General features: G+C 72.9%; 43 protein-coding genes (1 of these 43 only partly in view). 25 read left to right on the forward strand and 18 right to left on the reverse strand.

Annotated elements, in window-relative coordinates:
- Nucleotides 1–148 carry the 5' end (the start) of an MFS transporter gene (locus tag ACZ7C5_RS12450; RefSeq protein WP_401081789.1) on the reverse strand. It extends 1205 nt beyond the left edge of the window, so only the first 148 of its 1353 coding nucleotides appear in the window; the start codon lies at nucleotides 146–148; the stop codon falls past the left edge of the window.
- A gap of 146 nt (nucleotides 149–294) precedes the next feature.
- On the opposite strand from ACZ7C5_RS12450, the gene ACZ7C5_RS12455 reads away from it, so the two are divergent.
- Entirely contained in the window at nucleotides 295–1902 is a 1608-nt protein-coding gene (locus ACZ7C5_RS12455; protein ID WP_470322534.1) for an alpha/beta hydrolase, read from the forward strand.
- Nucleotides 1903–1984: 82 nt separating this feature from the next.
- Here the strand turns inward: ACZ7C5_RS12455 and ACZ7C5_RS12460 are convergent, their stop codons facing one another.
- From ACZ7C5_RS12460 to ACZ7C5_RS12470, 3 genes are all read right to left on the reverse strand, one after another.
- Nucleotides 1985–2335, reverse strand: coding sequence for a 5-carboxymethyl-2-hydroxymuconate Delta-isomerase (locus ACZ7C5_RS12460; RefSeq protein ID WP_470322535.1), 351 nt, complete (start codon nucleotides 2333–2335; stop codon nucleotides 1985–1987).
- A gap of 130 nt (nucleotides 2336–2465) precedes the next feature.
- Nucleotides 2466–2855: a guanyl-specific ribonuclease gene (locus tag ACZ7C5_RS12465; RefSeq protein ID WP_470322536.1), complete on the reverse strand. Its 390-nt coding sequence runs from the start codon at nucleotides 2853–2855 to the stop codon at nucleotides 2466–2468.
- A gap of 114 nt (nucleotides 2856–2969) precedes the next feature.
- On the reverse strand, nucleotides 2970–4040 hold the full coding sequence (locus ACZ7C5_RS12470) for a phosphatidylinositol-specific phospholipase C domain-containing protein (RefSeq protein WP_470322537.1): 1071 nt from the start codon (nucleotides 4038–4040) through the stop codon (nucleotides 2970–2972).
- A gap of 307 nt (nucleotides 4041–4347) precedes the next feature.
- Between ACZ7C5_RS12470 and ACZ7C5_RS12475 the strand changes: the two genes are divergently transcribed.
- Entirely contained in the window at nucleotides 4348–4992 is a 645-nt protein-coding gene (locus ACZ7C5_RS12475; RefSeq protein ID WP_401081802.1) for a dihydrofolate reductase family protein, read from the forward strand.
- Between the two features lie 140 nt (nucleotides 4993–5132).
- Here ACZ7C5_RS12475 and ACZ7C5_RS12480 read toward each other — a convergent pair whose 3' ends face one another.
- Both ACZ7C5_RS12480 and ACZ7C5_RS12485 read right to left on the reverse strand, forming a co-directional pair.
- A complete protein-coding gene (locus ACZ7C5_RS12480) occupies nucleotides 5133–6011 on the reverse strand; it encodes a geranyl diphosphate 2-C-methyltransferase (protein ID WP_401081805.1) in 879 nt (292 codons plus the stop codon).
- A 140-nt stretch (nucleotides 6012–6151) separates the two neighbouring features.
- On the reverse strand, nucleotides 6152–7540 hold the full coding sequence (locus ACZ7C5_RS12485; protein WP_401081807.1) for a family 2 encapsulin nanocompartment cargo protein terpene cyclase: 1389 nt from the start codon (nucleotides 7538–7540) through the stop codon (nucleotides 6152–6154).
- Between the two features lie 475 nt (nucleotides 7541–8015).
- Here ACZ7C5_RS12485 and ACZ7C5_RS12490 point away from each other — a divergent pair, with 475 nt between their 5' ends.
- The 8 genes from ACZ7C5_RS12490 to ACZ7C5_RS12525 all read left to right on the forward strand — a co-directional run bounded on the left by ACZ7C5_RS12490 (nucleotide 8016) and on the right by ACZ7C5_RS12525 (nucleotide 18758).
- Nucleotides 8016–10214 carry a terpene synthase family protein gene (locus tag ACZ7C5_RS12490; protein WP_470322538.1) on the forward strand — a complete coding sequence of 733 codons (2199 nt, stop codon included), beginning with the start codon at nucleotides 8016–8018 and terminating at the stop codon, nucleotides 10212–10214.
- 400 nt (nucleotides 10215–10614) lie between these two features.
- Nucleotides 10615–11385, forward strand: a complete 771-nt coding sequence (locus tag ACZ7C5_RS12495; RefSeq protein WP_401081812.1) for a uracil-DNA glycosylase family protein — start codon at nucleotides 10615–10617, stop codon at nucleotides 11383–11385.
- Entirely contained in the window at nucleotides 11385–12356 is a 972-nt protein-coding gene (locus ACZ7C5_RS12500; RefSeq protein ID WP_470322539.1) for a hypothetical protein, read from the forward strand. The genes ACZ7C5_RS12495 and ACZ7C5_RS12500 overlap by 1 nt, the downstream gene beginning before the upstream one ends.
- Before the next feature lie 586 nt (nucleotides 12357–12942).
- On the forward strand, nucleotides 12943–14379 hold the full coding sequence (gene amrS, locus ACZ7C5_RS12505; protein ID WP_401081818.1) for an AmmeMemoRadiSam system radical SAM enzyme: 1437 nt from the start codon (nucleotides 12943–12945) through the stop codon (nucleotides 14377–14379).
- Nucleotides 14376–15908 carry a radical SAM protein gene (locus ACZ7C5_RS12510; RefSeq protein WP_401081820.1) on the forward strand — a complete coding sequence of 511 codons (1533 nt, stop codon included), beginning with the start codon at nucleotides 14376–14378 and terminating at the stop codon, nucleotides 15906–15908. The genes amrS and ACZ7C5_RS12510 overlap by 4 nt, the downstream gene beginning before the upstream one ends.
- A gap of 64 nt (nucleotides 15909–15972) precedes the next feature.
- Nucleotides 15973–17271, forward strand: a complete 1299-nt coding sequence (locus ACZ7C5_RS12515) for a coproporphyrinogen-III oxidase family protein (RefSeq protein WP_401081822.1) — start codon at nucleotides 15973–15975, stop codon at nucleotides 17269–17271.
- A 116-nt stretch (nucleotides 17272–17387) separates the two neighbouring features.
- Nucleotides 17388–18020 carry a LysE family translocator gene (locus ACZ7C5_RS12520; RefSeq protein WP_401081825.1) on the forward strand — a complete coding sequence of 211 codons (633 nt, stop codon included), beginning with the start codon at nucleotides 17388–17390 and terminating at the stop codon, nucleotides 18018–18020.
- A gap of 57 nt (nucleotides 18021–18077) precedes the next feature.
- The gene (locus tag ACZ7C5_RS12525; RefSeq protein WP_470322540.1) at nucleotides 18078–18758 is read left to right on the forward strand and encodes a YczE/YyaS/YitT family protein; all 681 of its coding nucleotides are present in this window, start codon (nucleotides 18078–18080) and stop codon (nucleotides 18756–18758) included.
- A gap of 4 nt (nucleotides 18759–18762) precedes the next feature.
- Here ACZ7C5_RS12525 and ACZ7C5_RS12530 read toward each other — a convergent pair whose 3' ends face one another.
- On the reverse strand, nucleotides 18763–19374 hold the full coding sequence (locus ACZ7C5_RS12530; RefSeq protein WP_470322541.1) for an RICIN domain-containing protein: 612 nt from the start codon (nucleotides 19372–19374) through the stop codon (nucleotides 18763–18765).
- Nucleotides 19375–20199: 825 nt separating this feature from the next.
- Here ACZ7C5_RS12530 and ACZ7C5_RS12535 point away from each other — a divergent pair.
- From ACZ7C5_RS12535 to ACZ7C5_RS12545, 3 genes are all read left to right on the forward strand, one after another.
- Nucleotides 20200–21213, forward strand: coding sequence for a hypothetical protein (locus ACZ7C5_RS12535; protein WP_401081834.1), 1014 nt, complete (start codon nucleotides 20200–20202; stop codon nucleotides 21211–21213).
- An 80-nt stretch (nucleotides 21214–21293) separates the two neighbouring features.
- Nucleotides 21294–21728: a hypothetical protein gene (locus tag ACZ7C5_RS12540; protein WP_401081837.1), complete on the forward strand. Its 435-nt coding sequence runs from the start codon at nucleotides 21294–21296 to the stop codon at nucleotides 21726–21728.
- Between the two features lie 248 nt (nucleotides 21729–21976).
- Nucleotides 21977–23302 (forward strand): radical SAM protein, encoded by a 1326-nt coding sequence (locus tag ACZ7C5_RS12545; RefSeq protein WP_470322542.1) that lies wholly within the window; start codon nucleotides 21977–21979, stop codon nucleotides 23300–23302.
- Nucleotides 23303–23348: 46 nt separating this feature from the next.
- Here the strand turns inward: ACZ7C5_RS12545 and ACZ7C5_RS12550 are convergent, their stop codons facing one another.
- The 3 genes from ACZ7C5_RS12550 to ACZ7C5_RS12560 all read right to left on the reverse strand — a co-directional run bounded on the left by ACZ7C5_RS12550 (nucleotide 23349) and on the right by ACZ7C5_RS12560 (nucleotide 26884).
- A complete protein-coding gene (locus ACZ7C5_RS12550) occupies nucleotides 23349–24167 on the reverse strand; it encodes a thioesterase family protein (protein ID WP_470322543.1) in 819 nt (272 codons plus the stop codon).
- A gap of 162 nt (nucleotides 24168–24329) precedes the next feature.
- Nucleotides 24330–25307: a sphingomyelin phosphodiesterase gene (gene sph, locus ACZ7C5_RS12555; RefSeq protein ID WP_401081846.1), complete on the reverse strand. Its 978-nt coding sequence runs from the start codon at nucleotides 25305–25307 to the stop codon at nucleotides 24330–24332.
- Nucleotides 25308–25585: 278 nt separating this feature from the next.
- On the reverse strand, nucleotides 25586–26884 hold the full coding sequence (locus ACZ7C5_RS12560) for a TolB family protein (protein ID WP_401081849.1): 1299 nt from the start codon (nucleotides 26882–26884) through the stop codon (nucleotides 25586–25588).
- Nucleotides 26885–27353: 469 nt separating this feature from the next.
- Here ACZ7C5_RS12560 and ACZ7C5_RS12565 point away from each other — a divergent pair, with 469 nt between their 5' ends.
- From ACZ7C5_RS12565 to ACZ7C5_RS12575, 3 genes are all read left to right on the forward strand, one after another.
- Complete coding sequence (locus ACZ7C5_RS12565) at nucleotides 27354–27656, forward strand: hypothetical protein (RefSeq protein WP_401081851.1); 303 nt, start codon at nucleotides 27354–27356, stop codon at nucleotides 27654–27656.
- A 104-nt stretch (nucleotides 27657–27760) separates the two neighbouring features.
- A complete protein-coding gene (locus tag ACZ7C5_RS12570) occupies nucleotides 27761–28999 on the forward strand; it encodes a GNAT family N-acetyltransferase (RefSeq protein WP_470322544.1) in 1239 nt (412 codons plus the stop codon).
- Nucleotides 29000–29065: 66 nt separating this feature from the next.
- Nucleotides 29066–29638: a hypothetical protein gene (locus tag ACZ7C5_RS12575; protein WP_401081856.1), complete on the forward strand. Its 573-nt coding sequence runs from the start codon at nucleotides 29066–29068 to the stop codon at nucleotides 29636–29638.
- Between the two features lie 83 nt (nucleotides 29639–29721).
- Here ACZ7C5_RS12575 and ACZ7C5_RS12580 read toward each other — a convergent pair whose 3' ends face one another.
- Nucleotides 29722–30111 (reverse strand): squamosa promoter-binding protein 15, encoded by a 390-nt coding sequence (locus ACZ7C5_RS12580; protein ID WP_401081859.1) that lies wholly within the window; start codon nucleotides 30109–30111, stop codon nucleotides 29722–29724.
- Nucleotides 30112–30364: 253 nt separating this feature from the next.
- On the opposite strand from ACZ7C5_RS12580, the gene ACZ7C5_RS12585 reads away from it, so the two are divergent.
- Complete coding sequence (locus ACZ7C5_RS12585) at nucleotides 30365–33481, forward strand: ATP-binding protein (RefSeq protein WP_470322545.1); 3117 nt, start codon at nucleotides 30365–30367, stop codon at nucleotides 33479–33481.
- A 351-nt stretch (nucleotides 33482–33832) separates the two neighbouring features.
- Nucleotides 33833–35131, forward strand: coding sequence for a hypothetical protein (locus ACZ7C5_RS12590; RefSeq protein ID WP_401081865.1), 1299 nt, complete (start codon nucleotides 33833–33835; stop codon nucleotides 35129–35131).
- An 84-nt stretch (nucleotides 35132–35215) separates the two neighbouring features.
- Here the strand turns inward: ACZ7C5_RS12590 and ACZ7C5_RS12595 are convergent, their stop codons facing one another.
- From ACZ7C5_RS12595 to ACZ7C5_RS12620, 6 genes are all read right to left on the reverse strand, one after another.
- The gene (locus tag ACZ7C5_RS12595) at nucleotides 35216–35935 is read right to left on the reverse strand and encodes a ribonuclease H family protein (protein ID WP_401081868.1); all 720 of its coding nucleotides are present in this window, start codon (nucleotides 35933–35935) and stop codon (nucleotides 35216–35218) included.
- 165 nt (nucleotides 35936–36100) lie between these two features.
- A complete protein-coding gene (locus tag ACZ7C5_RS12600; RefSeq protein ID WP_470322546.1) occupies nucleotides 36101–38290 on the reverse strand; it encodes an MGH1-like glycoside hydrolase domain-containing protein in 2190 nt (729 codons plus the stop codon).
- Nucleotides 38287–40311: a beta-galactosidase gene (locus ACZ7C5_RS12605; protein ID WP_470322547.1), complete on the reverse strand. Its 2025-nt coding sequence runs from the start codon at nucleotides 40309–40311 to the stop codon at nucleotides 38287–38289. Before ACZ7C5_RS12605 ends, ACZ7C5_RS12600 begins: the two co-directional genes overlap by 4 nt.
- 2 nt (nucleotides 40312–40313) lie before the next feature.
- Nucleotides 40314–41150 (reverse strand): carbohydrate ABC transporter permease, encoded by an 837-nt coding sequence (locus tag ACZ7C5_RS12610; protein WP_470322548.1) that lies wholly within the window; start codon nucleotides 41148–41150, stop codon nucleotides 40314–40316.
- Complete coding sequence (locus tag ACZ7C5_RS12615; RefSeq protein WP_401081879.1) at nucleotides 41147–42088, reverse strand: carbohydrate ABC transporter permease; 942 nt, start codon at nucleotides 42086–42088, stop codon at nucleotides 41147–41149. Before ACZ7C5_RS12615 ends, ACZ7C5_RS12610 begins: the two co-directional genes overlap by 4 nt.
- 11 nt (nucleotides 42089–42099) lie before the next feature.
- Nucleotides 42100–43371 (reverse strand): ABC transporter substrate-binding protein, encoded by a 1272-nt coding sequence (locus ACZ7C5_RS12620; protein ID WP_401081882.1) that lies wholly within the window; start codon nucleotides 43369–43371, stop codon nucleotides 42100–42102.
- Between the two features lie 216 nt (nucleotides 43372–43587).
- Between ACZ7C5_RS12620 and gcvPA the strand changes: the two genes are divergently transcribed.
- The 6 genes from gcvPA to ACZ7C5_RS12650 all read left to right on the forward strand — a co-directional run bounded on the left by gcvPA (nucleotide 43588) and on the right by ACZ7C5_RS12650 (nucleotide 49991).
- Entirely contained in the window at nucleotides 43588–44946 is a 1359-nt protein-coding gene (gene gcvPA / locus ACZ7C5_RS12625; RefSeq protein WP_401081885.1) for an aminomethyl-transferring glycine dehydrogenase subunit GcvPA, read from the forward strand.
- The gene (gene gcvPB, locus ACZ7C5_RS12630; RefSeq protein WP_470322549.1) at nucleotides 44943–46541 is read left to right on the forward strand and encodes an aminomethyl-transferring glycine dehydrogenase subunit GcvPB; all 1599 of its coding nucleotides are present in this window, start codon (nucleotides 44943–44945) and stop codon (nucleotides 46539–46541) included. The genes gcvPA and gcvPB overlap by 4 nt, the downstream gene beginning before the upstream one ends.
- Nucleotides 46538–47782: an ATP-NAD kinase family protein gene (locus tag ACZ7C5_RS12635; RefSeq protein ID WP_470322550.1), complete on the forward strand. Its 1245-nt coding sequence runs from the start codon at nucleotides 46538–46540 to the stop codon at nucleotides 47780–47782. Before gcvPB ends, ACZ7C5_RS12635 begins: the two co-directional genes overlap by 4 nt.
- A gap of 22 nt (nucleotides 47783–47804) precedes the next feature.
- The gene (locus ACZ7C5_RS12640) at nucleotides 47805–48551 is read left to right on the forward strand and encodes an SDR family NAD(P)-dependent oxidoreductase (RefSeq protein ID WP_470322551.1); all 747 of its coding nucleotides are present in this window, start codon (nucleotides 47805–47807) and stop codon (nucleotides 48549–48551) included.
- 90 nt (nucleotides 48552–48641) lie between these two features.
- Nucleotides 48642–49295, forward strand: a complete 654-nt coding sequence (locus tag ACZ7C5_RS12645) for a GntR family transcriptional regulator (protein WP_188301603.1) — start codon at nucleotides 48642–48644, stop codon at nucleotides 49293–49295.
- Nucleotides 49296–49445: 150 nt separating this feature from the next.
- Complete coding sequence (locus ACZ7C5_RS12650; RefSeq protein ID WP_470322552.1) at nucleotides 49446–49991, forward strand: (2Fe-2S) ferredoxin domain-containing protein; 546 nt, start codon at nucleotides 49446–49448, stop codon at nucleotides 49989–49991.
- Between the two features lie 90 nt (nucleotides 49992–50081).
- On the opposite strand, the gene ACZ7C5_RS12655 is transcribed toward ACZ7C5_RS12650, so the two are convergent.
- Complete coding sequence (locus ACZ7C5_RS12655; RefSeq protein ID WP_470322553.1) at nucleotides 50082–52463, reverse strand: helix-turn-helix domain-containing protein; 2382 nt, start codon at nucleotides 52461–52463, stop codon at nucleotides 50082–50084.
- A gap of 306 nt (nucleotides 52464–52769) precedes the next feature.
- Between ACZ7C5_RS12655 and ACZ7C5_RS12660 the strand changes: the two genes are divergently transcribed.
- Nucleotides 52770–57302 (forward strand): GDSL-type esterase/lipase family protein, encoded by a 4533-nt coding sequence (locus ACZ7C5_RS12660; protein ID WP_470322554.1) that lies wholly within the window; start codon nucleotides 52770–52772, stop codon nucleotides 57300–57302.
- Nucleotides 57303–57484: the final 182 nt, after the last annotated feature.

Genomic DNA, 57484 nt, shown 5'->3' on the forward strand with positions numbered 1-57484 from the left:
CGGCCGCGAAGTAGGGCGCCAGGACGGCGTAGATGTTCCAGTCGAAGGACTCGACCACCGATCCGACCGTCGCCGCGGCCAACTCCCGCCGCCGCCCGCCCGCTTGCGCTTCGTCGCGGACCGGAGCGGCCGCGCTGCGATCTGTCATGACCTCAGCATGGCACCGTCCGGACCCGGACGGAATCACGCCCGGCCGCCGGGTGATCGGCGTCGTCAGGGCCGCTCCACAGAGGCTTCTGAGAATCCCATGTGACTGATGTGACAGTCAGGTGATATTTGTGTGCCGTGCATTCCATGATCACACGTACCCCGCGGCGCGTCCTGCCCGCCGCCGTCGCAGCCCTCGCCACCGCCGCCCTGCTGGCCGGCTGCACCAGCGGGAGCGGCACCACAGCCGCGCCCGCGACCACCACGACCGCCGCTGCCCCGGCACCGAGCGCCACCCCGACCCCGACGCCGACGGTCAAGCCCACCGGCGCCAACGACCCCGCGCTCAAGGCCTTCTACGGCCAGCAGCTCACCTGGGGCCCCTGCAAGAAGGACCCGGAGAACGAGGAGGACACCTCGGCACTCCAGTGCGCCACGCTCAAGGTGCCGCTCGACTACACCGCCCCGGCCACCGCCACCCTGGACGTCGCCGTGGTCCGCAACGCGGCCACCAAGCCCGACCAGAAGATCGGCTCGCTGCTGCTCAACCCCGGCGGCCCGGGCGGCTCCGGAGTCGAGATGGTCGCCTACGACCCCAAGCGCTTCGACGGACCGCTGCACGACCGCTACGACATCGTCGGCTTCGACCCGCGCGGCACCGCCGGAACCAGCCCGCTCAACTGCCTGGACGACCAGGCCCGGGACGGCTGGCTGAACACCGACCAGGCCGGCGCCGACCACGGCAAGCAGCTGGCCGACGCCTGCCAGGCCAAGTACGCCCAGATCCTGCCGTTCGTCAGCACCCGCAACAGCGCCCGGGACATGGACGTGCTGCGCGCCGTCCTCGGCGACCAGAAGCTCAGCTACCTCGGCCTGTCCTACGGCACCTACCTCGGCTCGCTCTACGCCGAGGAGTTCCCGGACAAGGTCGGCCGGGTCGTCCTGGACGGCGCCACCTCGGCCTCCACCTCGCTGGTCCAGCACAACATCGAGCAGCAGGCCGGCTTCGAGCGGGCCCTGAAGGCCTTCGCCGCGGACTGCGTCACCAAGGCCGCCTGCTCGCTCGGCAAGGACCCCGAGCAGGCGACGCAGAAGCTCGCCACGTTCCTCGACGGGCTCAAGGACAAGCCGCTGAAGACGGAGAGCGGCCGCGCCCTGACCTCCAGCATCGCCTGGACGGGCGTCATCAGCCGGCTCTACGGCGGCGAGAAGGCCTGGGAGGGTCTGCGCAACTCCATCGGCTGGGCGATGGTGCGCGGCAAGGGCGACTACCTGCTCGACCTCGCCGACGCCTACAACGGCCGCGACAAGGACGGCCACTACCGGCCCTCGGCGGACGCCTACACCGCCATCCACTGCGCCGACGGCGCCACCGACGCACCGGCCGGCGAGCAGTTGCAGGCCGCGCTGACCGACCTCGCCGCCAAGGCCCCGCTGATCAGCAAGCACGACCCGCAGTCCGCGCTGTTCGACCCGGACTGCCGGATCTGGCCGTTCCGCGCCACCGAGAAGCCGCACGTGATCAAGTCCGCCGCCGCCAACCCGATCGTGGTCGTCGGCACCACCGGCGACCCGGCCACCCCGTACGCCTGGGCCGAGAAGCTGACCGCCGAGCTCGGCAACGCCGTGCTGCTCAGCCGCGACGGCGAGGGCCACACCGGGTACGGCGCGAGCAAGTGCGTCCGCGCCTCGGTGGACGCCTTCCTGCTGGACGGCACCGTCCCGGCCGCGGGCATCCACTGCCCGACGGACTGACCCCGGAGCGACCCCGGACCGAAACGGAAGGCGGCGCCGGACCCTCGGGTCCGGCGCCGCCGCCGATTCCCGGAGGTCCCGCTCAGTGCCCGGGGTGGTGGACGAAGCGGTAGCTGTCGCGGTCGAGTTCGGTGACCTGGACGCCGATCACGGCCGGCTCGGCCAGCCGGTCGCGCAGCGCCGCGAGCACCCGGTCGGTCAGTGCGGCGCGCTGCGCGGTGCTGCGGCCGGCCAGGATCTTCACCTCGACCAGCACCGCGGTCTCCCCGCTCGTCCCGTCCCCGACGTGGTGCAGATCGGCGGGGCGGAAGAGGGTCTTGCAGTCCGTGACCGGAGTGTCGATCACCTCGGTCATCGCCCAGTGGAGTTCGGCGGCCAGGCCCGCCCGGTCGAAGTCGAGTGCGGCCGAGTGGTCGACCAGGATCTGCGGCACGGGAACCTCCGGGCGTCGGTGACGGACGCCCCGACGCTACCGGAGCCGTCCGGGACCCCGGCGCGGGGTGCGGCGCCGGGGCCCCGGACGGGATGGGACCGGTGGAACGGGTGGAACGGAGGCCGGGTCGTCAGCAGCCGAAGTCGATCTTGCGGAAGGTCACGTAGTGGTCGGCGGTGTAGTAGTCCTCGTGGTACTGCGTGCCGGTGACGATGCGACGGGCGCCGCGGGTCGGCGAGCCCGGGGTGACCACGGTGTACTCGTGGTAGTAGCCGGTCGACCGCGAGGGCAGCACTCCCTCCCGGTTCTGGAAGACGATGCCGTCCTGGCTGTACGGGAACGGACCGCCGGAGGCGATCAGGTCGAGGGTGGTGTCGGCCTGGGAGGGCAGGACGGACAGGCACACCGAGCCGACCGCGGCGTGCGCCTCGGTGGCGACGGCGATCGGCGCGAGGGTGACCAGGGCGACGGTGGCGGTGGCGGCGACGCGAGTCTTCCATGCGCGTAGAGTTCGGGTCATGACAAACAGGATGGCGACCGCCCCGCGCCATCGGAAGCCCCGTTCCAAGTCTTCATCTCCGGTCAACACGACGTACCTTCCGGTGACGTGACCCGGTCAGCGGCCCGGCCGGACTCAGCCCCGCGACAGCACCAGCGACTGCACCGACGGGAGCTTGCGCCAGTCGCTGGACACGATGCTCGCGTGCGCCTTCGCCAACTGCTCGGTGCGGGCCCGCGCCTGGTCGGCGGTCGGGTCGGTGCCGCTGATCTCCGGGGCGACCAGGTGCGAGTCCGTCATCACCAGCAGGTAGTGGGCGTTGTCGTACCACGCGGTGTCGATGGTCCTGACGTAGGTGGAGGCGTCACCGTCGAAGACCGCGAACCAGGGCCGGATCGAGGTGTCCGCACCGGTGTACTGGCCGCGCGGGTCGCCGGTGGCGGCGCCGAGCACGGACGGGAACACCTGGGCCTGGCCGATCCGGCCGGCCGCCGCCAGGTCCCGCAGGTGCCGGCCCTGCTCGACGTCGGTGTGCAGGGTGTCGAAGGGGTTGCCCAGCTCGACGGTGCCCGGGATCGCGTACAGCAGCACCCGGCCGGCCAGCGCCGAGCGGCTCGGCCAGTTGCCGGCCCGCACCGCCTCGTCGAGGCTCGGGTACGAGCCGCCGCCGGGCTTGGCCAGCAGGTCGGCCGGGCGCAGCACGGCGGAGCCCAGGTGGGCGGCGATCAGCGTGTCCAGCTGGTCGGGGCCCATCCCGGTGTTGGCCGAGTAGCCGGGCTTGAGCTCCAGCTTGATCACCAGCGGGCCGGCGCCCGGGTGCGCGGCGAGCCAGACCCGGACGTCGTCCAGGCAGCTCTCCAGGTTCTGGTCGGTGCCGCCCGCGTACAGCTGCGCGGGGGTGCTCGCGGCGGTGCAGTTGTTGGAGTTGCCGAACGGGTTGGAGTGGCTGACCTGCCACTGCTTGGTCACGATGTTCGGCCAGAGGTCCAGCTCGATCATCCCGGTGCCGGTGTCCAGCCCCTGGGCGAGGTACGGGAAGGCGGCCGGGTCGTAGGTGTTGTGCAGGCCGACGGTGGTCGCGGAGCCGAACGGCAGGTCGCCCGGTCCGCCGGTGGTGGCGTCGGCCGGTGCGGTCGGGATCAGCGCGGCCGCGGCGGCGATCAGGCCGGCGGCCAGGAATCCGGTCAGGGTGCGGCGTACGGTCATCGGAACGGTCCCCCCAAGTCATGGGATGCCGGCCGCCCTGCTCCCGGGCAGCCTGACGAAGCATCGCCCGCCCGGGCGTGCTCAGGATGAAGAAGGCACGACAATAGCGTGACGGCTGCACCGCTTCTCCCCGACTCCCCTCCCCTTCCTCCACCTGACCCCCACTCGCCCCGGCCGCCACGCCCACGACGGTGACGGAACGTCGGGACACCACCGCCCCGGGTTAGCGTGACCCGGATGCGAGGGCGGCCGGTCCGCGACCGGGACGACACCCCGCCCCCGAGGCACCGAACGGCGGAGGAAGCCGATGTCCCTGGTCCGGGTCCACAACTTCTCGATCTCCCTGGACGGCTACGGCACCGGCGAGGGGCAGAGCCTCGACGCGCCGTTCGGCCACGCCGGCCACCGGCTGCACGACTGGTTCTTCGGCACCCGGACGTTCCGGCGGATGAGCGGCAAGGAGGGCGGCGGGACCGGCGTGGACGACGCGATGGCCCGCACCTGGGCCGACGGCATCGGCGCGGAGATCATGGGCCGCAACAAGTTCGGCCCGCAGCGCGGCCCCTGGCAGGACGAGGACTGGCGCGGCTGGTGGGGACCGAACCCGCCGTTCCACACCCCGGTCTTCGTGCTCACCCACCACCCGCGGCCCTCGCTGGAGATGGACGGCGGGACGGTCTTCCACTTCCTCGACGCCTCCCCCGAGGAGGCGCTGCGCCGGGCCAGGGAGGCGGCCGGCGGTCTGGACGTGCGGATCGGCGGCGGCCCGAGCACCGTCCGGGCCTTCCTGGCGGCCGATCTGATCGACCACCTGCACGTGGTCGTGGTGCCGTTGCTGCTCGGGCGGGGGGAGCGGCTCTGGGACGGGCTCGAAGGGCTGGAACAACGATTCCGCACCGAGGCGGTGGCCGGCCCGAGCGGCGTCACCCACCTGACCTTCACCCGGCCGTAGCCGGCGGCCCCCACCCGCACGAGCACGGCGGCGGGCTCCCCGCACCCTCGGGGAGGCCGCCGCCGCTGCGCCACGACCTGATCAGGACCGCCGGGTCGGAGCCGCCTGATCAGGGCTGCCCGATCAGCGCGTCGCCGGGATCAGACCCGGTCGGCCGCGATCAGCACGTACTGGAAGGAGCCGTCCTTGTAGGACTCGATGAACGCCTCCTCGATGCCGGTCACCAGCGAGGTCGTGTTCCGCAGCTCCCAGTAGGGCAGGGTGTCCGGGGTCAGGTCGATGACGGCCTGCGGCACCAGGCGGTTGTCGGCCATCGCCCGCAGGTACTCGCGGCGGGAGTGGATGTTGCACTCGAAGTGGGCGTTGATCTGCGAGACCCACTTCGACGGCTGGCCGTACCGCGGGTTCCAGCAGCCGGTGATGGTCACGTACCGGCCGCCGACGCTCAGCACCCGGGAGTGCTCGGCCATCAGGTCGTGCAGGTCGACGTACATGCTGGACTCGTTGTTCCAGGAGCCCGCGACCGTACCGGTCTCGACGGGCATGTTCAGCATGTTGGCGACCCGGGAGCGGACGAAGTCCCCGATGCCCAGCTCGGCGGCGCGCTTGTTGCCGAAGTCGGCCTGCTGGGTGGAGAGGGTCATGCCCTCGACCCGGCAGCCGAAGCGCTGGTGGGCCATCACCATCGAGCCGCCACGGCCGCAGCCGGCGTCGACCAGGGTGTGGTCGGCGCGGATGTCGCCGAGGTGGTCGAGCAGCACGTCGGCCTGGGCGGACTCCAGGCGGTGCAGCTCGGAGATCACCTTCTTCTCGCGCTCGCTGTCGGCCGGGTCGCCGATCGCGGCCTGGTCGATCGCACCGATGCCGTAGTGGTGGTGGTAGAGGCCGTCGACGTCACCCAGGCGAAGGTTGACCGGACGGGCCTCGTGGTCCCAGTAGCGTGCGATGTCGCCCTGGTACGGAGTCGCCGGGCCGGGGATGGTGTTGCCCGGGGTGGTGATGTCGTCGGTCACGGACATGGGTCAGCTCCTACGGGATGGTTGACGGATGCTCGCCGGGAATCGCTCACCGGTCGAGCGGTCACAGGAATCGGGTACCGGAGGACGGCTGCCGGACGGCGGTCACCGGAACGGGGACCGGTCGCCGGGAGCCGCTCCCGTCACCAGAAGTCGGGCAGGGTGTAGCGGTAGGTGTTGGTCTGGTGCCAGTAGTGGTTGCCGTCGACCCATGCGGCCACGCCGCGCAGGAACCGTAGGACCGTCGGCACCGGGCAGGCCACGGCCAGGGCCGCCGCCTCGGCCTCGAAGGCGCGCATCAGGTCGTTGTGGACCTCGACGGCCTTCAGGTAGCCCTCCTTGCGGGAGACGCCCTCGCGTTCGGAGATCACCACCGGCAGGTTCAGGTGCAGTCCGGGGCTGGCCAGCTCCTTCATGTACGAGTACAGGTCGTTGACGATGGTGGTCGCGTTGGAGGCCAGCGCGATCACCCGCTGCATGGCGGGCAGCGCGTGGAGTTCGGCGGGCAGCTCGTAGCCGCCGACGGTGTCCGTGATCGTCGGGCAGGGGCGGAAGTTGTTGAACTGGCGCATGGCCAGGTACTCCCACACCTCGGGGACGTGGTCCGCCTGGTCCCAGGCGGCCTCGGCCAGGTACCCGAGGTGCAGCCGCGCCATGTCGTGCCGGAAGCGGTCCGACTGGGAGGGCGTGGCGGCCCGGCCGAAGTACTCCATCGCCGAGTGGTACGAGCGCCTGGGCGCGTCCGAGGAGAGCGAGGCCTCCCAGTCCGGCTGGTACTCCGGCGTGGTGTGCAGCGGGTCGAGCGCCGTGTGCGCGAGCAGCAGGCGGCTGCCCAGGCCGATCGGCGAACCTCCGAGGTCCTCGCAGTAGCAGTCGTCCACCGCGTTCTCGGCCACCATCAGGCGGGCCGCGAGCATCAGGTGGTCGACGCTCGGCGCGTCCGGGTGGCAGGCCACCATGTAGCGCCCGGTGGAGAACCCGTCGAAGTCCTTCTCCCACTCCGGCGGGTAGAGCTCGATCTCCTCCATCGCCCAGATCTTGAGCTTGGCGCTGAGCGCCTCCACCCGTACCGGGTCCGGCTCGGCGACCGGATGGTAGTAGAGGCCGGGGATCGGGTCCCCGCTCTTGGGCTTGCCCCCGCTCGGCACCTCGGCGACCGTACCCTCGGCGGGCAGGGTGAGCCCGGCCGGGATCAGACCGGTCGGGGTCAGGCCCGCCAGGGCGGGGCCGGAGGGCGTCACGCCGGGCGGGATCAGGAGGGCCGACAGCCAGGCCTCGGGGGCCACGGCCTGCGGCGCCGTGGTCTCGGGCACGACGACGTCGGGCACCACGGCCTCGGCCACCGGAGCCTCGGGCACCGGGATCTCCGCAGCCGAGACCTCGGGTGCCGCAACCCCGGGTGTCACGACCTCCGGTGTCGCGACCTCCGGCGTCACAGCCTCGGACGCCGGGACCTGCGGCCGGAACTGCAGCCCCGAGGTGCCCAGTCCGCTGGGCCCGCGCAGGATCCGCTCGATCGCCGGGGAACTCATGAGCCCACCGCCGGGGCGGAGTCGGGCCCGGACGGTGTGTCCGGTCTGGCACGCAGGGGCATGGAGCCTCCTCTGAGAAGGGTCGCACTACATGACGGGTCGTCACCTCACCCGTCTCGAACAGGAACTCCGGCCGGAGGCCCCGTTCCGCTCGGTTCCCCACCGTAGGCGCGAAGGGGCGTTCCGCATCACAACGGACGATCTTCATCACCCGATAGGGTGAACGTTTGTGCTGACTGTGTTTGGGCGTGCCACAGTCGTGCATCGCCCCACCCCGCCTCTTCCGCGCCTCGGCCCCGAGCCGGCCGCCCGCCCGTCCCGCCTCGCGCGTCAACCCGGTGCACCACACCCGTGTCCTGATCCGGCCCGCCGCGTTGTGCCACTCGTGGCTGGGACTGTTCGAATGCGAAACGACTGACCGACGGTCGCCTGCCACGCATTGGTCACACATCCGAACTCCCGGAAGGAACCCGCAGTGGCAGCGATCTCGATGCCGGACTTCTACCTGCCGTGGCCGGCCCGCCTCAACCCCCATCTGGAGGCGGCCCGGGCGCAGAGCCTGCTCTGGGTCCGCGAGATGGACATGCTCGAACCCGTCTGGGACGAGGAACGGTTCACCGCGATGGACTTCGCGCTCTTCGCCGCGTGGACCCACCCCGACGCCTCACCCGACGAACTCTGCCTGATGAGCGACTGGTACGTCTGGGGCTGGTACGTCGACGACTACTTCCCCCAGGCGTACACCGAGGCCGAACAACTCGGTTCCGCCAGGGAATACCTGTTCCGCCTGCTGGACTTCATGCCCCTCGACGGCAGCGCGTCCGGCCTCACCCCGGAGAACCCGCTGGAACGCGGACTGGCCGACCTCTGGACCCGGACCGCGCCCGGCAAGTCGGAGCCCTGGCTGCGCCGTTACGTCGCGGTGATCCAGGACATGGCCGAGGAGGCGCTGCGCGAGCTGTTCAACCTCGCCCGGGACGGCAGCCGCGTCCTCGACCCGATCGAGTACCTGGAGATGCGGCGTTCCGTCGGCGGGATCCTCTGGTCGGCCCAACTGCTCGAACACGCCCTGGGCCTGGAGCTTCCGCCGCGCCTGCTCGACCAGCGCCCGCTGGAGCTGCTCAACGCGGCCTTCGCCGATTCCCAGGGGTTGCAGAACGACATCATCTCCTACGAGATCGACCTCGCCGAGGGGAAGGTGAACAACGGTGTGACGGTCGTGGAGCACTTCCTCGGGTGCGAGACCGGGCGGGCGGTGGAGGTCGTCAACGACCTGGTCACCGACCGGCTCCAGCAGTTCGACCACACCGCCGCCACCGAACTGCCCATCGTTTTCGAGCAACAGCTGCTCACCCCCGACGAGCGGGCCGACGTCCTGCGTTACGTCCAGGGGCTCAAGGACTGGATGGCCGGCAACCTGGAGTGGGCCCTGCGCCCCGGCGGCCGCTACCTGCCCGCGGACTCGGAGCCCGCCGCCGCACCCTCGCCGTCCTTCCTCACCCCCTCCGGCCTCGGTACCGCCGCCGCCCGGCTCGGCCTCGGCCCGGCCCCGCTCGGCCTGCGGGCCCGCAGCTACCTCAACGCCCCGCGCCAGGAGCGCGAGCAGCTCGAACTGCCCGAGTTCTACATGCCCTTCGAGGCCAGGACCAACGGCGAGCTGGAGACGGCGCGCGAGCACGGCGAGGCGTACGTCCGTCGCACGGGCATCCTGGACGTTCCCGGGCTGGGGATCTGGGACGAGGCCAGTGTCCGGGCCGCCGACTTCGCGCTGTTCGGCGCTCTGACCCACCCCGACGCGCCGCTGGAGCAGCTGGACCTGCTCAACGACTGGTACACCTGGGGCTTCCTCCAGGACGACTACCTGCTCGAAGTGTTCAAGCGCCGCCGCGACCTGGCCGGCGCCAAGGCCTACCTCGACCGGCTGGAGCTCTTCGTCCCGGCCGAGCCGGTCGCCGTGCTGCCGACGCCGACCAACCCGTCCGAGCAGGGGCTCGCCGATCTCTGGTGCCGCACCGCCCCGGCCGTCGGCGACGAGCTGCGGCGCAAGCTCTCGGCCAGCACGGTCGTCCACCTCCGCTCCGGGGTGTGGGAGGTGTTCAACGCCCTCCAGAACCGCACGCCCGAGCTGATCGACTACACCGAGATGCGCCGCCAGACCCTCGGCGCCGGGGTCTGCGCGGACCTGATCCACCACGCCGCAGGCGTGGCCGTCCCCGACGCCGTGATGACCAGCCGGCCGATGCGCCGGCTGGTCACGGCGGTCGGCGACTGGGCGGGCTGGTTCAACGACGTGGCCTCGTACCAGGTGGAGATCGAGTACGAGGACGACGTGCACAACGGCGTCTACGCACTGCGCCGCTTCACCGGTGGGACGCTCCCGGACACGGTCGCGGCGGTGAACGACCTCCTCACCGCCCGGATGAAGGAGTTCGAGCACCTCACCGACTCCGAACTGCCCGTGCTCTACGACGAACTGGAGCTGGGCGAACAGGAGCGGGCCGGAATGGCGGACTACGTCAGGCAGCTCCAGGAGTGGCTGGCCGGGTTCCACGCCTGGCACCTGCGGACGGGCCGGTACACGGACTTCCCGGTCCGCACCACCCTGCCCGCCCGGCTGCTGCCCTCCCCCACCGGGCTCGGCACCTCGGCCGCCAGGATCGGCCTGAGCGCCTGACCCGACCGGCACGGGAGGTCGGCCTGACCCGACCTCCCGTGCCGACCCGCCCGTCCGGCCGGCACGATGCGCAGCTCCGCCGGCCGGGGCCCGAGCCCCAGGTGCCACCGGAGTTCCGCCTCCTCCGCCGACAGATCGTCCACCAGGTCCAGCGTGATCGAGATCTCGTAGAGGTCGCCCATGGCGGCAAGCTAGCGCGGGACTCCGACAGCACCGGCGCCGGGGCGGCCCGCGCAGCCCGGCACCGGCACCGTTTTGCGGGGACGGGGGCGGTGTGGTGCGCTGGTAGGGACACCGGAACGGCCGACACGCCCCGGTACCGCCCCCGCCGAACACGGGACCCGCCACGGTCCGTGAGCGCCGGCGCCCGGGCGGCCACCGGTGAACGAGGTGATGACCGATGGCCGAGTTCGACCGGGGGCCGACGGACGCCTTCGCGGAGCTGTTCGCGCGGGTACCGGATCCGCCCGATGAACAGGCGTTCTGGTTCGACTGGGGGCCGGTGTTCTACCGGGGGCGGCTGGACGGCTCGGCCAGGGTACTGGTCGTCGCCTCCGACCCGGGGCCGACCGAGCGGATCGCCGGGCGCACCCTGGTCGGCAACGCCGGGCAGCGGGTGCAGGGGTTCCTCGCCAAGCTGGGGCTGACCCGGTCCTACGTCTGCCTCAACGCGTGGGCGTACGCCGTCCACCCGTCGCGCGCCGAGGCGATGAAGGAGCGGCTCGACGAACCCGCGCAGGCGCACTGGCGCAACGAGGTCCTCGGCACGGCGGTCGGTCCGGGGCTGCGGGCCGTCGTCGCGATGGGGTTCATGGCCCAGGAGGCGGTGCGGCTGTGGGACGCCCGGCCGCAGCAGGCCGTGCTGGTGAAGGCGCCCCACCCGTCGAGCCACGACCCGGTGGCGCTGCTGGACGGCTGGCGCGCCGCGATCACCGCGCTGCGCCCGGTCGTCGAGCCGGACGAGGACGGTGACGCCACCGGCCCGAACTACGGCGACACGTTCCTGGAGAGCGACTACCGACCGATCCCGCGCCGCGACCTGCCCTTCGGCGCACCGGCGTTCCTGGGGGACGACGCCTGGGTGCGGGCCGCGGGCGACCAGACGCAGAACTCCGTCGGCCGCCCGACCCCGGACGACGGCCACACCCTGGTCTGGAAGGCGCCGAGCTGATGGCCCTCGTGCTGCGCGGCACCGTCGTCACCTTCGACGGCGAGCACCGGATCCTCGACCCGGGCGCGGTGTACGTCGGCGACAACGGCCGGCTCGGCGCGGTGCTGCCGGCCGGGCAGGCTGCGCCGGCCGGGTTCGGCGCCGCCCCGGTCGTCGACCTCCTCGGCACGGGCGCGCTGGTCCTGCCCGGCCTGGTCGACCTCCACAGCCACCTCCAGTACAACACCCTGCCGCTCTGGGAGGCGGTCGGTGTCCCGTACCTGCACCACGACCGCTGGGTGGACGAGACGCGCGCACCGGACTACTCGACGTCGGTCACCTGGCCCGCCAAGGTGCTCGGCACCGCCGCGCCCACGGCGCTGCTCGCGTACGCCCCGGTCCGGTTCTCGCTGCCGACGACCCGGGCCGCGCTCGCCCTGGTCCGCGCCGATCCGGCCCTGCGCCGGTGGACGGACTCGATCCACGACGCCGTGGAGACCGGCGAACCGTACTCGCAGGCGTTCCCGCTCACCGACCCCGAGGCGGTCACCGCGGGGCTGCCGCACTACACGGGGCCGAAGGTCCTGATCGTCGACGCGCTGACGTACTCGGCCGCCGACGTCTTCGCCGCCGGATTCGCGGACAACGGAGCGGACAGCGGAGCGGCGGACGGAGGTGCGGACGGAGAGGCGGACGGCCGCCCCGGCCCGGTGCTCGGGACGGCCGCGAGCACCGGCGCCGGCGGCGCCAACGTCTGGACGTACGAGCTGCTGGGCGTCTGGCTGCCCGAGCTGCTGCCGGCCCTGCCGCGCGGGGCCGGCTTCCGCGTCGCCCTGCGCCGTGCCACCCGGGCCGGGGCGAGCATCGGCGTCCCGCTGGAGGACTTCGGTGTGGCGGCCGGCCGGCTGCACCGGCCGACCAGGCGCGACGTCCTCGGCCACAACGAGGACCTGCTGGCGGCCGCCGCCGCGCTGCTGCGCCGGGACTCCTGACGGGCGCGGCAGACCCCGTGGGGGCCCCGGCCGGTGCGGGCCCCGGCCGGTGCGGGCCCCGGCCGGTGCGGGGCCGGGGCCGGTGCGGGGCAAGCGGCACGTGCGACGGGTGACCGGTGATGCGGCAGGAGCTCAATTCGGCTGTGGGCGACGACTTTCGGCCACCTCTCGCGTGGGGCAGCCCCACTCGCGCCCCCCGACCGGAACGGCCGGTGCCGGCCCCGGGCCGGGGAACCCGCTGAGCAGACCCGAGATCGCCGAAAGTAAGGGTCGCCTTACCCGTGCCCGCGCGCGATCCGCACGCGTTGTCCGCTTAGCGACACCGACCGGATCGCACGACGTTCGGACTTCTTGACAGGAATAAGAACGTCCAGTGAACTCATCGAAGTTCGCTGAATCCGCGGCGATCCCCTGTTCCCGCCGGCCCCGCGAATCCCCCCGGGCAGCGGGCTTTCCCAGCGGGAAAGCATGACCCGATATCCGGACCACCGCCGAATCCGCGGTTCCGGCCACTGTCGAATTCCACCACCCCCCTCCCACACACTCCTGCCCGTCGCAGCCGTACCACCGCACGGAAGGAACCGCCATGTCGCAGAAGACCTGGGACAAGGAACCCCACCCCGCCAGACTGGAAGAGCGGCTGGAGGACGACATCGTCCGATGTCATCTCAGCCCCCGGAACTGCCGGATACGCCCCGGCCAGCACGGATTCTGCCGGGTCCGGGCCAACCGGGACGGCCGCCTGGTGACGCTGAACTACGGGCGCTCCGTCCACGCCACCGAGGAGACCATCGAGACGGAGGCCGTGTTCCACTACGCGCCCGGCGCCCGGATCCTGTCGATGGGCAACGTCGGCTGCATGCTCAACTGCGACTACTGCCACAACTGGAAGACCTCGCAGGCGCGTTACGTGGAGGACAAGGACGTCTACCACTACACGCCCGAGGAGGTCGTGGACATCGCCGTCCGGCACGGCATCAAGGTCATTTCCTGGACCTACAACGACCCGGTGGTGTGGCACGAGTTCGTCGTGGAGACCGCGGCCCTGGCCAAGGCGGCGGGAATCGTCAACCTCTACAAGTCCGCATTCTTCATCAGCGGCGAGGCCATCGAGGAACTGATCCCGGTCATCGACATCTTCTCGGTGTCGATCAAGTCCCTCGACCCGAAGTACTACCGGCGGATCACCAAGGGCTGGCTCGAACCGGTCCTGGAGGGCACGGAGCAGGTCTACCGGGCCGGCAAGCACGTCGAGGTGTCCACGCTGATGGTCACCGACCTCAGCGACGACGAGAAGACGGCCCGGGACATGGCGGCCTTCGTCGGTGAACGGCTCGACCCCGACGTGCCGACGCACTTCGTGCGCTTCCACCCGGACTACAAGATGACCGACACCATCCGCACCCCCGTCGACCGGCTGGAACGGGCCCGCAAGGTCGCCAAGGACCTGGGGCTGAACCACGTCTACCTGGGGAACGTGTACGACACCGAGTCGACCAACACCTGGTGCCGGAGCTGCGGCCTGCTCCAGATCACCCGGTACGGCCTCAACGCCGACCTGCTCGGCGTGGACGCGAAGGGCGCCTGCACCGGGTGCGGCACCCCCGCCGGGGTCGTGCTGCTGCCCGACGCCCGGCAACGGACCCGGGTGCCGGAACTCCCCACCGGACAGGGCCTGGACCTGGCGCGCTTCGACTGGCACGGGGACGTCCGCGCCCTGCACGTCCAGGTGCGCAACACCTCCGACGCACCGGTGCGGGCCTACCACCGCCGCTACGGCGACCCGGCCGCGGACCAGGGGTGGCAGATCGTCGACCTGGCCCCGCAGGAGAGCTTCCGGTTCATCGCGGCGAAGAGCACCGCGGGCGAGGCCGGCGTCCAGGTGGCCGTCCCGCCGCAGTGCACGTCCAGCCTCCACCAGGTCTTCGACCGCGCCCACTTCCCGACCGTCGAGGCCTCCGCCGGGACGCTGAACGAGGACGTCTCGCCGCTGCCGCTCTTCCAGCCCGGCCCCCGGTCGTGAACGGCCCCGCCGGCACGGGGACGCTGAGGCACGGCACGGACTACCGGGTCCTGCCGTTCAGCGCCGACACCTCCGCCGTCCTCATCACCGGGAGCCACCGGCTGCTGCTCGCCCCGTCGGACACCGCCGAACGGCTGGCGTCCGGGGTCGACCACCTGCACCCCGACGAGCGGCAGGCCTGGGAGCAGCTGCTGGCCGGCGCCGCGGCCGGCCAGGAGTCCAACCGGGTCCGGCTGCGGGAGGGCGCGCTGTCCGACGGCGCCGACTTCGCGGTCAACGTCAACCTGACGAACGTCTGCAACCTCGCCTGCACCTACTGCTTCGCCGAGGGCGGCGACTACGGCCGGATCACCGAGGCCATGGGCGAGCACTCGATCGCCTGGATCTTCGACTTCGTCGACCGCTACGCCGCGGCCGGGCAGCGGGTCCGCTTCGAGTTCTTCGGCGGCGAGCCGCTGGCCAACTTCGAGGTGATCCGCCGGATCTGCGAACGCGCCCGCGCGCTCGCCGAGAGCTCGGGCACCGAGTTCGTGCACCGGATCTCGACCAACCTGACCCTGATGCCCCAGGGCATCGAGGAGCTCTTCCGGGACCACCGCTTCATCGTCTCGGTCTCGCTCGACGGCGGCCGCGAGGTCCAGGACGCCAACCGGCCTTCCAAGAACGGGAAGGGGTCCTACGACCGGATCATCCGCAACCTGGTCCGGCTGCGCGAGGCGTGCGGTGACGAGGTCACCCTGGTCGCCCGGATGACGATCGCGACGGCGCAGCCCCGCCTCACCGACAACGTGCTCGACCTGTGGGAGCTGGACCTCTTCGACTACTTCCAGATCTACCCGGGCGTCTACCCGGTGGAGCAGGGCACGACGGTGCCCATCGCCCTCACCCTGGGCGACCGCAAGCTCTCCGAGCCCAAGGGCATCCGGTACATCAACCACTTCCTCCAGCCCGGCATCGTCGAGCAGTTCAAGGAGTTCCTGGTCCACTACCCGCGGCTGTTCGCGCCCGGCAACCGGTTCAAGGGCGTCCTGGAGTACGAGCGCGCCGTGCAGATGATCGCCGAGGGGGCCGCCGCGCTGGCGTTCTGCTCGGGCGGCCGGACGTACTACACCCACTCCCCGGACGGCAGTGTCAGCCCGTGCCACCGCCTGGTCGGGGACGAGTCCTTCGACGTGGGCACCGGCTCCGAGGGGCTCACCCGGGAGCACCCCGAGTGGCAGCGCACGGTCGACGAGCACCCGGTGTGCGGCGGCTGCTGGGCCCGCTACCTGTGCGGCGGCGGCTGCCGGCAGGAGAACCACGTGGCGACCGGTGACGTGAACGAGCTCAACTCCGAGTCGTGCCAGTACCAGTTGATGCTGGCCGAGGAGGTCGTCAAGATGCTCGCCAGGTCCGCCGTCGACTACCGGGAACGGTCCCGGGCGCGCTACGACGACCTGTTCGTCTCCTGCGGGCGCCCGGTGGTCCCCAACGACAGGCCGGCCCTCGACCCGGCCGCCGACGTCCACCCCTTCCAGGTCCTCTGCTGACGGCCTCCCCCTCCGATCCGTCCACCAGCACGCCGGGCCGGCCCCGATGAAGGAGCGACAGCAGATGGCCGAGAAGATCGTCCGCCGGAACATCCACACCTATCCGTTCAAGTACCGCCACCACGAGTACGACGAGTACTTCCGCCTCGAGAACGCGGTGCTCTACCTGCACGTGCCGTTCTGCCTCACCAAGTGCGGATTCTGCGACTACACCGTCTACATCAACCGCAACGAGCAGCACTTCGCGCAGTACGTCGACGCGCTCGAACGCGAGATCCGGGCCTTCGCCGCCAACCGCTCCTTCCCCGGGTTCCGGGTCGACGCGGTGTACTTCGGCGGCGGTACGCCGGGCATCCTCACCGGCGACCAGACAGCGCGGCTGCTGGACGTCTGCCGGGAGTCGTTCGAGTTCAACGAGGGCGCGGAGATCGGCCTGGAGTTCGACCCCTCCACGGTCGACGAGGCCAAGATCGCCCGGATGCGGGAGGCGGGCTTCACCCGGCTCAGCGTCGGCGTGCAGGCGTTCGACGACCGGCTGCTGGAGATCTGCAACCGCTCGCACGACCGCGCCACCGCCGAGCGGGCCTTCCGCACCGTCGTCGACGGCGGCTTCACCCACACCAACATCGACCTGATCTTCCCGCTCCCCGACCAGTCCGTGGACGACTGGAAGCGCAGCGTCGACCGCGCCATCGAACTCGAACCGGCCTGCGTCACGGCCTACGGCCTGGAGATCTGGCCGAAGACGGCTTTCCACTCGCTCATCACCTCGGGGAAGATGGCGCTCCCCACGGCCGCGGACGAGCGCCGGATGTACGAGTACGCCATCGACGCGCTGGAGGCCGCCGGCTTCGTCCGGCGCAGTTCCACGGGCTACTTCCACCCCGACCGCTGCGCCGACTACTCGCGCTTCCTGGAGTACTACTGGCGGACCTGGCCGATGATCGGATTCGGCGTCTCCTCGAAGAGCGTCATCCACGACCGGCTCTTCGTGAACGTCAAACCGCTGAAGAAGTACTACGAGATGGTGGAAAGCGGCCGAATCCCGCTGGATTTCGCCACCTATCTCACCAAGGACCAGGAGATGCGCCGCGTCATGATCCGCGGCCTCAAGATGTGCGAGGTCAGCCGGCCCGATTTCCAGGACCGGTTCGGCGTCACCATGGAGGCGGTATTCGGGCCGGAGATCGAACAGCTCGTCGAGAAGGGATGGCTGGAGCCGCGGGGATCGGACGTGTACGCCCTGACCAGGCTCGGGCAGCTCTTGTCGACCAATGTGTACGAGCTGTTCTACGCGCCCGAAGATCTCAGTCCGGCTCAGGGCGATGAGGTACGGTTCGGCATATCGGAGCTCGTCGAGTGATCTGATCGACGAGCGTTGTCGAACTGTCACGAGGGGCTGACCGGTTTGTCGCGCACGTGCTCGCACCAGGCCTTTTTCCTGAGCCGAAAGGCCGCGCCGGCCGTGCGGGGAGAACGGTGAACGTCCTCCCCGCGTGGTTCGCGGGACTCAGCCTCGGATTCCTGGTGGCCCTGCCCCTCGGCCCGATCGGCCTGCTCTGCGTGCGCAGCGTCCTGCGCGACGGTTTCCCGACCGGCTGGGCGATCGGCCTGGGCGCGGCGCTGGTGGACGTCGCCTACGCCGGACTCGGCCTGGCCGGTGTCGGCAAACTGCTGGACATCGCGGTGCTGCGGACGGTCCTCGGCCTGGCCGGGGCCGTGGTGCTGGTGTACATCGGCGCGCGCTCCCTGCGGGCCGCCTTCCGGGTGAAGGCCGCGGGCGAGGAGCAGCCGGAACACGAGCCCGTCCGCCCGGCGAAGGCCTTCCGTACGGCGCTGGCGGCCACCGCCTCCAATCCGGCGACGATCGGCTACTGGGCCGCCGCGTTCGCCGCGGCCACGGCGGCGAACGTCACCGGGACGCTGCCCGCCTCGGTCTCGATGCTGGTCGGCGTCGGCTGCGGCACGCTCCTGTGGTTCACCCTGCTGAGCACCGGCGTCCTGGTGTTCCGCCGACGGCTCAGCGCCCGCCTGTTGCAGGGTGTCGACCTGATCGCCGGTGTCGGGGTCATCCTGTTCGGCGGCTTCCTCGCCTACCAGTCGTTCGCCTGAGCCGTACCCCCTCTCCTCGGTGCGGCGTGCCGGACGCCGTCCCCGTGGAGGATCCCCATGAACGCGCACCGTCCCTCCGGCGGTGGTCCGAACCGACACCCCCGGCGGCCGGCCGAGCTGGCCCCCAGGGGGCTGGTCTACCTGATGGGCTGTCTGGTCTTCTCGCTGGGTGCCCACTGCTTCATCCGGTCCGACCTGGGCACCGACCCGCTCGACGTCTTCTCCCTCGGCGTGCTCAGGCACCTGCCGCTCACCATCGGCATCTGCCAGGCGGTCGTCGCGATCGTCTGCATCGCCGTCTGGTCCGCGTGGAACGGGAAGCGTCCGGTCGTCTCACCGTTCGTCACCTTCTTCCTGTGCGGCAGCCTGATCGACCTCTTCCAGTGGCTGCGCCCGGCCGACTGGCTGGGTCTGCGGAACTACCCGCTGATGCTGCTCGGCGCGCTGCTGTGTGCCTACGCCTCGGCGCTGATCATCATGAGCGGCTTCGGCATCCGCGCCATCGACCTGCTGGCGATCACCATGCGGCACCGCTGGACCTGGCCGTTCTGGTGCGCGAAGGGCCTGGTCGAAGGGGTGTTGCTGGTCTGCGGGTGGCTGCTGGGCGGTCCGGTGGGCATCGGCACGGTGGCCTTCCTGGTCTTCGTCGACCTGCTCATCGAGCCCTTCGTCCGGTTCAACCGGCGCTTCCTCGACATCCCCGACCACGGCTTCGCCGTCACCCTGGCCGTGTCCTGAACCGCTACCGGCGCGGCCCGTAGGTCCAGTAGTGGTCCGGGTAGTCGCCGCACGGGTACTGCATCAGGGGCGCCTGCGGGGCGATGCTGCCGTAGGAGACGGCGAGGCACTGCCCGCTGTTGCCGTTGACGAAGCGGTTGCCGTGCGGCCACTGCTCGATCCGCCAGGTCTGGCCGGAATCCCTGCCGCAGGCCGACTGGACGACCGGGGCGGCGGCGTCGGTGCTGTGGTCCCGGACGGAGAGGCACAGCGAGCTGTTGTAACTGACGATCCGGTAGTAGGTGTCGCCCCCCGCGTCCGTGGAGGTCTTCCGGGCTTCCCAGAAGTGGTCGGGGTAGTCGCCGCAGGGGTACTGCTGCACGGTCTGGCCCTCGTCCCGGCTGCCGCCGGGCGTGGCCACGCACTGCCGGCTGTTGCCGTTCCTGATCACCACCGGTCCCGTCGGCGGGACCAGCGGGGTGCCGCCGAGCCGGGTGGGTGTGGGGTTCGTGGGCGGCGAGGACGGCGGGGGTTCGCCGGGCCAGGTCGAAGCGGACGGAACGGTCGGAGCGGCTGGTGCCGAGGGGGTGTCGGCACCGGCGGACCGGGGTGCCGCCTCGGCCTGCCGGGGAGGCACGGTCACCGCTCCCGTGGCGGGAGAGGGCCTACCGCTCGGTGCGGACGCGGCCGACGGCCCGGCCGGTGTCCCGCTCGGGGCCGGTGCCGACGGGCCGCCGGCCGGCGGGCTGTCCACTGCCGGGCTGTCCGCACCCGGTGCGAAGGGCGCCGGGGCCGCACCTGCCTCCGCTCCGAGTCGGGCGCCGGCGGCCTGCGCGCCCGGGCCCACGAGGGAGGGCGCCGGCGTGCCCACCCGCAGGCCCACCAGGACCCCGGCCAGTGCCACGGCCGCGACCAGGACCGCTCCCGCCGCCCCCATGGCCATGCCGGTCCGGGAGGCCCGGCGCCGGCGGGCGCCCGCGGACCCGCCGCGGGGAAGGCCGGAGTCCGCCGGGCGGGAAGCGGGCGGAGCGGACCGGTGGTTCCGTGCGTCAACTCCCGTACGAACCGGGCCAGGGCGTTCGCCTGCTCGGTCTCCCCCTTGAGCCGCCCCTGCGGGCGTCCCGCACTCCCCATCCCGCGCCCCCTGTCCTGTCCGCGGCCGACCCGGATTGTCCGCCGCTCACCTGGGCCTTTCGACTCTCTTGTTGATGGACAATCAGAACAGCCCGCACGGTGGAGTCGCCACCGGGTCCCCGACCGGCCCGGCAGCAGCGCGACGGTACGAACGGGCATGACCAGCGTCCTTTCCGGAGGATCCGTCACGCCCGGTCACCGGCCTCGACCGATCCTGCACCCGGGCTCCGTCGCGGCTCCACCGACAGCCGGGGAAGCGGGCGGACGGTCTCCCGGGGCCGGCCCCCCGGCGCGCCCCACCCACCGAGCGAGCGAAGGAGGAAGCACCATGCCCGAGACGGAGGACGCCGACCGACCGGCGGGGCCCGAGAGCGGCGGTCGCCCCGCCCACGGGCGGCGCCGTCGGGTCCTCACCGCCGTCGCCCTGCTCACCGCGGCCGTGGGCGCCACCGCCGCGGCGGCCTACGGAGTCCTTCAGCCCGCCCGGGGCGCGAGCGATCCGGCCGGGGCGGCACCACTGGCCGCACCGACCACCCAGGGCAGCCTCGACCTGCGCGACCTGACGCCGGCCGAGGAGGACCTGCTGCACTCCGCCGAGCAGCTCCTGCTGCGCGACTGCATGCGGGCCAAGGGCTTCGTCTACCAGCCGGTCACCCGTCGACCGGTGCCGGAGGCCAGGGAGTTCCCGTACGTCATCGACGACGTCGGGTGGGCCGCCCGGCACGGCTACGGCAGGGACATCGAACGCCGGCTGGAGGAGGTCCGGACGGAGGACCCCAACCAGCACTACTTCGAGAGCCTCCCAGCCGACCGGAAGGCCCCCGCGATCGCCGCCGCCAACGGCCCGCGGGCCGAGGGGCTCACCGCCCGCACCCCGGACGGAATGCCGATCACCCGCAGTCCCGAAGGGTGCACGTCACAGGGCCAGCGCACGCTGTACCTGGACCTGGCGGCCTGGTTCCAGGCCCGGGTGACGATGGACTCCCTGGCCTCGCTCCGCGGCGAGAAGGTGACCGCCGACCAGGAGCTCGCCGGGCCCACCCGCGGCTGGGCGGCCTGCATGCGTGCGGCGGGCCACGACTACGCCGACCCGGCGGCGCTGCGCGCGGCCCAGCCGCCCCGGAGCCAGGCCTGGCCGCGTGAGCAGGAGACCGCCCTGGCCGTCGCCGAGGCCGAGTGCGCGGAGAGCTCCGGCCTGGCCGTGACCGCCGGGCGCCTGGACCGCAAGTACGACGCGGAACTGCGGCAGCAGTACCGGTCGGACGCCGAGACCTGGCAGCGGCTGCGGCTCGCGGCACTGCCCCGGGCCCGCTCGGTCGTCGCGGCCGACCCGGGCCACTGACCCACCCACCGGACCAGCCGGCCGCCGTCGACACGGAGGCCGGCCGGCACCCGCAACCAACCCACCGGAGAGGACATCCCATGAAGTCCCTGCGAACCCTGCTCGCCGGCGCGGCCGTCGCCGCGGCCCTGGCCGTGACCGTCGCCCCGCACGCCGCCCAGGCCACCGAGGCCGCGCCGAGCGGACCGGCCTCGGCCCCCGCTCTGGCGGCGGACGGCCGGCTGCACGCCTACTACAACACCGGGTACCAGAACGAGTGCGAGTCCTGGTCGGTCGACGCGAACTGGTCCTGGTGCAAGAACACCGCGGAGTCCCTGTGGAACATGCGCTACCCCGGGAACCTGGACGACGTCTGGGTGTACTACAACAGCAACTTCAGCGGAGCCGGCCGGGGCGTCTACAACGGGGCGGGCCTGCCCAACCTCAAGGACTGGCAGTTCGGGTCCGGCGGGAACGGCGCGGGTGAGTGGCTCTGGCACAACATCGCCTCCCACCGGTTCGTCAACCTGCCCTGATCCCGCGGCAGCGCTGACAGTCCGGGGCGTGTGTCCGGCCACGGCCGGGCGCACGCCCCTCCCCCGTGCGCGCCCTACGTCCGGAGTCCCGTCCCACGGGGGACCCCGGGCCGAGGCGCGAGGCCGCGCCGGGCCGCAGGATGGACAGGTTGCCCTCCCCCGGCCGGGCCCGGTGCCCGGCCACGCGCATAAGGGGGACGAGAATGGGCGGGGCGCCGTGGACCAGCGGGGCCAGGAAGGAACAGCGCATGGAGAGCCAGGCCCGCAGCCGCACCGCCCTCGTCGAGGCGCTCATGGAACGCTATCCGGACGTGCCCAGGGAGGCGGTGATCAAGGAGGACCTGCTGCGCGGCGGCATGGCCTTCGACGAGTCCGCGCTCAGCGGCAGCACGGGCGCCGACGGGGGCGGCGAGGTCAAGCCCAAGTCGTACTTCATCTTCTCCTTCGACCACCGGACCCTGCCCGAGCTGGGCGCCGCCGCGCTCAACCGGCCGCCGGAGGAGGTGGTGCTGACCGGCGGACCGTACGGGCTGCGCCGCACCGTGGTGTCGGTCCGGGTGAACCCGGACTCGCCGTACCGGGTCGGCGCGGGCGAGGACGGCACGCTCGGCCTCTACCTGGACGGCGCGCGGATCGCCGACGTCGGCCTGCCGCCGATGCCGGACTACTACCGGCACACCCTGGCCAACGGGAAGTCGGTGATGGAGGTCGCCCCGACCATCCAGTGGGGTTACCTGATCTACCTCACGGTGTTCCGGGTCTGCCAGTACTTCGGCGCCAAGGAGGAGTGCCAGTACTGCGACATCAACCACAACTGGCGCCAGCACAAGGCCGCGGGCCGCCCGTACACCGGCGTCAAGCCGGTCGAGGAGGTGCTGGAGGCGCTGGCCCTGATCGACGAGCACGACACCGCCCGTGCCTCCCGGGCGTACACCCTCACCGGCGGGGCGATCACCTCACAGGTCGGCGGGCGGGACGAGGCCGACTTCTACGGGCAGTACGCCAAGGCCATCGAGGAGCGCTTCCCCGGCCGCTGGATCGGCAAGGTGGTCGCCCAGGCGCTGCCCCGCGACGACGTGCAGCGCTTCCACGACTACGGCGTGAAGATCTACCACCCCAACTTCGAGGTGTGGGACAAGCGGCTGTTCGAACTCTACTGCCCGGGCAAGGAGCGCTACGTCGGCCGGGACGAGTGGCACCGCCGGATCCTCGACTCCACCGAGGTGTTCGGCGCCGAGAACGTGATCCCCAACTTCGTCGCGGGCGTGGAGATGGCCGAGCCCTTCGGCTTCACCACGGTGGACGAGGCGATCGCCTCCACCGAGGAGGGCCTGCGCTTCTTCATGTCCCACGGCGTGGTCCCGCGCTTCACCACCTGGTGCCCCGAGCCGACCACCCCGCTGGGCAAGGCCAACCCGCAGGGTGCGCCGCTGGAGTACCACATCCGGCTGTTGCGGACCTACCGGGCCACCCTGGAGGAGTTCGGCCTCTCCTCCCCGCCCGGCTACGGCCCGGCCGGTCCCGGCAACGCGGTCTTCTCGGTGAGTTCCTTCATGGACTCGCTCTCCGGCTGAGCGCACGAGCCTGCGGTGCGGCCGGCCGGCCGCACCGCAGGCGCCGTCAACTCCCGTTCATGGGGCGGACGGTGAGGATCTGCTCGGCCCGGCCGAGCGGGCCGTGGACGTCGTGCAGCACGGTGCTGGTGATGCCGTGCCCGGCCGGGCCGAAGCTGACGCTGACGTCCAGGCCGGTCCACGGGCCCTCGGGGCGGCGGTGGAAGTGGATCGTCAGATCGGTGTTGGGGAACATCCACTCGGTGGGACTCTGCCGCACGGCGATGCCGTTGGCGGTGTCCACCAGCCTGACGAAGGAGGCGTGCGGGCCGCTGGGCTCCCCCGCGACCAGCTCGACCGGGCCGGCGAGCCAGGCGGCGGCGCGGCCCGGGGCGGTCTCCCGGCGGCGGACCTCGATCGAGGAGATGTAGCCACCGCCCCACACCCCGGCCATCGTCCAGGGCTCGAACGCCTCGGGCGCGGGCAGCGGCTCGTCGTGGGTCCCGGCGACGGCGGTGGTGTCCAGCTCGGCGAGGAACCAGGCGCGGGCCCGGACCACGGCGCGCCCGCCGATCGTCACGGTCGCCTCGATCAGCTCGATGGTGCGCCCGGGCCGGACGGTCTCCACCGTGATCTCGGACTCCTCCAGGGCGATCAGGCCGAGTATGTCGAAGCTGATCCGGGCCAGCGCCAGGCCGCCGGAGGGGCGGCCGGCCCTCTGGCGATCGGCCCGGTACCTGTCGATGGCGTGCACGATCAGGCCGCCGAGCGGGCTGAAGTGCTGCTCGTCGGGGTGCCAGGCGCCCTGCGCGTGGACGGTGGGCTTGTAGGTGTTCTCGCCGGTGCGCTGGTAGTAGCTGTCGGGCGCGGCGTTGGGGGTGGTCACGTGCGCTTCTCCTCGGGCCGGATCGCTGGCTGCCGGGCGGGCGCCGCCGGGGTACGACGGCGCCCGACCTCGGCGTTCAGGATCGTAAGGGGCCGAACGGCCCGCCGGGCGGGACGGTGACGCATCCCACACCCGGCGCGCCGCCCGAGGGCCCGCCCCGCGTCAGCGCGCGACCAGCGGGTAGTGGTCGGAGAGGTCGGTGTAGGTGTAGCTGTTGCCCCAACTGCTGACCGTCCAGGGCGCGCTGTGCACCCGGACCACCTGGTTGGTGTACTGCTGCGGGCGGGCGTGGTCGGCCCGGTAGAGGACGTAGTCGAGGTCCTCCCTGGGCTCGCCCGGGTAGCGGTAGGCGGCGATCGAGTTGTCGACGGTGTCGAAGGAGTACGGCCAGCCGGTGCGCGCGGAGGCCGGGGCGAGGTTGCCGTTGGTCAGCAGCGCCTGGTACTCGGAGCCGTGCGAGTCGACGTTGAGGTCCCCCGCGACCAGCACCGGCTCGTCGGCCGGGATCCGCTTGGCGTCCAGGAAGCCCCGCATCGCGGTGAGCTGCCTGGCCCGGATGTCGGCCGCCTGGCCGCTCGCGCAGCCCGAGTCGGTGGACTGGAGGTGGGTGCCGACCACGTGGGTGCGGCGGCCGTCGACGTCCAGCACCGCGTAGACGAAGCCCTTGTTGGAGAACCAGTCCGAGCCGCAGGCGTCCTTGAAGACGTACTGCTCCTTGCGCAGGATCGGCCACTTGCTGAGCAGGGTGACGCCGCCGTCCTCGGGGGTGGTGGAGCTGTAGCTGCCGGAGGTGGCGTCCCAGCCGCCGGTGGAGCGGCCGACCACCGGCGTGTGGTACGGGTAGGCGGCCGAGGCCTTGGCGGTCAGCGCGTCGGAGGCCGCGTTGTCGAAGGCCTCCTCCAGCACGACCACGTCGTGGCCCTGGAAGAAGTCCGCCGAGGCGATCGCCTGCGCCCGGTACTGCTGGCCCCAGTTGGGGTAGAGCGAGGTGCTCATCAGGAACGTGTTGTAGGTCAGCACGTCGAGCGGCGGCGCGGTCGCCGGGGCGCTCTCGGCCGAGGCCGGGACGGCGCCGAGGACGGCGAGGACGGTGGCGGCGGCTCCGGCGGCGAGGGCGCGGCGGACGGACGACAGGGGCATCGGGGCTCCGTGGGGGCGATGTCGTGGACCCGTCGGGTCGAGGGATGTTGTGTATCCAACTCAGCCCTCGGCACGGTCCGCAAGACATCGGGCGAGCATTCGGTGAACTCGTCGGTAACACCGGCGTCGCCGCCCTGACGGACGGTCACCGGCCGGCCCTGCCGGCCGTCGGAGGTTGCTGTCAGCGCGGCGCTCGCCGTGCTGTGGGGCCTGCTCACCCTGGCCTCGGCACACCGCACCCTGCGGGAGGCGGGCCGCCCGCAGGGTGCGCCGGCCGGTCAGAAGAGCGGCAGGTAGCGCGCCAGGACGTCGGCGCGGGTGCCGTCCAGGGCGCCGTACAGCAGGGTGGTGCCGAGCGCGTCCACGGCGGGCGCGGCGGTCGGGCCGGTGGCCTCGGCGACCCGCTCGATCCGGCCGCTCCGCAGGTCCCGGCGGAACACGTCGGTGGCACCGTTGGTGTCGCCGGGCACCAGGCCGGCGTCGTCCGAGGCGAAGTAGACCCAGCGGTCGTCCGCCGTCATCACGGCCGGCTGGGTGCCGGCGGCGGCCACCTCGGTGACGGTGCCGGTGCGGAGGTCGCGGGCGTAGAGCGCCACCCTGGTGGCGCCGCCCTGGTCCGGCTGGAACACCCGGAACAGCGCGTACCGCCCGTCGGGGCTCAGCCGCGCCTGGCGCGCCGTGTCGCGCAGGGTGCCGCCCGGGTCGACGCTCGCGCCCTCGGTCCGGCCGGTCCGGGTGTCGTGGACGTAGAGCGGGAACAGCTGCCGGGTAGGCGGCGGCTTCACGGCCGCCGGGGCGGGCGGCAGCAGGTTGGCGGCCTTCGAGCGGAAGGCGACGGTCCTGCCGTCGGCGCTGAGCGAGGGCTCCACCGAGCCGCCGTCGGCGGGGGCGCCGCCCTGCCCCGTGCTGACCAGCCTGGTGGTACCGGCCCCGCGGTCGGTCAGGTAGACGTTGGAGGTGCCGGCCCGGGCCCCGGGGGCGAGGTCGGCGCGGTCCGAGGAGTAGGCGACGAAGCGGCCGTCGGCGCTGATCGCGGGGCTGAGCGAGTTCCCGGCGCCGGCGCCCGCGGTGACCAGCTCGGTGTGGCCGGTGCGGCGGTCCCGGACGTAGACGTCGGTACGGCCGCCGCCGTTCCCGGGGACGGCGTCGACGGCGTCGCTGACGAAGGCGACGTACCGGCCGTCGGCGCTGATCGCCGCCTGGCTGCTGGAGCCGTCCAGTTGCGCGCCGTCGTCGGCGAGGCTGACCCGCTCGGTGTGCCGCGTCCACAGGTCGCGGACGAAGACGTCGTAGAGGCGGTTGGTGTCGCCGGGCACCAGGTTCGAGGCCAGCGAGGTGAACAGGGCGTAGCGGCCGTCGGCACTCAGTCCGAGCGGCTCCGACCAGTCGTCGGCGGGCGTGCCGTCGGGGCTCACGTTCACCCGTACGGTGGGTCCGTCCATCAGCGCGGCCGTGGAGGCGGTCGCGGACCCGGCCGCGGACGCGGGCGCGGGCCGGGCGTGCGCCGCCGGTGCTCCGGCGCCCGCCAGCAGTGCGGCCGCCAGGGCACCTGCCACCCCTACCGTCGTCGTCCTCATGGGCTCCCCTCCCCTTGGATTCCCGCTCGCTCCGGCCGAGCCAACCGTCCGGTCGTGGCCACGGTCAACCCGGCCGCCCCGCGATGGACACGATTTCGCCAACTCCCGCACACGAAAGGCGCGAACCGACCACGGGGGACGGGCCGGGGGGCCCGGCAGCAGGCACCCGGAGGCCTCGGAACAGCCTTTTACGAGTCCTTTGCCGTGCTGACGCTCCACCGGCGTGCCGATCCTGTCGCGGAGTTCGGCCGGACGCCCGCGAACTGCCGCACGGGGCCGCCGCACTACCCCCTCCCCGCGCGGCTCCGCCTGGTAGCAGATGCCCTGAACCGTCGGTATCCGCTCTAAACACGGACCAACGCGGGCATCTCACCCGTGCCTGCCTCGCACCGAGGCAGCGCCCGTGCCGCCGGGCGCGTGACCGTCAACCGGACGCGGCCCGGCGGCAGTCGAGCGAAAGGCAGAAGCGATGAGCCTGATCCAGACCGGCAAGCTCCAGTTGAACTCCACCAGTGCCACCGAACTCACCGGCGGGGCCACGACGACCTTCACCCAGGTCACCTTCCCCACGCCGTTCCCCGGCAACACGACGGTGATCGTCGTGCCGTTCGTCCAGACGTTCAACGGCCCCGACACCCCGGGCGTGCGGATCGCCGACGTCACCACCACCGGCTTCAAGATCCGCTTCAACGAGCTCGTGGGCAGCGGCAGGGCGCTGTCCGACGGGCCGCACACCTCCGAGACCGTCGGGTGGATCGCGAGCACCGTGTGACCCCGGGGCCCCTGTGGTCCCCGGTCGACTCAGGAACCACAGGGGCCTTGCCGGTTCGGCAAAACTCCGTGGACAGCGGCGGTCGCCGGTGCCAAGGTCCGGGAATGGCCGTTGACGAACCCTTCGCCCTGTCCGTTCCGCTGCCCGGTGGTCTGCTGCTGCGCGAGTCCAGGCCCGGCGACCTGGAGCAGATCGGCGCCCTGCTCGCCGAGCGCGGTGTCCCGGAGGACGCGCTCGACCACCGCCTGGTGGTCGAGGACGCGGACGCCGGCTGGTCGGCCTGCGCGGTGGTGGTCGACGGCGACCGGGTGGTCTCCACGGCCACCCTGCTGGACGAGGAACTGCGCCTCGGCGGCGTCCGGTTGCCCGCCGGGCAGATCGAACTCGTCGCCACCGACGAGGAGTACGAGGGCCGCGGCCTGGTCCGGGCGCTGGTGCAGTGGGCGCACGCCCGCTCCGCCGCACGCGGGCACGTCGTCCAGGTGATGATCGGAATCCCGTACTTCTACCGGCTGTTCGGCTACGAGTACACCATCGACATCCCGGTCTCGCGCCCGGTACACGACCTCCGGTCCGTCGACGACGCCACCGCGCTGCGCACCGCCCGGGCCACCGACCTGCCCGCCCTGGCCGCGCTCCAGGAGCAGGCGCAGCGGGGCTTCGACGTCGCGATGGGCCACTCCCCCTGCCGCTGGCGCTGGCTGCTGGCGCACGACGCGACCACGCTGCGGGTCGTCGAGCGCGCGGGCCTGGTGGTGGCGACGGCACGCACCACCCCGGTGGACGACGGCGAGTTCCACCTCGCCGAGGCGGCCGCCGTCGACGAGCGGGCCGCGAGTGAACTCCTGGCCGGGGTGGCCGCGTTGGCGCCCGAGGCGCAGCTCCACGTGGTGCACAGGCCCGGCACCCTGCCCGCCACCGTCTGGCACGGGCTGCTGGACCACACACCGCGCCCCGAGGCGGAGCAGTACTACGTCCGCGTCCCCGACCCGGCCGCGCTGCTCGACCGGCTGCGCCCGCTGCTGTGGCAGCGCCTCACCGCCGCCGGCCCGGACCTCACCGGCCGCGAGCTGCTGATCTCCACCTACCGCGCCCACTACCGCATCCCGGTCGGCGAGCGGGGCCTGTGCGAGGTGGTCACGGGCGGCACGATGCAGCGCCCGGGCCCGGACGGCGGAGTGGGTGTGGCACCCGACCAGCTGGCGCCACTGCTCTTCGGGCCGCGCGGGATCGAGGGGCTGAGCGGCATCCGACCGGACGTCTACGTCCGCGGGGACGAGGAGCCGTACCGGGCGCTGTTCCCGCCGCTGACGGCCGACCTGCTGACGTACTACCTGCCCTGACGGGGCGACGGCCGCGAACCCGACCCCCCTTCGGGGCCGGGTTCGCGGGGGCGTAGTGTGCGCCGCGTGAACGAACTGATCTTCCGGGGGAAAGACATGTTCCGCCCCTCCTGGTCCAATCTCGCGCCGCTGATCCTCCTTGTGGTGACCCAGCTCGTCCTCGGTTACCTGAAGCTCGGCGCCGTCGCCACCATCCTGCTCGTCGCCGGGACCCTGGCACTGGTCATCCCTGGCTTCGCCATCTCCCTGCGCTCCTGGAGCCGGGTCGGCGCCGACGGGATCACCATCTGCTGGGGGCTCGGCCGCGGCCGTACCTACTCCTGGCAGGAGATCCGCTGGATCGACGTGCGGGAGACCAAGGGCAACGGCACGAGCTCGTCCGCGGCCCGGTTCCACGCGACGGACGGGAGGCGGCGCTCGCTGCCGGGCCTCCAGACCAGCACCTACTACCCGTTGAGCGACTTCGAGGTGAACTTCCAGCGGGTCGTCAACTGGTGGGAGTACAGCACCGATCCGACGCAGCGCGTCCGGCCGGAGAAGCAGTTCAGGGACCGGCTGACACCCACGGTGATCGCGGTGCTGGCCACGATCGTCATCAGTGCCGTCGGCGTCGGCGTCGTCATGATGCAGCAGCGCTAGCCACCCGTACACCCCGGCCCGTACCCCGGCCCGGCTCCCCCGACGGGAGCCGGGCCGACCCGTGTCCGGGAGCATCACCTGCCCTACGAGGCCTCTTCCTCCCGGCCCTCGGGCACGAGCTGCCGCAGCTCGGTGCCGTGGAACATCCACACCCGGAAGTACTGCTCGTCCTGGTCCATCACGAACAGCTGGACGAACCGCGGTTCCTCCCAGGTGATCCGCTCGACCCGCGCCACCAGCCCGGACAGGTCCGCGTGGTTGAGCGCGCCGGCGTAGACGTCGCACTCCGGATACTTGCCGCCGCCCCAGCGGGTGTCGCTGCCGGTGGTCTCGTTGAGGTAGCCGACCCATCCGACCTCGCCGGGGCCGTAGCCCTGCCGCGGGGCGGCGGTCCGCAGCCACCCGCTGAGCTCCTCGACGCCCGGACGGTCGACGAAGTTCACGGAGATCATGACGTTGGCAACGTGGCTCATGCCGGAATTCAACAGAACCGCAGGTCACCCTGTCCACCGGGTTCTCGCCACGCGGTGAGGCCGGGACCGGCTGATCCCCCTCCTGGGCAGCGCCCTGGCCTGAGGCCCCTCCGAACGGTTCCCGCAGGGCCGGTGGCCTCCGTTCCTCGGTGTCCGGACTAGTGTCGTGGTCACGTCGGCGCCGGCGGTCGCCGCCCGAGCGGGCGGCGCGGCCCGGCTCCGGCGCGGTCGTGAGCTCTGAGGGACTGAAGCAATGAAGATGACGTTCGGGCTGTTGGGCCCCCTGACGGTCGCCGTGGACGGCGTGCCGCAGCCGCTGCCGAGGGCCACCGTGCTGCGGGGGCTGCTGGGCGCCTTGCTGCTCGCCGAGGGGGAACGGCTGCCCGTCGGCCGGCTGGTGGACCTCGTGTGGGCCGGGCAGGCGGACCGGATCGGCCGGGGCGCCGTGCACACCGGGATGTCGCGGCTGCGCACCTGGCTCGGCGGCTTCGGGGACGAGACGGTGGCCCTGGACTCCGACGCCCAGGGGTACCGGCTGGTGACCGGGCCGGACGCGGTGGACCTGGCGCGGTTCCGCGCGCTCGCCGCCGACGGGGACCCAGCGGCGGCGGCCGCCCTGCGCCGCGGCCCGGTCCTGGCCGGGCTGGATCGGGTGAACCGCGAGGACCCGCTGGTGGCGTCCGTGGAGGGCGCGGTGCGCGCCACCGTCCTGGCCCAGGCCCGGGCCGCCCTGGCGACCGGCGGGTGCCGGACCGCCCTGGCCACCGTGACGGCGCTCGCCGAGGAGCACCCGTTCGACGAGCCCGTGCACACCGCCCTGCTGGAGCTGCTGGCGGCGGACGGCCGGGCCGCCGAGGCCCTGCGCCGCTTCCAGACGCTGCGCCGCCGGCTCTCCGGGGAACTCGGCATCGAACCGGGCGAGCAGGTGCAGAAGGTCTTCCTCGCGCTGCTCGCCCAGGACCGCGAGGGCACCCCCGCGGACCCCCGTCAGACCCGGGTGCCCTCGCAACTCCCCCGGGACATCACCGACTTCACCGGCCGCGACGACCAGGTCCGGCTCGTCCTGGACACCCTGGCGGCCGGCCGGGTACCGGTGATCGCCGGCATGGGCGGCATCGGCAAGACGGCACTGGCCGTCCACACCGCCCACCGCGCCGCCGTCGACTACCCGGACGGCCGGCTGTACGCGGACCTGCGCGGCGCCGACGAGTCGCCCGCCGACCCGGCCAACGTCCTGGCCGCCTTCCTGCGCGCCCTCGGCGCCGACCCCAGGGAGATCCCGGCCTCCCTGGAGGAGCGCTCCGCGCTGTACCGCACCCTGCTCGCCGACCGCCGCACGCTCGTCCTGCTGGACAACGCCGCCGACGAGCAGCAGATCGGCCCGCTGCTCCCCGGCACACCGGCGCACCCGGCCGGCACCCCGAACGACATCCCGAACGACGGCCGGGACGGCCGGAACAGCCGGCCCGGCCACGGAGGCCGCCCCGCCGTCCTGGTGACCAGCCGCGCCGCGCTCACGGCCCTGCCCGGTGCCCGGCTCGTCGACCTCCACGAACTCGACGCCACCCACGCCCGGACGCTGCTGTGCCGCATCCTCGGGGACCACCGGGTCGCCGCCGAGCCGGTGGCCGCCGCCCAGATCGTCGACCTGTGCGGCGGCATGCCGCTGGCGGTCCGCATCGCCGGGGCCCGGCTGGCCGCCCGGCCGCGCTGGACCCTGGCCCGGCTCGCCCACCTGCTGCGCGACGAACGGCGCCGGCTCGACGAACTGTCGGCCGGGAACCTGGCCGTCCGGGCCGGCTTCGCCGTCGGCTACGCCCGCCTGTCGGAACCGACCCGCCGGATGTTCCGCCTGCTCGGCCTGCTCGACGCACCCGACTTCGCGCCGTGGGCCGCGGCGGCGATGGCCGGCATCCCGCTGGAACGGGCCGAGCGGCAGCTGGAGGAGCTGATCGACGCCCAGCTCCTCCAGGAGGCCGGGACGGAGCCGCACCTGCGCTACCGCTTCCACGACCTCGTCCGGCTGTACGCCCGGGAGCACGCCGAGGCCGCGGACGAACCGGCCGCGCGCGCCGCCGCGCTCGAACGGGCCTTCGGCGCCTGGCTCTGGCTCGCCGAGCAGGCGGCCGACCAGGTGCCGGGGCCCTGCTTCGCGCCGCTCCACGGCGAGGCGCCCCGCCACCCGATGCCGTCCGCCGTCGCGGCGGCGCTGCTGGACGACCCGATGGCCTGGTTCGACGCGGAGCAGCAGGCCCTGAACGCGAGCGCCCGGCAGGCCGCCACGCTGCGCATGGTGCCGATGGCCTGGGACCTCGCCGCCTGCCAGGAGAAGTACTGCGACGTCCGCGGCCTGTACGACGACTGGCGCACCACGCACCTGACCGTCCTCCAGGTCTGCCGGACGGCCGGCGACGGCCTGGGCGCGGCCGTGCTCACCCGGGGCCTCATCGAGGTGACGACCTGGACCACCCCGGCCGAGGACGCCGGCACGACGGTCGGGGTCGAGGACGGCACCCAGACGATGGTCGCCCTGGAGGACCACGCGCGGCGCCTGCGGCAGCTGTTCGAGCAGGTGGGGGAACCGCGCGGGACCGCCGACGCCCTCGTCCTGGCCGCCTGGAGCCTGGTGGCCCAGGGCCGCGAACAGGAGGCCCTGGACGCGGGCCGCCGCGCCCTGAACCTCGCGACCGCCCACGACCACCCGGGCGGCCAGGCCCGGGCGCACCAGATCATCGCCATCGCCTACGGGGAGACGGACCTCGACCGGACGATCGAGCACCTGACGGAGACGCTGCGGCTGGCCCGGCTGATCGGCAACACCCGCTTCGAGGCGACGGCGATCCAGTTCCTGGGAGCCGCCCACGGCCGGGCCGGCCAGGTGGAGCGCGGGGTCGAGCTGCTGCTGTGTTCGCTCGCCATGGCCCGCTCCCTCGACGACCGCTACGTGGAGGCGTTCTCGCTGCTCTACCTCGCCACGCTCTACGCGGCCACCGACGACGGCCGCGCCCGGGGCACGGCCGAGGCGGCGCTGGCCATCGCCCGGCGGTTCGACCTGGGGCACCACCTCGCCCAGGCCCTCGGCATCCTCGGCGAGCTGGACCTGGCGGAGGGCCACCACGCCTCGGCCGTCGCGCACCTGGAGGAGTCGGTCCTCGTGTGGCGGGCCCGCGGCTGGCGCTCCTTCCTCGCCGGGGCGCTGCGCGCGCTCGGCCGGGCCTACCGGGCTGCCGGGCTGTCCGAGTCGGCCGCGCGCGTGCTCGACGAGGCCCGCGAGCTGGAAGACGCCCCCGCGGCGGGCCCCGACGACCGTACGGGGAACGGCACTCCGGCCGGGTCCGTCCCCTGCGCGGACCCGACCGGCGGCCCCTGAGGGGCGGGACGGGACCTGTCGACCGGGTCCTGGAACCGGGCGCGTCCCCCGTCCTGTGCCGTCGGACCCGACCTTAGGCAAGGCCTCTTACCGATCGCTTACCGATGGTCGGTAACCAGTACGACTTCCGTACGGGCGTCCGATCCGGGCGGTTCGGATGCCGGATGGTTCGGTCGTCGCCTAAAGACCCGGTTAAAAATTCGTGTGACCCCTTGCCGATAATGTGATCACATGTGCAAACGCTGTGACGTTGCGCGTCACAGGGGAGGGACCGGTCCGCTCTGCCGAGCGGACCCGATCAACAGGAGTCGCACCATCAACACCGCCATCCGCAAGGCCGCCCGCGGCGCGATGCCCGTCGCCGTCACCGCCTCGGTGCTCGCCACCGGTCTCGCCGCCTGCGGCACCGTCGAGCAGCTCACCGCCGCCCAGAAGGTGTCCAAGGCCTTCGACAAGGTCGGCAACGCCAAGTCGGCCGGGTTCACCCTCTCCATCGACGCCACCCCCGAGCAGGTCGCCGCGTTCGCCAACTCCGGTGAGCACGACGGCAGCCGCGGCCTGGTCGACGCCGCCCGCGGCCGCGGCGGCGAGATGGACGAGAAGACCGCCAAGGCGATCTCCGGGCTCTCCCTCTCCGTCGCGGTCTCCGCCGACAAGCCGCTCAAGGACATCGAGGCCTTCAGGAACGCCGGCAAGGACGGCAAGAACACCGACCTGACGCTCGACAAGTCCGTGCGCGTCTCCTACGTGTTCGCCGACCGGAGCGGCACCGCGCTGCTGGAGTACCGCCAGGTCGACGCCAAGGGGTACCTGCACGCCGACGCCAAGGGCCTGCTGAAGCTGGTCGGCGAGGACCCGTCCACCGTGGACGAGCTCCGCCGCAGCCTGCCCGAGAAGCTGAAGCCGGTCGGCGACGTGCTGGACGGCAAGTGGCTCTCCTTCGACCTCCAGGCACTCGCCGACAAGGCGAAGGAGTCCGACGGTCGGAAGGCCGCCCCGAGCGCCGCGCCCGGCGCCGACCAGGAGTTCGGCCGGCAGATCCTCAACTCGCTCAAGGACGTGCTCGGCCGCACCGTCACGTACGAGGACAAGGGCAAGAAGGACGGCGCCGAGCACCTCTGGGTGAGCGCCCCGGCCCGGCAGCTGGTCGACGAGATGTACAAGGCCGTCAAGCCGCTGTCCGGCAAGTTCCCGAAGCAGCTCGGGGACTTCCCCGACCAGGCCCCGAGCGACGTGCCGGACCGCACCATCGGCCTCGACCTCTACCTGAAGAACGGCGCCTTCTCCTCGGCCACCTTCGACTTCGCCCAGCTGGCCGACAAGGTCGAACCGGGCGTCAACTTCCCGGTGAAGCTCGCCTTCAACCAGGCGGCCCCGAACGTCCAGGCCCCGGCCGACGCGGTCACGGTGAGCGACGACCAGCTGCTGGACGCGGTGCTGGGCATGGCCACCGCGCGCGCCGGGGAGGACCTCGCCGACGAGGACGCCCCGAGCGGCCTCCCGATCGCGCCGCCGCTGACCGACGCCCAGCTCAAGGAGCTCGCCGGGCTCGGCATCACCGAGACCGAGGCGCGCGCCTTCAACCGGGCCGGCCTGACCTACCAGGACATCAAGGGGATCGCCCAGAAGGGCTCCCCCTCCCCGGCGTAAGCCCGGCCCGTGACCGGCCGACCGCACCCCGCGGACGGCCGGTCACGCGTTCCCGGTCCGCCGTTCAGGCGTGGCCCGGGGTGCTCAGGCGTGGGCGGCGGCGCACTCCGGGTGCCCCCAGGAGCCGCCCACCTTGGTGATCTTGTCGCCCTTGGCGTACGGGCGGCTGCACGGGCAGGTGCCGGGGAAGCGGGCGTTCAGGGTGCGCGAGCCCCCGCTCCGCTTGGCCCCTCCGCCGGTACCGGTACCGGTGCCGCCGGAGGACGCGGAGGCGGTACGGGCGCCGCGCGCCTTGGGCGCCTTCGTGGCGGCGGCCGGGTCGGGGGCCGGCAGGTCGGCGGCCGTGCCGGAGGCGTCCTGCTGGGTGCGGGCGGCGTCACTGGCGGCCTTGTCGGCGATCGCGTTCAGCGGGTCGCCGTCCACCTGGTGGGCCGGCACGTAGACGAAGGTGACGTCCCGGCCCTCCAGCAGGGCGTCGATCGCCTGGATCAGCTCCTGGTTGGCGACCGGCTTGCCGGCCGCCGTCTTCCAGCCGTTGCGCTTCCAGCCCTTCAGCCACTTGGTCACCGAGTCACGGGTGTAGGTGCTGTCCAGCCGCACCTCCAGCGGCGCCGCCGGGTCCGTCGCGGCCAGCAGCTGCCGCAGCGCCGTCAGCTCGCCCACGTTGTTGGTGCTGTGACCGAGCGCGCCGGCCTGCCAGCGCTGGGGCACCCCGGCGGCGTCCGCCACCACGTAGGCCCAGCCCGCCGGACCGGGGTTGCCCTTGGCTGCTCCGTCACACGCTGCAATGACTCGTTCGACCATGCCCCGATCATGCCTGGTCGGAGGGCCCGGAGCCAAAGCCGCTCGACAACGCCTCCAGGCCCGTTCCACCATGCCCCGATCACGCCTGGCCGGCGGGCCGGAGCCGAAGCCGCCGGGCAGCGCCTCCGGGCCCGCCTCCGGCCCCCGCCGTCGAGCCGGGGCCGCTCAGCCGCGCAGCAGCGGCAGCAGCAGTGCCGCCGACCAGCTGAAGTTGGCCGAACTGCGCCCCTCCCCGGTCAGCGGGTCGTAGTTCTCCCGCACCGGGCCGTCCCCGGTCAACCCGGCGGCGGTGGCCAGCAGCCGCTCGACCGTCCGCCGGGCGTCCTGCTCCCAGCCGTAGCGGCGCAGCCCCTCGACGGCGAAGTAGGTCTGGTCGAGCCAGGCCAGGCCGCGCCAGTAGCCGGCCGGGTCGAAGGACGGCGAGCTGCGGGCCACCGTCGGGAAGGGCATCGCGGTGCCGAACTCCGCCGGGTCGAGCAGCAGCCGGCGCACGGTGCGGGCCTGGGCGGCGGTGGCGGTGCCGGACCACAGCGGGATCGCGCCCTCGATGCCGCGGCCCCTGGCGGTGAGCCGGGCGCCGGTGGCGAGCGCGGTGTCGTGGAACCAGCCGGTGGCCGGGTCGTACATGGTGTCCCGCACGGCGGCGTCGATCCGTTCCGCCCGGGTGCGCAGCCGCTGGGCTCCGGCCCGGTCGCCGAGTTCGGCGGCGATCAGCGCCAGGTGGCGGTGGTCGGCGGCCAGATAGGCGTTGAGGTCGACCGAGCGCTGGTCGAGCGACCAGCCGAGCAGCGTCCCGTCCGCGCCCCGGTTGGGGACCACGGTGGCGGCGTCGAAGCGCGGGGCGTTGTCCATGCCGGACTCCCAGGCCGCCGCCTCCACGCAGGCCTCGGCCGTGTCGTTGGCCGGGTCCACGGTGGCGCCGTACTCGCACAAGCCCTCGCCGAGGTGGTCCCTGGTGCGGTACCACCAGTCCTGGTAGGCGGTCAGCTTGGGCAGCAGCTCGCGCAGGAAGGCGCGGTCGCCGCTGCGCCGGTAGACCTCCCAGACCGCCCAGGAGGCCAGTGGGGGCTTGGAGTTGCGCTCGTTCCAGTTGCCGCCGCCGGTGCCGGGGTCGTTGTAGAAGACGCAGTCGGGGACCATGCCGGCGTCCTGCGGGCGCCCGGCCGCGCCCGCAGGGACCTGGTGGTCGAACACCGCCCGAATCTGGTCGGCGGCCAGGCCGGGCGCGAAGGCCGCGGTGCCGGCGGCCTGTTTCCAGGTGTCCCAGGCCCACACCCCGCTGAACCACTTGTAGGACAGGGTGGGGGTGACGGCGTCGTGCCGGATCCGCCCGGCCGGGCTGCGCCAGTTGGTGACCAGGGTCTGTACGCACTTGACGGCGGTGCGGCGGCGGGCGGCCGGGACGCCCTCGGTGGCCCGGGTGACGTACCCCTGCCAGCGGGCGGTGCCCTCCGCCGCGACCCGCTCCGGGGCGCGCAGCGCGGTCTCGGCCTCCGCCGCGGCCCGGGCGTACTCGGCCTCGGTGAAGGTGTAGCTCTCGGTCCAGTCCAGGCTGCGGGTCTCCCCCGACGCCAGCCGTACCGGCTCGGCGAGTTCGGTGCGGTGGCCGTCGCCGTCGACGCTCAGCACGACCCGGACGGGCCGGGCGTGGCGGACGGCGAAGCGCTCGGTGCCGTCGGTGAGGTAGTCCCAGGTCTGCCGGACCTTCGCGAAGCGCACCTCCACGCCGCGTTCGGCGGCGGCCAGCGTCGGCGCCTCGCGCTGCGGTCCGCCGGCGGGGCGCAGCAGCCGGCCGGTCCAGGCGGCGGTCAGGGTCCGGACGGCCGGGCCGGTGTTGGCGAGCCGGGCCCGGAGCAGGGCGGTGCGGGGGCCGGCGAAGCGCAGGTCCAGGGTGAGGGTGAGGCCGGCGCCGAGGTCGTGGGTGAGCCGTAACAGGCCGGGCAGCGAGGTGCCGCGTACGGGTGCGCCGGCGGTGAGGTCGAGGGGCCGGCCCTGTTCGGTGAGCTGGAGGCGGGTCAGGCCGTCGCTGAGCCACCAGGGGTACTCCTGCGCGAGGTACAGGGGGCCGGTGAAGCCACCCTGGGGATCGGCCGGGCGGGGCAGGGCGTAGGCGTGCCAGGCGCCGAGGTCGGCGAAGACGGTGATCGGGTTGTTGCCGCGGGCGTCGCCGGGGTAGGCCTGGGCGGGGGTGCCGTGCAGGTCGAGGACGTCGGCGTAGCGCTCGTCGGGCCGTGCGGCCTCGTCCGGGGCGTCCGTGTGGGCGTCCGTGTGGGCGTCCGGGGCGGCGGCGAGGGTGCCGGCCGTGGCGAGGGCGGCGGAGCCGGCCAGGAAGTGGCGGCGGGACAGCGGGTTCATGCGCGCTCCTGGGCGGCAGCGGGGAGTCGGAGGACGGCGGCGCCGAGCGGTGCGAGGGTGACGGCGTCGGCCGCTTCGGCGCCGGTGAGCAGGTCGGTGCCGGGCGTGCGGAGCGGGACGCGGTGTTCGTCCGGGCCGTGGTTGAGCAGGAAGAGGTAGCCGGTGCCGTCGGCGGCGTGCCGGCGGGTGGCCTCGACGCCGTCGGGCAGGCCGGGCAGTTCGGGGCCCACTCCGGCTTCGGCGAGCGCCAGGTCGAGCACCGGGCCGACGTCGGCGCCGAGGTGGCAGCTCAGGTACCAGGCGCTGCCGGCGCCGAGCCGGTTGCGGGTGACGGCCGGACGGCCGGCCAGCGTGCCGGAGTGGTAGCGGGCGACGGTCTCGGCGCGCTCGGTCTCGATCCACTCGCTCCAGCGTTCGGCGCGCAGGTCCGTACCGTTCAGGCGCACGGCGGTGGTCGCGCCGTCGGGGATCGGCCAGTGCTCGTCCACCACGATCCCGAGCAGTTCGCGCAGCGGGCCCGGGTGGCCGCCGGGGTGGATGTGGTCGTGCCGGTCGGTGATGCCGCTGAACGGGCCGCAGACCAGCCGGCCGCCGTCCCGTACGTAGGCGGTGAGCCGGTCGGCGGTGGCGGTGTCGAGCAGGTAGAGGTTGGGGGCGAGCAGCAGCGGGTAGCCGTCGGGCTCGGCGGTGGGCGGGAGGAAGTCGACGGTGATGCCGCGCTCGTACAGCGCCGCGTACCAGGGGCGGAGCAGTTCGGGCCAGCGCATCCGGGCGGAGGGGTGGTCGTCCAGTTCGAGGGCCCACCAGCTGTCCCAGTCGAGCAGCACGGCGGCCTGTCCGCGCAGCCGGCTGCCGGCGACCTCGCCCAGCCGGCCCAGTTCGGCGCCGAGGCCGACGGTCTCCTGCCAGCCGCGCGAGGCGGTGCCGCGGTGCGGGAGCATCGCGCTGTGGAACTTCTCGGCTCCGGCGACCGAGGCGCGCCACTGGAAGTGCAGCACCCCGTCGGCGCCGCGGGCCAGGGCCTGGAGTGACCAGAGCCGGTAGAGGCCGGGGGGCTTGGGCAGGTTGACCGGACGCCAGCTGACGGCGGAGGGGGCCTGTTCCATCAGCAGCCAGGGGCGGCCGCCCTTGAGCGAACGCATCAGGTCGTAGTTCATCGCGGCGTTGACGTGGGCGCGCGGGTCTGCCGGGTCGGGGTAGGCGTCGTCGGAGACGAGGTCCTCGTGCCGGCTCCACTCCCAGTAGTCGAGGGCCTTGAGCATCGACATGAAGTTGGTGGTCACCGGGACGCCGGGTGAGACCTCGTCCAGGACGGCCTTCTCGGCGCGGTGCAGGGCGAGCAGCGCGTCCGAGCAGAACCGGCGCCAGTCCAGCAGCTGGGTCGGGTTGACCGGTCCCGGTGCGGTGCGCGGCGGTTCGATCTGCGCGAAGGAGTCGTAGTGCTGGGACCAGAAGGCGGTGCCCCAGGAGCGGTTCAACTCCTCGATGGTGCCGTGCCGTTCGCGCAGCCAGCGGCGGAAGTCGGCGGCCGAGGCGGGGCAGAAGCACTCCTCGACGTGGTCGGCGTACTCGTTGTGGATGTGCCACAGGGCGAGCGCGGGGTGGTGGCGGTAGCGCTCGGCGAGGGTCCGGGTGAGCCGGACGGCGGCCTGCCGGTAGGCGGGTGAGGAGGGGCAGTAGTGCTGGCGCGAGCCGAACTCCAGGCGTACGCCGTCGGCGGTGACGGGCAGCGACTCGGGGTGGGCGCGGACCAGCCAGGCGGGCGGGGAGGCGGTGGCGGTGGCCAGGTCGACGGCGATGCCGTGCCGGTGGACCAGGTCGAGCAGGCGGTCCAGCCAGCAGAAGTCCCAGTTGTCGGGGCCGGGTTGGAGGCGGGCCCAGGAGAAGATGCCGACGGTGACCAGGTTGACCCCGGCCTCGGCCATCAGCTTCACGTCCTCGGCCCACACCTGCTCGGGCCACTGCTCGGGGTTCCAGTCCCCGCCGTACAGCAGTCCCGGCACCCGGGTGAGGCGGTCCATGGTCATCCTTTCAGCGCCCCGCCCAGCAGACCGGCCACGAACTGCCGCTGGAAGACCAGGAAGAGCACCATCAGCGGGAGCGTGGCCAGGAAGGAGCCGAGCATCAGGCCGGAGTAGTCGACGTGGGTCAGCCCGGTCAGCGTGTTGAGCGCGACCGGCACGGTGTACTTGTCCTCGGTGTTGAGCATCAGCAGCGGCCAGATGAAGCTGTTCCACTGCCCCATGAAGGTGAAGATCACCAGTGCGCCCAGCTGTGGCCGTACGCACGGCAGGACGACCTGGTAGAAGGTGCGCAGTTCGCCGGAGCCGTCGATCCTGGCGGACTCCAGCAGTTCGTCGGGGAAGTCCAGGAAGCCCTGGCGCATCAGCAGGATGCCGAAGGAGTTGGCCAGGAAGGGCACGATGACGGCCTGGTAGCTGTCGATCCAGCCGAGGCCGGCCATCATCTGGAACAGCGGGACCAGCAGCACCTGGAGGGGGATCATCATGGTGGCCAGCACCAGGCCGAGCAGCAGTCCGCGGCCGCGGAAGCGGTACTTGGCGAGCCCGTAGCCGCACATCGCGGACAGCAGCGCGCTGAGCGCGGTGTGGACGACGGCGATCCCGAGGCTGTTGAACAGCACCCGGCCGAAGCCGATGGTCTCCTGGAGGTGGACCAGGTTGCGCAGCAGGTTCCCGCCGGGCAGGAACGGCGGCGGCGAGTGGAACAGTTCGGAGCTGCTGTGGGTGCCGGCGATCACCATCCAGGCGAAGGGCAGCAGGCTGAGGACGGCGCCGAGGGTGAGGACGGCGAGGACGGCGGTGCGGCCGGCCCTGGCGAGCGCTGGTGGACGGCTCATCGGCGCCGGTCCCTTCCGTAGAGCCGGAACTGGAGCAGGGAGACGGCCGCGATGATCAGCACGACGACCCAGGCGATGGCGGCGGCGTAGCCGAAGTCGAGCTGCTGGAAGCCGACCTTGTAGAGGTAGACCACCGGGGTGAGCGTCGCGTCGCCGGGGCCGCCGCGGGTCAGGACGTAGTTCTCGTCGAAGAGTTGCAGGGTGCCGATGGTGGAGGTGATGACGCAGAACAGCACCACCGGGCGCAGCTGGGGCAGGATCACGCTGGTGTAGGTGCGGACGGTGCCGGCGCCGTCGAGGGCGGCGGCCTCGTACTGGTCGCGGCCGATGGCGTGGAGTCCGGCGAGCAGGATGACGGCGTTGTAGCCGGTCCACCGCCAGGTGACCGAGCCGATCAGTGAGATGCGGGCCCAGGTGGGCGAGTTGAGCCAGTCGACCGGGCCGAGGCCGAGGGCCTGGAGGAACTGGTTGGCGAGGCCGCCGTCGGTGCGCAGCAGGACCTGGAAGACCACCGCGTAGGCCACCAGGGTGGTGATCGCGGGCAGGAAGAAGACCGCCCGCCAGCCGGCCCGGAGGCGCAGCCAGGACTGGTTGAGCAGGACGGCGAGCACCAGGGCGAGGCCGATCATCACCGGGACCTGGACGGCGAGGATCAGGCCGGTGTTGACGAGGGAGTGCAGGAAGGCCGGGTCGTGCAGCATGCGCCGGTACTGGTCGAGGCCGACCCAGACGTCGACGCCGTCGCGGCGGGCGGTGAAGCTCTGGTAGAGGCTGGCGCCGAGGGGGTAGGCGAAGAAGGCGACGAAGAGCGCGGTCGTGGGACCGGCGAACAGCCAGGCCGCGGCCGCGGTGCGTGGGGAGCGCCGGCGGCGGGCGGGGGCGGCCGGGGCCTGGGCCGGGGCCGCCGGTTTGCGCGGGGAGGCCGGAGGACTGGTCATCGGGCCCGCCCCTACGCGACCGGCCGGCGGCCGGTCGCGGTGGCGATCTGGCGGGCGGCGGAGCGCAGTACGGTGCCGGGGTCGGCTCCGTTGTGCAGCACCTGGTTGACGGCGGTGGTGACGATGTCGCCGGCCTTGGAGTCGTCGGCGGTGTACTCGACGGTGGGGATGGCGCGGGCGAGTCCGGCGAACAGTTGCATGGCCGGCTGGCCGCCGTAGTAGGGGGCGGGCTGCTGGAAGTACGGGTCGTCCAGGGCGGGGAGGTAGGCGGGGAAGAGCCCTTCGTGCTGCATCATCGAGGCCTGGTTGGCCTTGTCGGCGAGCAGGAAGGAGAGGAAGGCCCAGGCGGTCTCGGGGTTCCTGCTCTGCGCGGGGACGCACAGGGTGGAGCCGCCGCTGTTGGAGGTGCGGGTGCCGCCGGGGGTGAAGGCGGGCAGCGGGACGACGCCGAACTTGCCGCTGAGGTCGGTCATTTCGGCGGTGAGGGTGCCGTCCCACCAGGCGGCGGTGGGGATGGTGGCGGCCTTGCCGTCGTGGGTGGCGGAGACGAGTCCGTCCCAGCCGTTCTCGAAGTCCACCAGGTCGCGGTCGACGAGCTGTTTGAGCAGGGTGAGCGCGCGTTCGGCGGCGGGGGTGGCGACGGCGGCCTTGCCGTCGGTGAACCAGCGCTGGCCCTGCTGCTGGAGGAGCATCGCGAAGAGGCTGTCCTCCTTGGCGTCCAGGGTGAGCAGTTTCCTTCCGGTGGCGGCCTTGAGGGTGGTGCCGGCGGTGAGGTAGTCGTCCCAGGTGTTCAGGCCGGCCGGGTCGACGCCGGCCTGCCGGAACAGGTCGCGCCGGTAGAACAGGGCGCACGGCCCGCTGTCCCAGGGCAGGGCGAAGACCCGGCCCCTGGCGTCCGTCACGGTGCGCCAGGAGGCTTCCGGGTACTGGGACTTGAGGGTCCCGGCGCGGCCGGTGAGGTCGACCAGGGCGTTCGGGAAGTTGCCGATGTAGGTGGGGAGTTTGTGGCCCTCGATGGTGAGGATGTCGGGCAGTCCGCTGCCGGCGCCGAGCCCGACGGTGATCTTGTCGTAGGCGTTGTCGTAGCCGATGTCCACCACGTCGACGGTGGTGCCGGGGTGGGCCTGTTCGAAGACCTTGCCGAGCCGCTGCATGGCCTTGGCGGCGACGTCCCAGGACCAGATGGTGACCTTGCCGGCGAGGGTGGCGCCCGGGCTGCCCGCGAGCTGCTTGGCGCTGGCGCCGCCGGTTCCGCCGGTCGCGCAGCCGGTGGCACCGGTCAACAGCAGTGCGCCGCCGGCGAGTCCGGCACGGAGGAGTCGGCGACGCCCTGGATCTTCCGCCGATTCTCCCTGGCCAAGGGCGAGTTGGGAATGTTTTCTGTGCCGGGTTTCTGCGGACATCTTGCCTCCCGACTGGTGAATGCCGAATGCTGTATACAGAACTCAGCATTCACAACCCCGTCAAGGCTTGTGACTGAAATCGCGGAAGGTGCCAGGATGAGCACACGCGTCCCCCGAACCCACCCGTACATCCCCAACTCCGCCCCGGAGGTGAGGAATTCGATGCTCGCGGCGGTCGGCGCCCGGGACGTCGAGGAGTTCTACGCCGACATCCCCGCCGCCCTCCGGCTGGACCGCCCGCTGCGGCTGCCCGCGGCGCTCGGCTCCGAGGCCCGGCTGGCCGCCCACCTGGAGGAACTGCTCTCCCGCAACACCGCCGTCCCGCCCGGCCGCAGCTTCCTCGGCGCCGGCTGCTACCGCCACCACGTGCCCGCCGTCGTGGACGAGATCGTCAACCGCAGCGAGTTCCTCACCGCCTACGCGGGCGAGCCGTACGAGGACCACGGCCGCTTCCAGGCACTGTGGGAGTACCAGTCGCTGATGGCCGAGCTGCTCGCCGTCGACGTCGTCAACGTGCCGACGTACGACGGGTTCCAGGCCGCCGCGACCGCGCTGCGGATGGCCGGACGGGCCACCGGCCGGCGCCGGCTGGTGCTGGTCGGCGCGATCGACCCGGACCGGATCTCCCGGATCCGCGACTACGTCCGGGGCGTCCACGACCTCGTCCTCGTCCCGGCCGAGCCCGCCGCCGTCCGCGCCGCGCTCGCCGAGGGCGACGCGGCCGCCGTCTACGCCCAACTCACCGACCACCGAGGCCGGGTGGACCAGGAGCTGCCGCAGTACGTCGAACTCGCCCACCGGGCCGGGGCGCTGGCCGTCGTCCACGCCAACCCGCTCAGCCTCGGCGTGCTCACCCCGCCCGCCGACCTCGGCGCCGACCTCACCTGCGGCGAACTCCAGCCGCTCGGCATCCACCCGAGCTTCGGCGGCGGCAACGCCGGCTTCATCGGCAGCCCCGACGACGAGCGCCTCGTCGCCGAGTACCCGAGCCGGCTGTTCGGCCTCGTCCCCACCGACGTCCCCGGCGAGTACGGCTTCGGCGACGTCGCGTACGAGCGCACCTCCTTCGCGCTGCGCGAGGAGGGCAAGGAGTGGGTCGGCACCGCCGCCGCCCTGCACGGCATCGCCGCCGGGGTCTACCTCGCACTGATGGGCCCGCACGGCATGCGCGAGATCGGCACCACGATCCTCGCCAACACCGCCTACGCCCGGCAGCGCCTCGCCGCCGTCCCCGGCGTCGAACCGGCCGACCCCGAGGCCGTGCACTTCGCCGACTTCACCGTCCGCTACACCGGCGATCGCACCGCCGCCGAGATCGCCGACGCCCTGCTCGCCCTCGGCCTGCACGGCGGCACCCCGGCCGCGGCCGACGAGGGCCGCTACTGCGTGACCGAGCTGCACACCAAAGCCGACATCGACCGCCTCGCCGACGCGCTTGAGGAGACCGTGAAGTGACGAATCATCAGACAAACGGCTCCGTAGATCCGCGAGTCGCCCCCAAGCCCGCCCTGCGCCGCTTCCACCAGGCCCGCTGGGACGAGAAGCTGATCTTCGAACTGGGCACCCCCGGCGAGCGCGGCGTCCTGCCCCCGCTGCCCGAACCCGCCGTCACCGCCGCCGTCGGCGACCCCGCCGAACGGCTGCCCGCCGCGCTGCGCCGCGCGACACCGCCCGCCCTGCCCGAACTCGGCCAGCAGCAGGTGCTCCGGCACTACCTGCGGCTCTCCCAGGAGAACCTCGGCGCCGACCTCAACGTGGACGTCGGCCAGGGCACCTGCACCATGAAGTACAGCCCCAAGGTCAACGACACCTTCGTCCGCGACCCCCGGATCGCCGCCCTGCACCCGGCCCAGGACGCCTCCACCGTCCAGGGCGTCCTCGAACTCGTCCACCGTCTGGAGCAGTTGCTCAGGGAGATCTCCGGCATGGACCGGGTCAGCCTCCAGCCCGGCGCGGGCTCGGCGGCGATCTGGACCAACGTCTCGGTGATCCGCGCCCACCACGCCGCCCGCGGCGAGGCGCAGCAGCGCGACGAGGTCATCACCACCGCCTTCTCCCACCCCTCCAACGCCGCCTGCGCCAAGACCGCCGGCTTCCGGGTGATCACCCTGCACCCGGACGCCGACGGCTACCCCGACATCGAGGCGCTGCGCGCCGCCGTCGGCCCGCGCACCGCCGCCCTCCTCATCACCAACCCCGAGGACACCGGCATCTACAACCCCCGGATCGCCGAGTTCGTCCGGATCGTCCACGAGGCCGGCGGCCTGTGCGCCTACGACCAGGCCAACGCCAACGGCATCCTCGGCATCACCCGGGCCCGCGAAGCCGGCTTCGACCTCTGCCACTTCAACCTGCACAAGACCTTCTCCACCCCGCACGCCTGCGGCGGCCCGGCGGCCGGTGCCTGCGGCGTCACCGCGGAGCTGGCGCCCTACCTGCCGAGCCCCACCGTCGAGTTCGACGGCGAGCGGTACGTCCTGGACGACGACCGGCCGGACTCGGTCGGCAAGATCCGCCCCTACCTGGGCGTCGTGCCGAACCTGGTGCGCGCCTACGCCTGGATCACGGCCCTGGGCGCCGAGGGGCTGCGCGAGGTCGCCGAGACCGCCGTGCTCAACAACAACTACCTGCTGCACCGGGTCCGGCAGATCCGCGGCGTCTCCGTCCCGTACGCCGAGGGGCGCCCCCGGGTCGAACAGGTCCGCTACAGCTGGCAGCAGCTCGCCGAGGACACCGGCCTGCACAGCGAGGACCTCGGCTACCGCGCCGCCGACTTCGGCACCCACTACTGGACCAGCCACCACCCGTACGTCGTCCCCGAGCCGATGACGCTGGAGCCCACCGAGTCCTACTCCCGCGCCGACCTGGACGAGTACGCGGCGATCCTGGCCGAGGTCGCCCGCGAGGCGTACGAGGACCCGGACACCGTCCGCACCGCCCCGCACCGCTCCACCGTGCACCGGATCCGGCACGAGCCGCTGGACGACCCGGCGGTCTGGGCGGTCAGCTGGCGCGCCTACCGCCGCAAGGTCCTGGGCGAGCAGCCGTGACGTCTCCCCCGGCCGGGCCCCGGACCGGACCCGGGGCCGAGCAGGACCCGCCCCGCAACGGGCCCGGGGCCGAGCAGGGCCGGCCCCGGATCGGGCTCGTGGTCAACCCGGTCGCCGGGATCGGCGGCCGGGTCGGCCTCAAGGGCAGCGACGGCGCCGAGATCCAGCGGCGCGCGCTGGACCTCGGCGCCCGCCCCGAGGCGCTCGAACGGGCCGTGCTGACGCTGCGCCACCTCCCGCCGGACGTGGAGCTGATCACCGCCGACGGCCCGATGGGCGCCGAGGCCGCCCTGGCGGCCGGCCGGCCCGCCCGGGTCGTGCACCGGCCCACCACGGCGGACACCACCGCCACCGACACCCGCGCCGCGGTGCGCACCCTGGTCGCGGCCGGCGCCGGACTGCTGCTCTTCTGCGGCGGCGACGGCACCGCCCGCGACGTGCTGGACGCGCTCGGCCCCGAACCCCGACTGCCGGTGCTCGGCATCCCCGCCGGGGTCAAGATGCACTCCGCCGTGTTCGCCGTCCACCCCAGGGCCGCCGCCGAGGTGGCGGCGGCCTGGGCGGCCGGCCGGGGAGTGCGCCTGGAACCCGCCGAGGTGGTGGACCGCGACGAGGCCGCACTGCGGGCCGGCCGGGTCTCCGCCCGGCTGTACGGCCGGCTCACCGTCCCGGTCCTGCCCGCCCGGGTGCAGCAGCGCAAGACCGGCAGCTCCGGGCCCGCCCCGGGAACGCCGGCCGGCATCGCCGCCGAGGTCGCCGAACGGGTCGGCCCCGGCGGGCTGCTGCTCCTCGGCCCCGGCAGCACCACCTACGCGGTGGCCACCGCACTCGGCGCCCCCGGCACCAGCCTCACCGGGGTCGACCTGCTGCGGCTCGGCCCCGAGGGCGCCCTCGGCCCCGGCCACGCCGACAGCCTCGCCACCGCCGCCCGCCTGCTGATCCGCGACGCCCGGGCCGACCAGCTGCACGCCCTGCCCACAACGCCGTTCATCGCCCTCTCCCCCATCGGCGGCCAGGGCTTCCTGCTCGGCCGCGGAAACCAGCAGCTCACCCCCGAACTGCTGCGCGCCACGGGCCGGGAACGGCTGCTGGTCCTCGCCACCGAGGCCAAGCTCGCCGCCCTGGCCGGCCGCCCCCTCCTGCTCGACACCGGCGACCCCGACCTGGACGACGCCCTCTCCGGCCACGTCCGGGTGATCACCGGCCGCCGCTCCGGCGCCGTCTACCGCCTCTCCGCCTGACCCCTGCAGAGGAGTTACCCCCATGATCGACCTGCACGGCAAGCGCGCCATCGTCACCGGCGCCGCCTCCGGCATCGGCCGCGCCACCGCCGGCCTCCTCACCGAACTCGGCGCGGCCGTCGTCCTCCTCGACCTCGACACCGAACGCGGCGAACAGGCCGCCAAGGACATCGGCGGCACCTTCGTCCGCTGCGACGTCTCACAGCGCGCCGACTGCGACCACGCCGTGCGCAGCACCGTCGCGCGACACGGCGGCGTGGACGTGCTGTTCAACAACGCGGGCATCATCCGCCGCTCCACCGTCACCGAGATCAGCGACGAGGACTGGGACCTGGTGATGGCCGTCAACGTCCGCTCGATCATGCTGCTCAGCGGGCTGGTCGTCCCGCTGATGGCCGCGAACGGCGGCGGCAGCATCGTCAACACCGGCTCCGGCTGGGGCATCAGGGGCGGCGGCCGGGCCATCTCCTACTGCGCCTCCAAGGGCGCCGTGGTCAACATGACCAGGGCCATGGCCATCGACCACGGCCCCGACAACATCCGGGTCAACTGCGTCTGCCCCGGCGACACCGACACCGGCATGCTCGCCGACGAAGCCCGCCAGCTCGGCGCGAACCCGGACGCCTTCTACACCGACGCCGCCGACCGCCCGCTCGGCCGGATCGGCCGGCCCCGGGACATCGCCCAGACCGTCGCCTTCCTGGCCAGCGACGCCGCCGCCTTCGTCAGCGGCGCCGTCATCGCCGTGGACGGTGCCGGCACCGCCTGAGCCGCCCCCTCGTACCCGGCCCCGGGCGCCCGAGCACAACTGCCGGTCGCCCGGCCGGTACGCTACCGACCGAGAACGAAAGGAAGCCCGATGGCGATCGAGCGGCGTCCGCTGCGCGAGCAGGTGAAGGACGAACTCCTGGAGCAGCTCGGCCGCGGCCGGTTCACCCCCGGCGAGTCGATCAACGAGGTCCAGCTCGCCGAGGAACTGGGCGTCAGCCGAACGCCCCTGCGCGAGGCCCTGATCAGCCTGGAACGCGAGGGCATCATCACCAGCGAACGCGGCAAGGGCTTCCGCTTCGCCCCCACCGGCAAACAGGAGTTCCTCGACCTCACCGCGATCGTGATCGCCCTGGAGTCGCTGGCCCTGCGCACCTCCGACCCGGCCCACCTCGCCGAGATCGCCCCCCGACTGCTCGCCGAGGCCCACGCCTTCTCCGCCCCCCAGGCCCCGCACGGCACGATAGAGCGCTACGACGACGCCTGGCACGCCCTGCTGCTCTCCGGCTGCGCCAACACCCGGCTGCGCGACATGATCGAGTCGCTGAAGCTCACCCTGCACCGCTACGAGCGGGTGGTGGTCGGCGACCACGAGATCCTGGAACGCGCCGCCGAGGAGCACGAGCGGATCGCCCAGTGCCTGCTGGACGGCGACATCGACCAGGCCGTCACCGCGCTGGAGGCCAACTGGACCAGCGGCATGGAACGCATCCTGGACCGCCTGCCCCCGGTCGTCACGCTCTGACGCGCTCTGACACACAGGGCCCCCACGCGCGGCGCTCGACAGCGCGATCACGGCCTCGGCCGACGAGCCCGTAGCGGCCTGCACGACGAATGTGGCCGGCACTCGCTCTCCACCGCGCTGACGAGGCTGGCCGACACGGGTGTCGAGACCGTGGTCGTGATCGGCGTGCGCCTCGCGGCCTCCGGCCCGGCCCAGTCCTGGCTGCGGCGGATCGCCGCGCACTGGTGGCGCGAGCGCGCGGGCCACCGCCCCGACATCCTCGTCACGACCCGCCTCGCCGACTCGCCGGACGCCGTCGCCCCGGTCGCCGCGATGACGAAGGCCGTCACCGGCACGGAGCCCGGTCTCACCTCCGCCGCCTGGGAGGAGGTCCCCGGCCACCGGCACCAGGTCCTGGTGTGCCGCGGCCCGCGGTGCGCGGCCAGGGGAGCGGAGGAGGGACTGCGCGCCCTGGTCAGCGAACTGACCGCACAGCGCCTCGGCGACGACGACGTGCTCGTCACCCAGACGGGGTGCCTGTTCCCCTGCAACCAGGCCCCCGTCGCCGTCGTGCAGCCGGACGACGTCTGGTACGGGAGGATCGACCCGGGTGTCGCGAGCCGCATCGTCACCGAGCACCTCGCCGGCGGACGACCGGTCGGGTCCCACCGACTCCCCCGCCACAGGAAGGAGCGGGCAGAGCACCACGACGACTGATCACGCCCACCGGCCCGGGGCCGGCCGGCCCCGGGCCGGGCCGATCGTCACCACCGGCATCGCCGCCGGCGCCCGGGGCCAGGGCCTGGCTCAGCGGTGGTCGCGGGCGGGCAGGAGCGATGCCAGCGGGCCACTGGGGGCGCCGGGGCGGCCGGTACGAGCGTCGTCGAGCGTACGGAGCTCGGCGGTGGCGTCGCGGCGCCGCGGGTTGTTGAGCTCGGTGAGGGAGCGCTCCGCGGCCAGCAGCTGCGCGCGGGCCTCGTCGTGTCGGCCCAGGCACCGCAGCGTGATCCCGAGGTCGAGGCGCACGGGTTCGCTCCAGGCGAGCATGCCGGCGCCCTCGAACGCTACGAGGGACTCGCCCAGCAACGGCTCCGCCTCGCCCCAACGCCCCAGCGCTGCCAGGTCGTTGCCCAGATGCTGGAGGGTGACGGCCCGCAACACGGCGACCAGGTCCGGCGAGCACCCGGCAAGCCGCTCACGGTAGATGACCTCGCCGTGCCGGTGGATCGTCAGCGCCTCCTCGACCCGGCCGAGATCACGCAGGTGCGCCCCCAGAGTGTTGAGGGCGGTCAGTTCGGCGATCCGCCCCTCGGGGGCGGGGTTCGCGCGGTGACACGCGGCGCAGTCCGTGAGCCAGGCCAGCGCCTCCTCGACCCGGCCCAGGTGCTTCAGCGCACTGGCGCCGTAGCCCAGCGCCCACCCCACCTGGAGCCGGTCGCCGCACCGGTGGGCGATGGCGAGCGCGGCGGTGGCGGCCTCCAGAGCCCGGCGGTGGTCGTGGACGCACCGGTTGTAGGCCCAGGCGAGGAAATTGAGGTGGACGGCTTCCTCCCGCCGGCTCCCCAGCGCGCGGGCGGCATCGGCGGAGCACCGGAACACCTCCACCCACTGCTCCCAGTGCTCCGTCCGGTCGGAGAACCAGTGCATCGCCTGCGCCGTGTCGACGACCTCCCGGTGCCACCCGGCGGCGAGCGCCCGCCGGAGCGCCCACAGCCACTGCGACCGCTCGCCCTCCAGCCAGGCGTGCGCCCGCTGCCGGCCGACGGGCGCGGTGACGGGATCGGGATCGGGACCGGTGGCGGGATCCCCCGCGGACACCCGGTCCTGCTCCGCGTGGAAGTGCAGAGCGGCCCCCCGCGCCCGGGCGAGCATCCAGCGGGCGGTGCGGTCGAGAGCGGCTTCCAGGACCACGGCCCCGTCGTCGGTATCGGCCTGCTCGGCGGCGAACAGCCGCAGCAGGTCGTGGAAACGGTAGCGTTCGAGCACCGGATGGGGTTCCAGCAACCCGTGGTCGGCCAACTCCCGCGCGCACAGCCGTGCCTCGCGCACACCGACACCGGACAGCAGCGCCGCGCTCTCGGGACTGAAGTCGGCCCCGGCCGCGAGCGCGCCGCGCCGCAGCAGGGTCCGGGCGGGCGGGGTGAGCTGCCGGTAGGACAGCGCGAACGCGGCGCGCACGCGCAGGCTGCCGGCCTGGAGGGCGTCCAGGCGGCGCTCCTCGCCGGTGAGTTCGGCGACGAGCTTGCTCAGGTGCTCCTGCGGCCGGGCGGCCAGGCGCTGCCCGCAGATCCGCACCGCCAACGGCAGGTACCCGCACAGCCGCGCGAGGTCGTCGGCCGCCTGCCGCTCCCGCTCGACGCGTGCCGGCCCGATGATGCGGGCCAGCAGCTCGGCCGACTCCCCGGCATCCAGCAGGGCCAGGTCGATCCGCTCTGCCGCCTCCAGCCCGGTGAGGGCGTGCCGGCTGGTGACGATGGTCAGTGAGGCGCCGCCGCCGGGCAGCAGGGGGCGGATCTGCTCCTCGGCGGCGGCGTTGTCCAGGAGCAGGAGCAGCCGGCGTTCGGCGGCGATCGAGCGGAAGAGGCCCGAGCGGTCCTGGGTGCCGTGGGGGACGGCGCTGTCGGCCACCCCCACCGCGCGCAGGAGGCGGGCCAGTGCGTCGCGGGGCGCGAGCGGCTGTTCGTCCATGCCGCGCAGGTCGAGGGCGAGCCGGCCGTCCGGGTAGTGCGGGGCCAGGACGTGGGCGGCGCGGGTGGCGAACGCGGTCTTGCCCAGGCCCGGCTGACCGGTCACCAGCGCCAGCGGTGGGCAGGCGGCGCCGGTGGCCTCGGCGAGGGCCCGGATGCGGGCGAGCGCCGCGCCGCGGGCGGTGAAGTCGTCGAGGTCGCGGGGCAGCGGCAGGGTGCCCGCGGGCACCGTGGCGGCGGGCCGGGGCCGGGGGCGTCCCGGACTCGCGGCACCTTCCAGCGCCTCGGTGTCGCCGCTTCCCAGGTCCAGGGCCCGGGCCAGGGCCTGGACGGTGCGGCGCTGCGGTCCGCGGGTGCGGCCGCGTTCCAGGTCGGCCAGCGCGCGCACGCTCACCCCGGCGGCGTGGGCCAGCTGTTCCTGGCTGAGGCGGGCACGGGTGCGCAGGCCGCGCAGGAGGCCGCCGAAGGAGTCGGCGCGGGGTGTGGGGTTGGAGGTGCTCATCGTCCGGGTCCTGTGTGGGGCGTGCCGTGGTGACGCCGCGGCATGTCCGGCAGAAGTATGCCGGGTGCCAGTTCTGCCGGTACGACTGCCTGGCGCCGGGCGCCCGGCGGTGGTGGACTCGGAGCGGCCGCGCACACCCCGCGCGGCCGGGGCCGGGACGGTGCACGCCGGCCGCCCACACCCCCCTTTGCCGAATCGAACCCCGCTCACAGATCGACCGGACCACCCCTCGGCCCGTCGGGAGCAGTCGCCCCGGCGGGCCGCACGCGTGCGGTCACCCCATCCCCGAACCCCAGGGAGCCTCCCTTGCCATGTGATCGTCCACGATCACCCGCCCTGCGCCGGATCCCCGCGATCGGCTGCGTGCTGTCCCTGCTCATCGGTCTGGTCTACGCCCTGACGGCGGCGGCACCTCCCGCACGGGCGTCGGTCAACGACCTCGGCTTCGCCACCTGGAACATGCAGGGAAGCGGAGGGAAATGGGCGGACTACATCAAGCCGTTCCTGCACGAGAACCCCCGGATCACCGTCCTGGCGCTCCAGGAGATGTCGAGCCCGCCGCCGAGTTTCTTCTCCCTGGGGGACCAGACGATCCCCGCGGCGTACAACACCGCGGCCGGCCCGGCAGCCGCGAACATCGTGGTCTCGCAGAGCTACTTCACGATCGGCGAGGAAACGTTCCTCCTGTTCTGGGCCATCACCGACACCAACGGAGACCCGGCTCGCCCCGGCCGGGTCAACGTCGGCCTCATCGTGCGCACCAGCGCCCTGCCGTTCAACGTGACACCCGAGCCGATGGTGGTGCAGCCCGATCCCCTCGGCAACAGCCTTCCCCGTCCGCTGATCGGGGTACGGCTCGGCAGCGACGTCTACTACAGCGCGCACGCCTGGTCCGGCGGCGGCAACGACCGGAACAACATCGTCGCGGGCGTGGCGCAGCGCGGCGGCACCGGCCCGAACGGGCAGTGGGCGGTGGCGGGGGACTTCAACTTCAACCTGCTGGACCCCAACCAGCCGCTCGGGTGGGTTCCGCCCGCAGGAGTACTGCGCCGCAGCGGCGAGCCCACCCGTTCGAGTGCGGACGGGCAGCGGCTCTCGGAGCTGGACTACGCGGTCACGAGCGTGCCGCCGAACCCGGGGACCAGGACGGCCAGGCGGGGGTTGCAGGGCTCCGACCACTTCCCGGTCCAGTTCAACGCCCCCATGCAGGCCGCGGCGGAGCCCGTCGCGTACCGGCTGATCGACCAGGCGCCGGCCGGCGGCGCACGGGTTCGGACCATCGGTCTGGGCCCGGACCGGCGCGGTGAGAACGGCACCCCGATCATCGCGCAGGAGGTCGCGCACGACCTCGGGCAGGTCCTGGAGAGCGTCGGTCCCACCGGGATCGGCGGCGTCGACTACTCCGGCCTGCGGGCCTGGGCGTCGGGCAAGTGCCTGGACGTCGGGGTGGCCGCGGCGGGCACGGCGGCCAGGGCGGTGGTGCAGAACGACTGCCAGGTGCCGGCGGCGAAGAGCCAGCTGTGGCGCCTGGACACCGGATACAACCAACTCGTCAACGCCGACGGCCTCGCGGTGACCCTCGGGGCGCCGGTCGGCACGGCTCTGACGGCCGGCGCGCCGAGCGTCCAGAGCGGCGCCTGGGGCCTGGACCCCGTCGACACGTGGCGGTGGAAGTGCGCCGTCGAGACGCCGGCGGCCGTCACCACCGCGGCCTTGGCGACCGCCTCCGACGGCCAGACGCCCTTCCCGCCACCGCAGGGCGGCGTCTGCGATCCCGCCGAGGGGGCGAAGGTCTCGATGGGCGACAGCTACATCTCCGGTGAGGCCGGGCGGTGGGCGGGCAACGCCAACAGCTATGCCGAAGGATCGGCGTGGGGGACCGACCGGGCGGCCGTGGACTGCAACGCCGACGAGAGCACCTGCCGGCACGACCTGAGCCTGGTCTACGGCGACACCTCGTACGCGGACAAGCCCGGCCAGGCGTGCGACCGTGCGGACTCCGCCGAGATCCACGGCGCGGAACTGACGGGCCGGCGCTACAACATCTCCTGCTCCGGCGCGACGACCGCCGCCGTGCTGTCCCAGTCGTTCAAGGGGCAGCGCCCGCAGATCGAGGAGCTGCACGACCTGGCGGCCACCCGCTACGTCTCCCTGGTCGTCCTGTCCATCGGGGGCAACGACCTGAGGTTCTCCGAGATCCTCGCGGACTGCGCCAAGGCCTACCTGTACCCGTCGGTCAACAACAACGGCTGCCGGGCGTCCCAGGAAGCGCAGTTCGCCGCCCAGCTCGACGCGGTGAAGGCCGACGTCGTCAAGACCCTGCAGGCGATCAGGAGCACCCTGCACGACAGCGGCCAGCCCGACGGCAGCTATGACATCGTGCTCCAGTCCTACCCCAACCCGCTGCCGAGCAGCGGCCGGTACCGCTACCCGCAGGACTCCGTCAACCCGTTCCAGAAGTACGGGCGTTACACGCAGGGCGGCTGCCCCTTCCTCGACCAGGACACCGACTGGGCGCACGACTCGGTGATCCCCCGCATCACGGCCCTGCTCGGCGACGCCGCGCGGCAGGCGGGCGTGTCCTTCCTGGACGTCCAGGACGCCTTCGCCGGCCACGAGCTGTGCGCGACCTCGGCCCAGCAGGCCACCTCGGCCAACACCCTCGGCGCCCCGGTGGACGCGGCGAAGGCCGAGTGGGTGCGGTGGGTGCCCTACCTCAGCGAGCAGACCAAGGACATCGGCTGGACGGCCCAGGGCCACCAGCAGGAGGCCGTCCACCCCAACTACTACGGCCAGCAGGCCCTGGCCGCCTGCCTGACCAAGATCACCGCAGGGCTCACCGGCCGCCCCGTCACCTCACGCTGCGCGGGTGCCCCCGGCACCTCGCCCGGCGGCCTGGACGACAGCAGCCAGCTGCTGGCCAAGGGCAACCGCCGGGGCCCCGTCGACGGACTGCCGGACTGGAGCAAGGCCGGCTACCGGGGCGGCGAGCGGCTACCGGGCGAGGCGCAACGCTCCAAGGACGCCAAGTGCCGCATCACGGCGCAGGACCTCGCCGCCACGTACGGGGTGCGGGCCGATGACGGCACGGACGACACGGACGGCATCCAGCGGGCCATCGACCACGTCCGCACCGACTGCACGCCCAACGCCTCCCCGAGCCGTCTGTCGTCGATCGAACTGCCCAGGGGCACGGTCAACGTCAGCAAGCAGCTCTCGGTGGACGCCTCCTACCTGGTGATCCGCGGGCAGGGCACCGGCAGCGCCGGCGGGACCCGCATCGTGTTCAGCCCGGACGCCGCGACCCGCTACGACACCCTCTACAAGGGCCCCAGCGACCCGGCGCCCTCGCGCTGGGACCAGGACGCGATGCGCTACGAGTGCCCGGGCAAGCTCGGCTCGATCATCGGCACCGGCGGCTGGATCTGGCCGGGACGGGGACTGTTCCGCGTGCAGACCCGGGAGGTGTCCGCCAAGCACCAGCGGATGTGCGGCGACATCTCCAAACTGCCGGAGAACCGCAGAGACCTGTTCGAGGGCTCGGTCAACCAGCACTGGGAGTCGGGCGTCGAGGTCGCCGGCACCGCCGCCGACACCGCGTACGCCGCGCGTCAGGGCGGACGCACCATCCAGCTCAAGCCCGACGCCGACATGTCGGCGTTCCGGCCCGGCGGCTACCTGTGGGTCGGCGCGGCGAACAGCCTGAAGTTCTACCAGAGCCAGCAGATCGACACGACCGCCGCGGCAAGCTACCTGGACAACCTGCACATGCGCCAGCAGGTCTTCCTGATCTCCTCCGTCGACGGCGGCGGCCGCACCGTCACCGTCGACGAGCCCCTGGAGTTCGACATGCCCGTGAACTCCGTCTCCGACGGCTCACCGCCGCTGCCGGCCGGCACCGTCTACGCCAGCAAGGTCACCCCGCTCAAGATGATCACGAACGTCGGGTTCGAGGACTTCACCTTCGCCCAGCAGCTCGACGGGATGCCGGCCAACGACGGCAGCACCTACCACGTCGACCCCGCGTGCACGGTCATGGGCCCGAACTGCCCGGTCCACAACTACGGCAACCTCGCGCCCGAGTACGCCATGCACGGCATCGTCTTCAAGTGGGCGGCCGACTCCTGGGTACGGGGTGTCCGCGGTGAGATGACGGGATCGCACCCGATCGTCACCGAGGTCGCCAAGAACCTCCAGATCGAGAACAACTACTTCGACGGTGCCTGGAACAAGGGCAAGGGCGGAAACGGCTACCTGCGCGGCTCGCGCGTGTGGGACTCCCTGTACGCGTTCAACACCACCCGCAACCTGCGCCACTTCACCTTCCAGTGGTCCTCCTCGGGGAACGTCGCGTTCGCCAACGACTTCGACTCCGACCTGAACCTGCACGGCGGATGGGAGCGCCGCAACCTCTTCGACAACAACGTGGTCCACGTGCCCTTCGAGCACGCCTCCAAGAACTGCACCGTCAACTGCGGCGGTGAGGGGGGTGTCAGCGACAAGGGAACCTGGTGGCCGATCTACTGGAGCGCGGGCAACAAGGCCGTCAAGTGGTCCGGCTCCAGCGGCCCCCAGAACGTCTTCTTCAACAACGCCCTGACCAAGCAGACCACCGCCCGCGGCCCCTACCTGCCGTACCAGCCCTACTCGACGCGCCAGCGCGTCTACCAGTTCGGCTCCGACGCCACCGATCCGCGTCTCTTCAAGCACCTGACCTCCTCCGGCACCGCCATCCCGGACTGGGCCGACATGGAACGCCTGGACTACACCGGCGGAAACGGGGTGAACAACTCCTACGAGGACGACGGGAACTCCCTGTTCCTGAAGAGCTTCCGCTGACGGGACATGCCCGGAGGCCGTTCGGATCAGGCCTCGCACAGCACACCCGGGGGCGCCCCGGCCCGGACATCCCGATCCGGGCCGGGGGGAACCTCTCCCCTGGGGGGGGGGGGGCCCGCGGCCGGAAGGGAGACACGTTCGTGGGCCGACTCCGTCACACCCCCGTCGGTGGCGACGACGTC

Source organism: Kitasatospora sp. NPDC036993 (assembly GCF_055607525.1).

Coding starts and splice junctions, on each gene's coding strand:
- ACZ7C5_RS12470 (WP_470322537.1), bottom strand. CDS start 4,040: ATGACCGTACGCCGCACCCTGACCGGATTCCTGGCCGCCGGCCTGATC.
- ACZ7C5_RS12645 (WP_188301603.1), top strand. CDS start 48,642: ATGGCGATCGAGCGGCGTCCGCTGCGCGAGCAGGTGAAGGACGAACTC.
- ACZ7C5_RS12605 (WP_470322547.1), bottom strand. CDS start 40,311: ATGGACCGCCTCACCCGGGTGCCGGGACTGCTGTACGGCGGGGACTGG.
- ACZ7C5_RS12580 (WP_401081859.1), bottom strand. CDS start 30,111: ATGAGCCACGTTGCCAACGTCATGATCTCCGTGAACTTCGTCGACCGT.
- ACZ7C5_RS12570 (WP_470322544.1), top strand. CDS start 27,761: ATGGCCGTTGACGAACCCTTCGCCCTGTCCGTTCCGCTGCCCGGTGGT.
- ACZ7C5_RS12455 (WP_470322534.1), top strand. CDS start 295: ATGATCACACGTACCCCGCGGCGCGTCCTGCCCGCCGCCGTCGCAGCC.
- ACZ7C5_RS12565 (WP_401081851.1), top strand. CDS start 27,354: ATGAGCCTGATCCAGACCGGCAAGCTCCAGTTGAACTCCACCAGTGCC.
- ACZ7C5_RS12535 (WP_401081834.1), top strand. CDS start 20,200: ATGCCCGAGACGGAGGACGCCGACCGACCGGCGGGGCCCGAGAGCGGC.
- ACZ7C5_RS12540 (WP_401081837.1), top strand. CDS start 21,294: ATGAAGTCCCTGCGAACCCTGCTCGCCGGCGCGGCCGTCGCCGCGGCC.
- ACZ7C5_RS12615 (WP_401081879.1), bottom strand. CDS start 42,088: ATGACCAGTCCTCCGGCCTCCCCGCGCAAACCGGCGGCCCCGGCCCAG.
- ACZ7C5_RS12560 (WP_401081849.1), bottom strand. CDS start 26,884: ATGAGGACGACGACGGTAGGGGTGGCAGGTGCCCTGGCGGCCGCACTG.
- ACZ7C5_RS12545 (WP_470322542.1), top strand. CDS start 21,977: ATGGAGAGCCAGGCCCGCAGCCGCACCGCCCTCGTCGAGGCGCTCATG.
- ACZ7C5_RS12640 (WP_470322551.1), top strand. CDS start 47,805: ATGATCGACCTGCACGGCAAGCGCGCCATCGTCACCGGCGCCGCCTCC.
- ACZ7C5_RS12475 (WP_401081802.1), top strand. CDS start 4,348: ATGTCCCTGGTCCGGGTCCACAACTTCTCGATCTCCCTGGACGGCTAC.
- ACZ7C5_RS12585 (WP_470322545.1), top strand. CDS start 30,365: ATGAAGATGACGTTCGGGCTGTTGGGCCCCCTGACGGTCGCCGTGGAC.
- amrS (WP_401081818.1), top strand. CDS start 12,943: ATGTCGCAGAAGACCTGGGACAAGGAACCCCACCCCGCCAGACTGGAA.
- ACZ7C5_RS12590 (WP_401081865.1), top strand. CDS start 33,833: ATGCCCGTCGCCGTCACCGCCTCGGTGCTCGCCACCGGTCTCGCCGCC.
- ACZ7C5_RS12495 (WP_401081812.1), top strand. CDS start 10,615: ATGGCCGAGTTCGACCGGGGGCCGACGGACGCCTTCGCGGAGCTGTTC.
- ACZ7C5_RS12480 (WP_401081805.1), bottom strand. CDS start 6,011: ATGTCCGTGACCGACGACATCACCACCCCGGGCAACACCATCCCCGGC.
- ACZ7C5_RS12485 (WP_401081807.1), bottom strand. CDS start 7,540: ATGAGTTCCCCGGCGATCGAGCGGATCCTGCGCGGGCCCAGCGGACTG.
- ACZ7C5_RS12525 (WP_470322540.1), top strand. CDS start 18,078: ATGAACGCGCACCGTCCCTCCGGCGGTGGTCCGAACCGACACCCCCGG.
- sph (WP_401081846.1), bottom strand. CDS start 25,307: ATGCCCCTGTCGTCCGTCCGCCGCGCCCTCGCCGCCGGAGCCGCCGCC.
- ACZ7C5_RS12610 (WP_470322548.1), bottom strand. CDS start 41,150: ATGAGCCGTCCACCAGCGCTCGCCAGGGCCGGCCGCACCGCCGTCCTC.
- ACZ7C5_RS12500 (WP_470322539.1), top strand. CDS start 11,385: ATGGCCCTCGTGCTGCGCGGCACCGTCGTCACCTTCGACGGCGAGCAC.
- ACZ7C5_RS12515 (WP_401081822.1), top strand. CDS start 15,973: ATGGCCGAGAAGATCGTCCGCCGGAACATCCACACCTATCCGTTCAAG.
- ACZ7C5_RS12600 (WP_470322546.1), bottom strand. CDS start 38,290: ATGAACCCGCTGTCCCGCCGCCACTTCCTGGCCGGCTCCGCCGCCCTC.
- gcvPA (WP_401081885.1), top strand. CDS start 43,588: ATGAGCACACGCGTCCCCCGAACCCACCCGTACATCCCCAACTCCGCC.
- ACZ7C5_RS12595 (WP_401081868.1), bottom strand. CDS start 35,935: ATGGTCGAACGAGTCATTGCAGCGTGTGACGGAGCAGCCAAGGGCAAC.
- ACZ7C5_RS12655 (WP_470322553.1), bottom strand. CDS start 52,463: ATGAGCACCTCCAACCCCACACCCCGCGCCGACTCCTTCGGCGGCCTC.
- ACZ7C5_RS12465 (WP_470322536.1), bottom strand. CDS start 2,855: ATGACCCGAACTCTACGCGCATGGAAGACTCGCGTCGCCGCCACCGCC.